Genomic DNA, 47,976 nt, shown 5'->3' on the forward strand with positions numbered 1-47,976 from the left:
TTGATCGAATATGGTGAGACCCGGCGCGGCTGGCTGGGTGTACGCATCCAGGACGTCACACCTGATATGATCGACGCAATCGAAGGGCTTGATCTGGCCCGTGGTGCGCTTGTCACGGATGTCCCTGCTGGTCCGGCGGAAAACGCAGGCATGCTGGCCGGTGATGTGATCCTGAATTTTGACGGTATCGAGATCGAGGACACACGTGAGCTGGTGCGCATCGTTGGTAACTCGCCTGTGGGCAAGGAAGTCCCCGTCGCCGTGCTGCGTGATGGCGACATGGCTGATCTGACAGTTATTTTGGGACGTCGTGAGACATCTGAACCTGTGGCATTTCCCGCCTCAACCGAGCCGGAGGAAGAGCCAACACAATCGGAAATCCTCGGCCTGACCCTGTCGGAGATCACCCCGGAACTGACAGATCAGTTCTCTCTGTCGGTTGAAACGGGCCTTGTGATAACGCAGATCGACCCTGACAGTGAGGCCGCTTCAAAGGGCATCCTGCAGGGCGATGTCATCACAGAAGCTGGGCAGGAAGCGATCACCAGCGTGGCGGACTTCGAAACGCAGATCGAAGCGGCGATAGAGGCGGGGCGTAGATCCATCCTCTTGCTGGTGCGCCGTGGCGGTGACCCGCGTTTCGTGGCCTTGGTTCTCGAAGAGTAGCGCACATACGACAAAGACAAAAAAGGCGGCGTGAAAGGCCGCCTTTTTTTGTGCGGGCAAATGGTGAATTCATTGCCGCTGCCCTGTTTTGTCAATAAAATAAGGCCTTTGCCTTGCCTTGGCTAACACATCAATGGCAGCTTGCGTCAGGTTAATTGCAACCATCTTTTGTGTCATCCGGTCACAAAAAAGTTGTGAGGTATTTCTGGGGTGGCGAGCCCCCTTTGCCTGCACTATTTTGCCGCGCAACAGACTGATTTGCAAAAAGGACACCCTGTATATGGCTAAAATTACTTACGTGGAGCATAGCGGAAAAGAACATGTGGTCGAAGTGGCCAATGGCCTGACTGTTATGGAAGGTGCGCGTGACAACGGCATTCCCGGCATTGAAGCCGATTGCGGTGGCGCCTGTGCTTGCTCTACCTGCCATGTCTACATTGATGATGCCTGGATCGAAAAGCTGCCCGCCAAGGACGCAATGGAAGAAGACATGCTCGACTTCGCCTATGAGCCGGACACGGTGAAATCCCGCCTGACTTGCCAGTTGAAAGTCACCGACGATCTCGATGGCTTGCGCGTCCAGATGCCGGAAAAACAGATTTGATTGCGCGGGCTCTTGCGGTGGTGGCGATTACTGCCACCGCTGCCAGCGCTGACACGGTTTTGTCGGCGCAATACGGCGCGCCCACAGATCGCTATGACCACGGCGTTTTGGGGGATGCGATCGAATGGGGGCGTCTTGATATTACGACCGATGATGGTCTACGCAGTTTCACACTACCGCAATCGCGCGTGTTCGAAGACGTCGCACCACGCGTCGTCGATCTCGACAATGATGGCGCGCCAGAGGTGATTGTGGTGGAAACCCTTGCCTCTGAAGGCGCGCAGCTTGCCATCTATGATGCCAGCGGCAAGATCGCAGCGACACCCCATATCGGGCTGACGAACCGCTGGCTGGCCCCTATTGGCGCGGCTGATCTGGATGGGGACGGCGTGATCGAGATCGCCTACATCGACCGTCCGCATCTGGCAAAGACCTTGCGCGTCTGGCGTTATGAGAACGGCGCTCTTGAGCCTGTCGCTGACCTTGGCGGGTTAACCAACCACCGGATCGGCGAGGCCGATATCGGTGGCGGTATCCGGGATTGTGGCGATGGGCCTGAAGTCATCACCGCCAGCGCCGATTGGCGCGAGGTGATGGCAACGCGCCTGACCGACGGCGTCCTGCGGACGAGGTCGATAGGGGCGCATGTGGACCGTGGATCTTTTGCGATTGCACTGGCCTGCGCGCAGCTCCCCTAAGCTTTGGGCGGCTAGAGTGTCACAAGCAGGGCGATTGTCGTCACTTGCTGCGTGGCGCCCAGAATATCGCCGGTTTGTCCTCCGATCTTTGTGCGCGCAATCATCGCACAAATCGCGCCTGTTACGGCGGCCACCAGTATCATGCTAGGATATCCGCTGACGTAAGCGACCGCCGCGCCAATCGCGATTGCAGCCCAGGCGGTTTTCTGCGCTGGCCTGCCGACAGATCGGCTCAATCCGGTGTCGCGGGCATTTGGCAGCATCGCCATCAGCACAACCATATTGGTGCGGCTGACAGCGCCGACGGCGATGAACACCATCCAGTGCATCTCGAAGGACAAGACCATCAATATCGCCATATAACGCAACAAAAGCGCCAGAACGACGGCGCAAACGCCGTAGACCCCGATGTGGCTATCCTTCATAATCTCCAAACGGCGGGCTTTGTCCCAGCCGCCCCAAAGCCCATCGACCGTATCCGCAAGCCCGTCTTCATGCATTGCCCCGGTCAGGATAACGGCACTTGCCAGCACGAGCCCCGCAGCAAATATCGCAGGCACGCCTACCGCCATGAGAAGGCTGGCAATCACGGCCAAGATCACACCCACGATCACCCCGACCAGCGGATAGGCCCACGCAGATGCAGCACCGCGTGCCATCGCTTTGTCGGTACTCACCTTTATCGGTAGCCGCGTCAGCAATCCCAACGCAGCGGGCAGGTCGATGGGGTGAAAGAGAGCATTGTCGTGTTTAAACAAACGGTGGTCCTTTGCGGGCTTCACATGGCGCAATACTGCGCTAAACAGGTCCGAAGACTGACCCCAGCGAGGACCCGATGCAAGCGCCATTTTCGACATTTTCCACCTTCAGGCAAACCCTTGCCGCGGCACCTTCGACGGATGTGCGGGCGGTGGCCGGCGCGCAAGAGCGCAACAGGCAACTTACGAAACCTCCCGGTGCGCTGGGGCGTCTGGAAGACTTGGCGATTTGGTACGCCGGGTGGCGCGGTGATCCGCAGCCCCAGATCAATGCGCCGCAAGTCATTGTGTTTGCTGGCAATCACGGGGTTTGTGCGCAGGGCGTATCCGCTTTTCCGCCCGAAGTGACCGTGCAAATGGTGGCAAACTTTGAACATGGCGGGGCGGCAATCAATCAGCTTTCCAAAGCGTTTGGGGCCAAAATGGATGTCTATCCCTTGGACCTTGATATACCCACAAACGACTTCACAGTCGGCCCGGCGATGTCCGAGGGCGATTGCGTCGCAGCCTTGCAAACCGGCTGGAATGCCGTTGATCCTGAGGCTGATCTTCTGGTCACGGGAGAGATGGGGATAGGCAATACCACCTCTGCGGCGGCCATCAGTGCGGCGCTTTTGGGGGGTGAGGCCGGCGATTGGACAGGCCGCGGCACAGGCGTTGATGACGACGGACTTGCCCGCAAGACAGACGTAGTTGCCAAGGGGCTGGCCCTGCATCAAAACCGCGACGCGCTAGAGGTTCTGCGCTGTTTGGGTGGGCGCGAATTGGCTGGCATGGCCGGTGCGATTGCCGCAGCGCGCCACCACCGCATTCCGGTCATCCTTGACGGTTTCATCTGTTCGGCTGCCGCGTTGACTTTGGCAAAGACCGCAGACGGCGCGCTGGATCACACAGTCGCGGGCCATTTGAGCGCTGAAGGCGCGCATCGGCGCCTTTTGAATGCTTTGGAGAAAGAGCCGCTATTGCAGCTTGGTTTGCGCCTTGGCGAAGGCTCCGGCGGCGCCTTAGCGATTGGCGTGTTGCAAGGGGCGATTGCGTGCCATTCCGGGATGGCCACTTTCGCAGAGGCTGGCGTCAGCGACGGCTAGTCGTCTTTCTTGCGCTCATTCGCTTGTTGGCGGGCGGCCAGCTCCATCTCAAGCGAGGTGTTCAATTCACGCGCCCGCGCCACATACTCAGGCAAATCCGACACTGGCACACCTGGCTTCCAAAGCTCAGTCAGCTCGCGCAGCGCGGCCCGGTCGTGTTGGTAGAAGGCCTGTTCGACCTCGGCGGCTTCAAAGTCTGTCAGCCCGAGGTTCTCCAGCGCGTAGCGGCCCGCGCGCAGAGAGCTGTCAAACATTTCGCGCACGATGTCATCAGCGCCAGCGTCGTAAAGCTCATGCACATGCACGCGGTCGCGGGCACGGGCGATGATATGCAAATCGGGCCGCGCTTTACGGGCATAGCGTACCAATTTCACGGCATTGCGCTTGTCGTCAATTGCCACGACCAAGACGCGGGCGTCCTCTAATCCGGCGGCATTCAATAGATCTGGCCGCGTTGGATCACCAAAGAACCCCCGAAAACCGAATTTGCGCATCATTTGCACGGTCGCCAGATTGTTATCGACGACCACGGTGTCAAATCCCGCACTGCGCACCAAACGGTTCACAATTTGGCCGAACCGCCCGATACCGGCTATAATCACGGTGCCTTGTTCATCGACCTCATCATGTTCGGCGTCCGCTTCGTCCACCATCCGCCGCGTCAGCACTTCATAGACAATAAACAAAAGCGGCGTGATGAGCATCGACAGCGCAATCACGAGCAGAAGCAGGCTGCCAAGCGCGTCCGTCAGAACACCCTGCGCAAGCGAAAAGGAGATCAGCACAAAGCCGAATTCACCGGCCTGTGCCAAACCAAGCGTGAACAGCCAACGGTCCTTTTTGTGCAGTCGAAAGACGGTCGCGAGGCCAAAGAGTATGATGCCTTTGATAACCATCACCGCGATGGCAAGGCCGATGATCTTCGCGGGATCTCCGAACAGCAGGTTGAAATCTATGCCGGCGCCGACCGTGATGAAGAACAGACCCAAGAGCAGCCCCTTGAAAGGTTCGAGATCGCTTTCCAATTCATGTCTGAACTCGGAGTTGGCCAACACGACGCCAGCCAGGAATGTTCCCAAGGCGGGCGACAGGCCGACCATCTGCATCAGAACCGCAATGGAGACCACCATGAGAAGGGCCAGCGCGGTATACATCTCGCGTAGCCGCGCGTGATGGATATAGCGAAAGATTGGCCGGGTGAGGAAAATACCGGTCAGGATCACCGCGATGACAGCACCAAGCGTCACCAACGTGACACCCCAGCCCGACAGGCCTTCTACAAGGCTGAGCGTCGCGTATTCACTGTCATCATACGCGTCCGCCGCACGCACGACCGAGCCGTCAGGTGCCAACGACATCAGCGCAGGGGCGGCCAGCAATGGCAGCAGCGCCAACATTGGAATGACCGCGATATCCTGTGCCAGCAATACCGAAAATGTCGAACGCCCGCCGCTGGTTTGCACCAATCCCTTTTCGGAGAGCGTCTGCAAGACAATAGCGGTCGATGACAAGGCAAAGATCATCCCGATGGCCACGGATGTGCCGGTATCGTACCCCAAGAATATCGCGCCAGCCGTGATGGCGAGCATCGTCAGCCCGACTTGCATCCCGCCCAAACCCAAAAGGCGCTGACGCATATTCCAAAGCGCGCGCGGTTCCAGCTCAAGCCCGATCAGGAACAGCATCATCACAACGCCAAATTCCGCGATATGCTGAAGGTCCTTGGTTTCGGCGCCAACCAAACCCGTCACCGGCCCGATGGCGATGCCCGCCAGTAGATAACCTAGAACCGATCCCAAGCCGAAACGCGCAGCGAGCGGCACCGCAATGACAGCCGCTCCGAGATAAATGGTTGCCTGTAAAAGGATAATTTCCATTTTTGCCTATCGCATAAGGGCGCAGCTTCCTGCCCGTTCAAATCTTGTCAGTTCATTTGGCTTTCTCGGCAATCTGCCCCGTGCAATCAGCATATGCCGCGGCGCGCTTACTCTCTTGGCATCTCAACGGCATAGGTGCGCCCGCGTTTAACGTAGTTGAGCGCTTCATCGCCAATCGCTGTCACCTGTCCACCATCAAGCGCGCTGCCGACTTCGACGCGCACGTAGCGCCCATTGCTGAGACGGACCAGCGCACGGCGAGCGTTTGGGCGTCCATAGACCCCGATCAGATTGATGTCCCGCAGACGGATCACGTCTTCCTGGGTGGCGGTACGGGCCACGGCGCCGGGTAATGGCGCAAAGTTCTGCGGAGCGACAGGGGCAGCCGCGACGACAGGCGCGGCTGTTGTGGTCCCGGTTGGGCGACGTGACAAACCGTTCGGCCGCACATCAGGCCGCATGGAGACGCGCACGGCCAGAGCTGTGCTGTTGTCAAAGCGCAAAGTCGCATCGCTGGCCGCGATCTCTCTGAGGATATCAGTGATGTCAGTGGTGTCCGGATCTGCCGCCGCCGTGAGCCCTGCGGGTCGAAGTTGCGGGCGCAAATCAGTTGCGGCGCGCGCCTCAACCGTTGCGGCATCAAGCGCGATGGTTCCGCTTTGTTGCAATTCCAGTCCGGCAAGCCCCACGCCGCCCAGCGGCGCTTCCGGTTGTGCCTGCGGCACCACCAAGTTGGCTGGGCGCAGCGGTGGGATGACGTCAGGCGTACCTGCAATCACAACAACGCCATCGTCAGGTGCAGCGGGCGCAAGCAAGGCCAGTCGCGCCAGATCGGCCTCTGATAGCTGCGGGCGGGGACTGACGGCGAGGTCCGGCAGGCCGGCAATGACAAACGCACCGTCAGGTGTCAGCGTGCCTTCGGGCGTTGCGGCGATGAAGCCGTTCTCATCGCGCGCGAACACCATATCAGCGGGTGGCGGATTGCGCGGTGCGGCAAAAGGGACGGGCCGTTCCGCCGGTCTGACTGCAAAGACAGGGGCGGCGACGCGCGGTGGGGTCGTCAGAGGGGCGGGGCGCATGAACCCCAACAAAATCGCACCGGACGGCGTGTCAATCAGCCGTGGGCTGCGTTGCCATACGCCTGTCGCCTCATATGATGCTGCGGCCTCCGCAGGGCTAGGCACTGTGCCGCGCGCGGTGGCCGTCGCCCCTGTGACGCGGTCTTCGGTGAAAGGTGCCGATGGTGGGTCTTGCGGTATAGCAATGCTGGCGTCGGGCAAGATTGCCTGCACCAGAATGGGCGTCCCAATAGCTGGCGATGGCTCTTGGGTGGTCATTCCTGCGGGCAGGTTCGGCGCAGTTGCCGCAAATTCACCGAACAATGGCGCTGCGACAGTAAGCACCTCCGGGCCAATCAGCGGCGCCTGTGGCGGGGCATTTTCAATCTCAGGAGCCGGCAGAGAGGTCACTTCACTCAGCAACGACATCACTGGATCGTCAGTTGCGATGGTGCTGTCAAAGGGCGCGACTTCGGCAGGCGGGTTTGGACCAAGGTCCGGCGCAGATTGTAGCGCGATTTCCGGCGCGGCTGCCCCCGATGCCGGCGTTTCGACAGACAAGAGGGTCGGGGCATCGGCCCCGCTGCCCGTGGCGAGTAGCGCCCAGCCACCGATCATGGCCAAGACAGCGACGCTGGCGGCCAGCCCGATGAACAGCTTTTTGCGCGATATCGCGGCCATATCTGTTACTGGGGCTGGAGGTACATCAGTCAAACCAGACACAGCGACCGGCGATGTGTTGCCGGCGGCAACCAAGGCCGGCTTGGCTGCAATATTGGGGGAGACCTCCGCGATGATCGGGTCAAAGAGCGGCGGTTGTGCAAGCGCGATCTTTTGCGGTGTTGGCGCTTGTACGGCAAGGGCAGGGGTAGGGCGCCGCCAGACCTCTGGCGGTGTTGCATCAACCCAGAGCACCTGTTTGGTCTCTGGCTTGGGGGCAGTTTCGCGCACCAATTTGCGGGACTCTAACCGCTTGCCAACAAGCTGGACAGGCTGGCTGTCGCGGGTCACGGTTGCGTCCGGTCCAAGGATATCCGGCATTGCTGACGTCGGGCCGAAGAATACCTCACTTTGGAAGCTCGATGCAGGTGGAACAGCGACAAAAGCGACCGGACGAAAGCCCTGCATAGCGGCAAAGTTTTCCGCTTCTTGCAAAGTTTGGCGGGCCACTGCGGCAATATGGGTATTGCCGTCTGAGCGTTCAAAATCAACGACCAATGCGTCAAGCGAGTATGGCGTTGCATTTTTCAAAACCGCATCAATGTCGCTTTTGTCGGTTTGGTCACTTTCGATGGCAGTGTATTTGATCTGATCTGCTGGGATGATAATCTTGCAGCAAAAGCTGCTGGAAGCAATCACTTCTGCCTGCGTTTGCAAGGACGTAAGGTCGGCATTTAAGGTCGGGCTATTGATATCGACGTGCCCCAGCCGACGCCATCCGTCATGGACACGTTGCAGCATTTCGATCCCTTCATGGGAGAGCGATAGCGCGAAATTGATGGTCATTGGCCTGCTTTAGCACATTGTTGACAGCGGCAAATCATATGTGCCGCCGTGCGATAATGCTATAGCAGAAAGCTGCCCGCGCCAAGGGCGCGGGCTGGTAAACTTTCGGTCAGGCTGTCGCTTTTGCCAGTGCCTGATCGAGATCGGCAATGATATCTTCTGCATCCTCGATCCCGATTGACAGACGCACGATACCCGGTCCTGCACCAGCGGCCTCCTGCTGCTCTGCGGTCAACTGGCGGTGCGTGGTCGAGGCCGAGGGGAGAATCAAGCTACGGGTATCGCCGAGGTTGGCGACATGGCTGAAGATCTCTAGGCTATCTACCAGTTTCACGCATGCGTCGTAGCCACCCTTTACAGCCACGGTAAACAATGCACCTGCACCGCGTGGGCAGATCTTCGGCACCAGATGGGCGTAGGGGGAGCTGTCCAAGCCGGCATAGGTCACGTAATCCGTGCGCGGATCATCCTCGAGCCATTTGGCCACCTTCATCGCGTTCTCGACGTGGCGGTCCATGCGCAAGGACAGTGTTTCGATCCCCATCAGCGTATAGTGGGCCGCCTGTGGGTTCATGGTCATGCCAAGGTCACGCAGACCGATGGCAATGCCGTGGAAGGTAAAGGCCAATGGGCCGAAAGTTTCTGCAAATTTCATCCCGTGATAGGCCGGTTCCGGCTCTGAGAGGGAGGGAAACTTGTCATTCGCCGCCCAGTCAAATTTGCCGCTATCGACAACGCAGCCACCAGTGACTGTGCCGTTGCCAGTCAGGTATTTGGTGGTCGAATGCACAACAAGCGTCGCGCCATGTTCAATCGGGCGGCAAAGATACGGCGTCGCGGAGGTGTTATCGACGATCAGCGGAATCCCAGCGTCATCAGAAATGGCAGAGATCGCATCCAGATCCGTAATATGCCCACCAGGGTTTGCAATCGCCTCACAGAAGACAGCGCGCGTGTCATCGTCGATGGCAGCTTTCACGGCATCATGGTCATCGAAATCAACGAATTTCGCGCTCCAGCCGAAACGTTTGATAGTTTGGCTGAACTGGGTCACCGTGCCGCCGTAGAGGCGGCTGGAGGCAATGATGTTGCGCCCCGGTTGCATCAACGGAAAGAGCGCCATGATTTGCGCTGCGTGACCGGAGGAACAGCACACACCACCGACACCGCCTTCAAGGGTCGCAATGCGTTCTTGTAATGCGGCGACGGTCGGGTTGGTCAGGCGCGAGTAGATGTAGCCCACTTCTTGCAGGTTGAAGAGAGCTGCGGCGTGCTCGGCATCGCGGAAGACATAGGCGGTGGTTTGGTAGATCGGCACTTGACGCGCGCCTGTTGCCGGATCGGGGCGTGCGCCTGCATGAACTTGCAACGTGTCAAAGCCGTAAGATGGGCCATCGGTCATATCGGGGTCTCCGTTTGAAATATGTCGCGACAAGGTGTAGGCGGAAAGCCCGCGCACCTCAACGGCTCTGCTCAAAAAGGAAAGATTGATGCCCGTACCCTTTCATTTCGCCTTTCACGTTTCGGATTTGGATGAAGCACGCGAATTTTATTCCGGTGCTTTAGGCGCGACTGAGGGGCGTTCCACCGAGACTTGGGTTGATTTTGATTTCTTTGGGCACCAGTTGAGCCTGCATCTGGGCACGCCTTTTGCTAATGAAGCGACCGGCAAGGTTGGCGATCATATGGTGCCAATGCCGCATTTTGGGTTGGTGTTGCCATTGGAGGACTGGACGGCCTTGGCTGGACGGTTGGAAGAGCGCCAGACAGATTTCATCATCGCCCCATCGGTTCGCTTCAAGGGTGAGCCGGGTGAGCAGTGGACGATGTTTTTCCGCGATCCGTCTGGCAACCCGATTGAGATCAAGGGATTTGCCGACACCAGCGGCATTTTCGCTAACTAGCGCAACCAAAACCCGTTTGATTTGATCTTATTGCGGATCGCCTGTTCGCGTCGTGGCAGGTCGTTGCGATCAAAGAGCGCGCGCACTTTATGCCCGCGTTTTTGATAGATCATCCGTTTGAAAGGGTCATGCAGCTTGAGCAGTTTTTTGATCTTATTGGGCGCCGCAAGCTCTTCCAAAAACGCGACCTGCGCGTCTGTGCCTGTCGCATAAAGCAGCGGCAGTGCGCGGTAGTGATAGGTCACCGCACCATCAAGGCCGCTCAGGTTTTCTGGTGGCCGCCCGCCACCAAACGCATGCACAACAAGGGGCAGGGCGACTTGGTCGAGCCAGGGATCAAGCGGTTGGATCACCAATTCTGGCGGTGGATCATCGCGAATTGCGGTGGCGTATAGCGTGAAGTGCTGCCCGAATGCGGCAGGGTCCGCGCCGAAGAACCACCCCGCGTTGAAGTACAAATACCGCTCCCAATATTCATCCGGTTGGCTTGTATCGAGCGAGCTTTCAAAATCCAGCCCGAAGCGATCATAGAGCGACTTCCAGATTGCCGCGTAGCCGGGCCAGTATAGGTCTTCCACAGGCCACGTGTTTGTCCGCCGCATGGAGGCAGCAGGGCGCGCAAAATCAAACGGCATGTGCGCCAAATCCCCGGTCACCAGCGTGTCGCTGTCAAAAAAGACGAAAGGTTCATCTCTGGGCAGGGCGTTGAGCCCCTCGATTTTGTTGCCTTGTGGATAGGACTGTCCAAAGTGCGCGCTCTCGAATGGGACAACCTTGGCGCCCAGTTCTTCCAGACCGTCGCGGATCGGATGCGCCATCCGTGGGTCTTTGTCCCAAAGCGGACCCGGCTGAGGTTCCGCGACAATAACTTGTCCGGCAAAATCAGGGCTGCGCGCGCGCAGAGAGGCGAGAAACAAGAGCGCCTCAAACTGCAACCGCCCGGTTTGGCCGACGATCATGATGTTAAATGGCTGTAAATGCATCAGCTTCTTCGCGGCACCTCTGGTTCGGCGTGTAGTCTTTGTAGGGGTGGCATCGCGCGACTTCAATGGACTGTCGCGTTGCGACGAAAGGCAAAAATATCTGGCAAATCGTGCAAAAGTTGGCAGTGTAACAAAGCAAGCTGCATCGGGGAGGAGACAGCCATGCGCGACAACCAAAATCAAGACGCGGGCTATTATGCGCTTGAGACTTGCGATGTGAGCGCCTTCAAAGCGCTTATCGACCAAGCCACGCAGGCGGCGGATGTGCCTCATTCCCATGCTATCCAGCACAATATTCCGATTTATGATATGGCCGCCCTGCGACCCGCCCTAGCAGACGGACTAGCCCGTCGCGCTTTGATGGCGGAATGGGCGCGGGTGATGATGCATGGCGCCGGAGCGATTGCTTTGCGATCAGCTTACGAGAATATCGACGTGCTGGACGAGGCCACCGTGATCTATGAGGAAATCATTGCCGAAGAAAAAGGAGTAGCGGGCGGTGGCGCAGACCATTTCGCAGCCGCGGGCTCAAATGATCGGGTGTGGAATTCGCTGCAAAAGCTCTGTCTGCGCGCGCCTGATGTTTTTGCGCGCTACTTTTCCAACCCGTCGCTGGCTGCCGTGAGCGAGGCATGGTTGGGGCCCAACTATCAAATGACGGCACAGGTCAATCTTGTGCACCCCGGCGGAGCGGCGCAAGAGGCCCATCGTGACTATCATTTGGGGTTCCAGACGGCTGATGTGGCCGCCACCTATCCCGCACATGTGCACGACCTGTCGCCAGTGATGACCTTGCAGGGTGCAGTGGCGCATTGCGATATGCCAGTGGAGAGTGGGCCGACGAAGTTGCTGCCATTTTCGCAGACCTACCGCCCGGGTTATCTGGCTTATCGGCGCGATGATTTCCGCGCGGTTTTTGAAGAAAACTGTGTACAGTTGGCACTTCAGAAGGGCGACGCATTGTTTTTCAATCCGGCGTTATTCCATGCGGCAGGTGCGAATGTGACACCTGACGTTCACCGGATGGCGAACCTGCTGCAGGTTGGCACGGCCCTTGGACGTGTGCTTGAAAACATCGACCGTGCGGGCATGTGCAAAATGCTCTATCCCGTCGTTGCCGATATGAAAGGCCTATTTGATCCGTCGGAATTGGATGCGTTGTTGGGGGCCACAGCCGAGGGCTATCCGTTCCCCACAAATCTTGACACCGATCCACCCGTTGGCGGTCTCGCACCGGAAAGCCAGAAGGCCTTTTTCGCGCGCGCATTGGCAGAGGGGCTGACGCTTGCGAAGTTCACGGCTGGTCTTGATAAGATGGCTGCGAAACAACGCCCTTGAATGGGTTTGACTTCGCCCTTTCCCGACCACTAGTGTCGCGCGAAATTAGGCGCCGATTGCGCATGAAAGAAGGCTCTCCATGACACAAACACAGCAAAACTATATCGCGGGCGAATGGATTACGGGACCGACCGAAATTGAAAACATAAATCCTTCGGATCTGTCTGATATCGTGGGAGTTTTTGCGCAAGCCAGCAGTCACCAGCTTGATGATGCGCTGGGCGCTGCCCGACGTGCGCAGGCGGAATGGGCGGCTTACGGGTTGGAACGCAAGCAAAACGTTTTGATGGCCATTGGCAACGAATTGATGGCCCGCGCGGAGGAATTGGGCACGCTGCTGAGCCGCGAAGAAGGCAAACCGCGCGCCGAAGGCAAGGGAGAGGTCTTTCGCGCCGGTCAGTTCTTTACATATTTCGCGGCTGAGGTTTTGCGTCAAATCGGTGACAACGCAGATAGCACGCGCGACGGGATCGAGGTCGATGTGCGCCGCGAAGCCGTTGGTGTCGTGGCTATCATCAGCCCTTGGAACTTCCCGACCGCAACCGCGAGCTGGAAAATTGCGCCTGCCCTGGCCTTTGGCAACGCGGTGATCTGGAAGCCTGCGAATGTCACACCTGCGTCCGCTGTAGCACTGACGGAGATCATTTCCCGTCAGGATATTCCCAAGGGGCTTTTCAATCTTGTGATGGGGGCCGGGCGCGATGTTGGCCAGCGGCTTGTGGAAAGCCCGAAGGTTGACGCAATTTCCTTCACCGGCTCTGTGCCAGTCGGCAAGGGGATTGCAACCGCAGCGATCCAAAACCTGACCAAGGTGCAAATGGAGATGGGATCGAAAAATGCGCTGGCCGTGATGGATGACAGCGATATTGATCTGGCCGTCACGCTGGCGTTGGGAGGGGCGTTTGGCGGGACTGGCCAGAAATGCACGGCATCATCGCGTTTGATTGTTCACGAAGCTGTCCATGATGAGTTCGCCGCAAAACTGGTGGCGGGTGCGCAGGCGATGAAGATCGGCCATGCGCTGGGCGAGGGGACGCAAATCGGCCCCGTTGTGAGTGAACAGCAATTGGGTGAAAACCTAGCTTACGTGGAGAAAGGCAAAGCCGCAGGCGCTGAACTGGCTTGCGGCGGCGAACGGGTCACGCGCGAAACGGAAGGGTATTTCATGACCCCGGGCGTCTTTTTGAACACCACCAACGATATGGTCATCAACCGCGAGGAAATGTTCGCGCCATTGGCGTCCGTCATCAAAGTCGGCAGCTATGAAGAAGCATTGCACACCGTCAACGACACCAATTTTGGCCTGACGTCGGGGATTGTCACAAAAAGCCTTGCACGCGCAACGCACTTCCGGCGCAATGCGCAGACCGGCTGTGTGATGGTAAACTTGCCCACCGCTGGGACGGATTATCACGTGCCCTTTGGTGGACGCGGCGACAGCTCTTATGGTCCGCGTGAACAAGGCAGCTATGCGGCTGAATTCTATACAACGGTGAAGACCGCCTACATCTCCTCAGGTATGCCGGAGTAACCCCGCGATGTTCCTGATCGACGGTTTGCAATACGCCAATTGGTCCGAGAAAATCTTTCGGCAGATGCGCGAAGGCGGGGTGGACGCAGTCCACGTCACCATCGCTTATCATGAGAATTTCCGCGAAACGGTGTTGAACTTTGAGGCGTGGAACCGCTGGTTTGAACAATATCCCGATTTGATTTTCCATGGCGAGTGGGCAAGCGATATCGACAAGGCGCGCGAAACCGGGCGCACGGCGGTCTTCTTTGGCTTCCAAAATCCAAGTCCGATTGAAGATGATATTGGGCTGGTCGCGGTGCTGCACAAACTGGGTGCGCGGTTTATGCAACTCAGCTACAACAACCAATCGCTGCTGGCGACGGGATGCTATGAGGCCGAAGACCCCGGCATCACCCGGATGGGCCGTCAGGTCATCAAGGAAATGAACCGTGTCGGCCTAGTGGTGGATATGAGCCACTCCGCTGATCGCTCCACGATTGAAGCGGCGGATATTTCACAGCGACCGATTGCGATAACACATGCTAATCTGCATAGCTGGCAGCCCGCCTTGCGCAACAAACGCAATGATGTGGTGCGCGCGGTGACACAAAACGGCGGGATGATGGGGTTCTCGCTTTATCCGCACCACCTGAAGGGCAAGGGCGATTGCACGGTCGAAAGCTTCTGTCAGATGGTGGCGGATGCTGCGGAGGCTTTTGGTGTGGACCACTTCGGGATCGGCTCTGACCTTTGCCAGGATCAGCCTGACAGCGTTGTTGAATGGATGCGTGTCGGGCGCTGGAGCAAGGAAATCGACTACGGCGAAGGCTCTGCCAATGCCCCGGGCTTTCCGCCTATGCCGGCCTGGTTTGAAGACAATCGACACTTTGGCAATATCGCAGATGGCTTGCGCGCGGTAGGGTTTAGCGGGGACGAAGTCGGCAAATTGATGGGCGGAAACTGGTACCGGTTCTTTGCGGAAAACTTTCGGCCTTTGTAGGATCTGAAACCCACGGAATCGGCGCAATTAAACTGCGGCACGAAAAGATGAAAACTGGACCTGTCCCGCTTTAGTGCCGCCCCAAGTGCTCGTTTAAGCCACCTTCCGTTCGAAAGCGACCGGGCTTTTCCAGCCCAGTGCTGAATAGAGGGAACTTGGCGCGCAGGTTAGCACCTTTCTTGCTATAGCCAACCTTCTGGCTCAGCGAACGGACGGATGCCCAGAAAGACTTGGGCTTATTTAGGAATCTGGGAATTGGTTTCATGGGATTCTTTGCTCAATAGGGTTTCGAGTTGTTCGACGAACTCAGACAATGAAATTCCAAGGGCAGCGCAGATGTCTCGAAGGTTTAAGAGATCGATACGGCGCTCACCCACTTCATATTTACTGACCATTGATTGCGGAACACGTGGCTTTTTGGCGAGGTCGGTCTGCCTCAAACCCGCTTCCGGTCGGGATTTCCATAACAGTTCCAATCGTTCTTCGTGTTCTTCGCTGCCGAGTTTTGTCACACGAACCTTCTATATCCGCTTGCGGGATATCCCAAATTACTGCATTTTTTCATCAATAATGGGGGCGTGATGCAGTTAGCAATTGATAAAAAACAACAAATCGAATCCTCGGATACAAACACATCACTAGGTGTCCAGCCTTACAAGACACAGCTTCTCAAATGGATCGGAAATAAGCAGCGCTTTGCGCATGAAATTATTTCATTTTTCCCCAAGACTTTCGGAACTTATCACGAACCTTTCTTGGGCTCTGGGGCTGTATTGGGTGTTCTTTCACCTCGTAAAGCCGAAGCTGCCGACAGTTTCAAGCCGCTTATCACGATCTGGCAGATGTTAAGAACAGACCCTGAGCAGGTAAAACTCTGGTATCGTGATCGGTGGGAAGAAGCCCAGGAGGGGAAAAAGTGGCGCAATATGAGAAGATCAAAGCGCGCTACAACGCTGGTGCAAATGCGCCCGATTTTCTGTTTCTGACTCGCTCTGCCTACGGCGGCGTGATGAGGTTTAGGAAAGCTGATGGCTACATGTCAACGCCCTGTGGCGCGCATAAACCAATTCACTTCGGTACATTCGGTCGGCGTGTCGATGAATGGGCTGAGCGCGTTCGTGGGGCTGAATTTTTCCACCGCGAATTTGGAGAATCTCTTGATCGTGCCAAAGAAGGCGATGTGGTCTATTGTGATCCGCCTTATAGCCATAGCCAGGCGATCCTTTACGGCGCGCAGGGGTTTTCTCAGGATGATCTTTTCAAGAAAATTGAACAAGCCAAAGCCAGAGGGGTCTTTGTGGCATTAAGCCTTGACGGATCAAAAAAGTCAGGCGCGCAAAATTGCGATTATGATATACCTACCTGCTTGTTTGAAAGGGACGCGGTCGTAAACTGCGGGCGCTCGATGCTCAAGCGCTTCCGGATGAGTGGGCAAACTCTCGAAGCAGAGGTAGTCACCGACAGGTTGCTTCTCACACACTAACTGACCGGGTTCGTCGTGACTTCGGCGTTTTGAATTTCGCGATAATGTCTTGGATTGAAATCTTTTTACTTCCTATGTATCGTATCTCTAACAGGGGAATTCATCATGTCGTCTTCGGCGGCCAAAATAGCTACAATAAAGTATTTTTGCACGTCAATCGTAATCGTTGCGATGATTATGGTCGGCGGCACCTCGGCCTTGGCTTTCGGTGCCGGTGCAAAGTCACGGCTAACGTCAGAAATTGCTTTTGACGACTGTCAAGTCGCATTGCCCGATGCTGGCGTCGCTCCGCCTTGTGTTGAAGGGGAGCAAACCCCGGTCAACATGGCATTCTGTCCGATGTTAAGCTTTTGCGGCAGCATGGGGTCCGCCGCAGGCCATTGCGCGCCCAACGTGGCGGCCGGTCTTGCTGAATTTCATTTATCGGGTGCCGTCGCTGTGGCGATTACATACCCACGCACCAGAATTCGCGCGGAAGGACTTCCCGCAGAACCGCTGATCCAACCGCCGATCATTTGAAACGCCATTCGCGGCTGTGCATCCCGCCAGCCGTCTGGAAATACGTTTTTGTGAGAGGAGTTTGTAATGGAAAATGCACTCGGGCTGGCCGGTTACCAGTCCACAATGATAATCATCGTTTTTGTCGTCCTGGGTTTGGGGATTGCCGCGCTCTTTGCGGCGCTGTTCCTGCCAACACGCTGGCGGTTGCCCTATTCGATGGAGTTCCTGTTCGTCGGGTTTCTGCTGGTCATGGTGTGGTACGGCGACAGCCGCAGTACCGAAATATACACAGCTTACCAGGATCGTCTCGAAGAAGAGGGCGTGCTGGAAGTCGGCTATGAACCGGGGGAAGAAGAATTTGACCGGATCATCCGGGTTCTGGCCTTTCAGTGGGGATTCGCCTTCATCGACGAGGATGATGCGATTTCGCGCAATGCGGCTGTCGTCCAGCCGGGTGAAACGGTGCTGTTCAGCCTGTTCGCCAATGACGTCATTCATGGCTTCAACATTCCTGCAGCTGGCATCACCGCCGAATTTGAACCAGGGGTCGAGCGCGACATATGGATTCGCGCACCACAGGAGCCCGGCAAGTATCTGATCCAGTGCCTGAACTACTGCGGAGTTGGACACGCCCAGATGAAGGCTTGGCTCGTTGTTCAAGCTGACGAGGGCGACGGTGACGAAGAGCATGATGAGGGCGAGGCCTGATGCCGGGCCCATCCGTGACAACATATTCAGAATTAAGGAGACCGCACCATGGCAAGCGTGCATGATGCAGAACGTATGGGGGCAACACCCCATTGGGAGCCGGAAGATGTCATCGGCAAGATGACGCTTTCGACGCTCCTGTTTTCACACGACTACCGGCATATTGCTATAAAAGGTATGTTGACCTCAGTCGTTATGCTGGGCCTTGGCGGCCTGATGGCAATATTGTTCAGGACCGAACTGGCCTATCCCGATATCCAGATATTGGATGCGCGACCCTATATGTCGCTGATGACCTTGCACGGTATGTTCATGGTCTTTGGCTTCATCATCCCATTTGTTATCTCGATCATGTACTACATGATGCCCAAGATCCTTGGCACCGAGGAGCTGTTATGGGCTCGCGGCGCGCAGTGGAGTTACTGGCTGCTGATACTGGCCGCCGTCATGTTGATAATTTCGCGACCGGATTTCACCTGGACATTCTATCCTCCGATGTCGCTACGCGTCGGCGGAGAGTTGGTCTGGATGGGCTATGTCGCGGTTGCACTGGTGGCAATCTCTGAATTTCTTGCCGGTGCAGTGCTGTTGAAGAACGGTTTGGCTGCTGCCAAGCGCAAGGGCTTCAGCAAACTGCCGCTGATGGGGTGGGGTGCGATTTCAGAAGGCATACTGCTGCTCGTATCGACCCCGGTTCTGGGCCTTGTCGGTGTCGTGATGCTGACCGATTGGCTGGAGGTGACAGCGCTCTTTGATCCCGCACGCGGCGGCAACGTGATGACCTTCATGTTCATGTTCTGGTTTTATGGCCACCCGGCCGTCTATCTGCCGCTCATGCCTGCAGTCGCGATCCTCTATACGCTTCTGCCGCGGTTCCTGGGCCGTCCGATCTGGAGCTACTGGTCTGCGGTCACGGCGTTTGCATTGCTGACGGTTCTGGGCTTTGTCGTCTATCCGCACCACTTCCAGCCTGCTGAAAACGTCAGTGGCTTCATCGGACGCATGACACAGATCCTGACCTTGATGATCTTCATTCCGTCGACTTTGCATGTGTTCAACTGGATTGCCACGCTCTGGTCTGATCCAATTCCGGCCACGGCGCGCCGCGCGGTGCCTTTCAAGTTCATCATCGCATCGATCTTCTTTTTGATGTACGGCGGCGTGACAGCCTACGTAAACGCCCAGATTGCGACCGACAGCGATTTTGTCCACAATACGTATTTTGTGCCGGCGCACTTCCACGCAATGTTCGTGGGGTTCATGGCGAATATGGCGATGGCGGGTATTTACTATCTTTATCCGTATTTCACCGGTCGCATGTACAGTCAGGCTATGGGCAACATCCATTTCTGGTTCTGGCAGATCGGCATCTTTACCAAAGTCACGATGATGTATCTGCTGGGGTTCAACTACTTCCCGCGCTGGGTGGTGGACTATCTGGACCTTCCACAGTGGTCGATGCCGCAATTAATCCTGACAGGCGCGGCCTATCTGATTGGTCTGGGCTTTATAATGTTTGTCTACAACATCATGCGCAGTGCGACCCGCGGTGCGACCGTGACCGGCGACCCTTGGGCGATTGCGGAAAATGATCCGTCTGGCTCAGCAGAGCCGGTTCCGGCAGAATAAGAAGGAGAACTAAGATGATCATGCGATTGTTTCTGATATTCGGGCTGATCCTTCTTGGAGGAACAGGCTATTTCATCGTCGTTCAGACCCCGCCGACCGTGCAGGCAGCACCTGCGGTCGCGGAGATTGACCGACTGCGCGAGGAAGGCATCATTCCTGAAGGTGTCATGGCTGAGAATGAGGAAATCGAACACGACATTTTCGGAGTACCGCCCGAAGATGAAGCGATGATTGAAGCCGCTATGGAAAACATGGACATGGGCGACATGGACATGGGTAGCATGGACATGAACGCCGATGGCGGAATGGACATGAACGCCGATGCCGAGATGGACATGGCCGACGACGCCGGAATGGACATGGACGCCGATAACGGGATGGACATGGCCGGCGACGCCGGGATGGACATGGCTGCCGATGGTGAAATGGACATGGCCGACGATGGCGGGATGGACATGGCTGCCGATGGCGGGATGGACATGGCCGACGACGCCGGGATGGACATGGACGCCGGTGGCGGGATGGACATGGCTGCTGAAGATGAGATGGACGAGGAAGAAGCCGAACGTCTCATGGCTGGTCAAATGGCCGGACTGATCGTCACTGACGAGGGTGATTTTGATCGTGAAATCGCACTGTCGATGACAGAATGGACGTTCTCGGATCTCGAAATCGACGCCCAGCCAGGAGAACGCATCCGCTTCACCCTGCGCAATGACGGCGCCATTGTGCATGAATTCATGTTCATGGGCATGGCGCAAATGCAGGGCGTGAACTATCGCGCGCGACGGGCGGACTGGAACCTGGTGGAGCACGAAGCGCTCTACGAGAAATCACTGCTGCTGCCGGGTGAGGAATTGACCTTCGTTGCCAATGTGGTTCGGCCCGGTGTCTGGATGTTCATGTGTATGCTGCCCTACCACATGCAGATGGGCATGATGGGTCAGTTGGCAACCGAAGGGATGGCCATGGAAATGTAGCCGATTATCTGCATTTTCGTAATTTCTTTGCGGCCCGGCACCCAATGTCGGGCCGCTTTGCTTTGTCTGGCTGAGACGCTGGAAATTAGGAATGAAGCAACCAATATCCAAGCAATCTGGCAAGCGTTCCAGGGCTAGATCACCGTGCCCATCCCCCGCGGCCTTCACGCGCGCATATGCCTCAACTGCTATTGCTGTTTTCCGTGCGCCGGTTCCGGTCAGGTCGCAGAGGGTGACAGCGGTCTGTCTGCGGCGATCTTGCGCGCCTTGCTCCTGATTAGAAGGCCGCCAGCTCACATATCTCGTGGTCAGTCTGGTGTGGGGTCAAGTGCTGAATGTCGCCGCCCGTTTCGCATTGGGCACGCGTGTCGCGAACGATGGCGTCGGCGCGGTGCATGACCCCTACGTCAAGCTCCTGCTTGCTGCACGCAGACGCAGAGCTCGTCAACCTTGCAGGCTGCGTACGCCCACATCGCCCTCGTCACGTGCTTGCATCGCCATAACCGCAGCGCTCGCAGCGGCGGCGGTCGTGAAGTAGGGGATCTTGTCGTAGAGTGCGACAGCGCGGATTGATCTGCTGTCTTCAACGGCGGCGGCGCCTTCGGTGGTGTTGAAAACCAAGGCGATATGCCCGTCTTTGAGCCGGTCAACGATGGTCAATCCACCCTCATAGACCTTGTTCACGACCTCGCAGGCGATCCCGTTCTCGACCAGCCAAGCGGAGGTGCCGCGTGTCCCTACGATTGTAAAGCCAAGCGATATCAGCGTTTTGCCTGCTTCCAGCATGTCAGACGTCTTGTCGTCGTCCTTTATGGAGATGAAGACCGTGCCTTGCATAGGAAGGTTTGTGCCTGCACCCATCTGCGCCTTGAGGAAGGCCCGCGGGAAGGACCTGTCCCAGCCCATGACCTCACCGGTTGAGCGCATTTCCGGGCCCAAAATCGTGTCGACGCCGGGGAAACGGGCGAAAGGCAGGACGGCTTCTTTGACCGAGAACCACGGCGTTTTGGGGTCCGCCAATGTGAATGCATCGCCCATTGGCAGCACGTCCATCGGATTTTCTGCGGCTGGGTAGGGTTCGCGCAAAGGGAAGTTTGACAACGGCTCGCCCGCCATCAGGCGGGCCGCGATGGATGCGATGGCACTGTCTGTGGCCTTTGCGACGAACGGGACGGTACGGGACGCGCGCGGGTTCACCTCGATCAGGTAGACAGTTTCGTCTTTGACCGCGAATTGGATGTTCATCAACCCCACCACGTTCAGCGCTTTGGCCAGCGCTTCTGTCTGCATACGGATTTCGGCAATCATCGCATCAGAAAGCGAATAGGGTGGCAATGAACACGCGCTGTCGCCGGAGTGGACGCCCGCTTCTTCGATGTGCTGCATGATGCCCGCGACATGCGTGTCTTTGCCATCAGACAAGCAGTCAACATCGACCTCAACGGCGCCGGACAGGTAGCTGTCGAGCAGAACCGGACTGTCGCCAGACACGACAACCGCTTCGGAGATATAGCGTTCAAGCTGCGCCTGATCGCGAACAATTTCCATCGCGCGGCCACCCAGAACATATGACGGGCGGATCACAAGGGGAAATCCGATTTCCTTCGCAATGTCAAAAGCTTCCGTATCTGTCGACGCGATGCCATTGTGGGGTTGCTTCAACCCCAGCTTCTGCACCAGTTGCTGGAAGCGTTCACGGTCCTCAGCCAGATCAATCGCGTCCGGCGTCGTGCCAAGGATCGGAATGCCCGCCTCGTGCAGGGCATTCGCCAGCTTCAGCGGTGTTTGCCCGCCAAACTGCACAATCACACCATGCAAGGTGCCGTTTTCCTGCTCGACCCGCAGGATTTCCATCACATGTTCAAAAGTCAGCGGTTCGAAATAGAGACGGTCAGAAGTGTCATAGTCGGTCGAGACAGTCTCCGGGTTGCAGTTTATCATAATCGTTTCATAGCCCTGATCGGTCAGGGCAAAACAGGCGTGACAGCAGCAATAATCAAACTCGATCCCTTGGCCGATCCGGTTAGGACCGCCACCCAGAATAACCACTTTCCTGCGGTTCGAGGGCCGTGCTTCGCATTCCACTTCACCCATCACGGGGCTTTCGTAGGTGGAATACATGTAGGGGGTTTGCGCTTCGAATTCCGCGCCACAGGTGTCGATCCGCTTGAATACGGCATTGACCCCAAGGTTACGGCGGGCGCGGCGCACTTGGGTTTCATCACGCCCTGTCAAGGTCGCCAGACGCGCATCCGTGAAACCCATCATCTTGATATCGCGCAGGCCCTCTTCGGTGACGGGGAGGCCGTTTTTCAAAAGCTCCGCTTCGGCGTTGATGATTTCGCGGATACGCGCAAGGAACCATGGGTCGAACTTGGTGACAGCAAAGATGTCGTCATCCGACAGCCCGTGCCGCATCGCCTGCGCGATGACGCGCATACGGTCAGGGGTCTGCTTGGCCAGCGCCTTGGTGACGGCCGCCTTGTCAGGGGCGCCCGGGATGGCAATATCGTCAAAGCCGGTCAGGCCGGTCTCCATTGACGCGAGCGCTTTTTGGAAGGACTCGTGGATCGTACGCCCAATGGCCATCGCTTCGCCCACGGATTTCATTGCGGTGGTCAGGTAAGGCTCTGATCCTGCGAATTTTTCAAACGCAAAGCGCGGGATTTTCGTGACAACATAGTCGATTGTCGGCTCAAATGACGCGGGTGTGACGCCAGTGATGTCATTATCGAGCTCGTCCAGCGTATAGCCCACGGCCAGCTTTGCCGCAATCTTGGCAATCGGGAAACCCGTCGCCTTGGACGCCAGCGCCGATGATCGGGAGACGCGGGGATTCATCTCAATCACGACCATGCGGCCATCGGCGGGGTTCACCGCCCATTGCACATTCGAGCCACCAGTTTCGACGCCGATTTCACGCAGCACGTTGATGCTGTGTGTGCGCATGATCTGGTATTCCTTGTCGGTTAGCGTGAGGGCCGGGGCCACCGTGATGCTGTCGCCGGTATGCACGCCCATCGGGTCCACGTTTTCAATGGCGCAGACGATGATTGCGTTGTCTGCCTTGTCGCGCACGACTTCCATTTCGAATTCTTTCCAACCTAGCAGCGATTGATCCACAAGGATCTGTCCGACGGGGGACGCATCCATTCCGCTGCGACAGAAGAATTCATATTCTTCACGGTTATACGCCACACCGCCGCCGGTGCCACCAAGCGTATAGGCAGGGCGGATGATAGCGGGCAGGCCGATATCTTCCAGCGCGTCCAGAGCGATTTTCACACCGGCATCCAGATCGCCATCAGGAGCCGTGACGATCGTGGCTTTGGGGTTTTCGATGCCCAGACGATCCATCGCTTCACGGAAAAGCTTGCGGTCCTCGGCCATTTCAATGGCTTCGCGCTTGGCGCCGATCATCTCGACCCCGTATTTTTCCAACACGCCCATATCAGCGAGTGCCAGCGATGTGTTCAGGCCGGTCTGTCCGCCCATCGTGGGCAGCAGCGCGTCGGGGCGTTCTTTTTCGATGATCTTGGCAACAACTTCGGGTGTGATCGGCTCAATATATGTTGCATCTGCGAGGCCGGGGTCGGTCATGATTGTGGCGGGGTTGGAGTTGACCAGAATGACCCGATAACCTTCTTCACGAAGCGCTTTGCAGGCCTGTGCGCCGGAATAATCGAACTCGCAGGCTTGGCCAATAATGATGGGTCCGGCGCCGATAATCATGATCGACTGAATGTCGGTACGCTTTGGCATGGCAGGCCCCCTTATTTGCAAATTGTCCTGCGTTATAGGGATGGTGCGCCCATGTGCAAGGGGGGAAGCATCCGTCACGAGTGAAACAAGAGGATTCTTTCGGCAACGGTCGCGTGTGACGTGAGGATCGGCCAAAATTTTCGAATTTTGGCGCCTCCGGCGGGAGTTTTCCGGCCAAGATGAAGGGGGAGGTTGACTTCGCACAAGCAAAGATGTGTATCGGGCCGACCATAGCCTTGAGGAATTGACCGATGCATGCCTACCGCAGCCATACCTGTGCCGATCTGACCGCCGCGAATGTCGGCGAAACCGTGCGTCTTTCGGGCTGGGTAAATCGCGTGCGCGACCATGGCGGCATTTTGTTTATCGACCTGCGTGACCATTACGGGATTACGCAGGTGCTGTGTGATCCGGATTCGACGGCATTTGCGGATGTTGAAAAGGTGCGTTCCGAGTGGTGCATTCGTATTGATGGCGAAGTCAAAGCGCGCGATCCTGAGTTGGTGAATGCAAAATTGCCAACCGGCGAAGTTGAGGTCTTTATCCGCGAAATTGAGGTGCTGGGTGCGGCGAAAGAGCTGCCTCTGATGGTTTTTGGCGATCAGGAATATCCCGAAGAGACCCGTTTGAAGTACCGCTATCTCGATCTGCGACGCGAAGCGATGCAGGACAATATGAAAATGCGCTCCGATGTTGTGGCGTCGATGCGTCGTCGCATGTGGGACAGTGGTTTTCGCGAATACCAGACGCCGATTATCACTGCCTCCAGCCCGGAAGGTGCGCGCGATTTTCTGGTGCCGTCCCGGTTGCACCCGGGCAAGTTTTACGCACTTCCGCAGGCACCGCAGCAATTCAAACAGCTGATTATGGTGTCCGGCTATGACAAGTATTTCCAGATCGCCCCGTGTTTCCGTGATGAAGACCCACGGGCTGATCGCTCACCCACGGATTTCTATCAGTTGGATCTGGAGATGTCCTTTGTTGAGCAGCAGGATGTGTTTGATACAATACAGCCCGTGATTACCGGCATTTTTGAAGAATTTGGTGGCGGTCGTGCCGTCGATCAGACGTGGGAGCAGATCAGCTACCGTGATGCCGCCCTTTGGTACGGCAGCGACAAGCCGGACTTGCGGAACCCGATCAAGATGCAGGTTGTGTCAGAGCATTTCGCAGGCTCCGGCTTTGCGATCTTTGCCAAGTTGCTTGAACAAGAGGGCACCGAAGTGCGCGCCATTCCTGCGCCCAAGGGTGGCAGCCGAAAGTTCTGTGACCGTATGAATGCCTTCGCCCAGAAAGAAGGATTGCCCGGAATGGGTTATATCTTCTGGCGTGAAAAGACAGCTGATGCTGTCGCGCAAGAGCTGGGAATTACAGTCAAGGAGGCCCAAGCCAAGCTGAATTCTGGCGAAGTTGAGGGCGGTATGGAAGCCGCTGGCCCATTGGCCAAGAACATCGGCCCGGAACGAACCGAAGCCATTCGTCAGCAACTTGGTCTGGGCCTTGGCGATGCTGCGTTCTTCTTGGGCGGCAAACCCAAGGCCTTCGAGGGCGTGGCAGGCAAGGCGCGCAATGTCATTGGCGAAGAGCTGGGTCTGACCGATCAAAACCGCTTTGCCTTCGCGTGGATCGTGGACTTTCCGATTTACGAACAGGATGAAGAGACCGGCAGGATCGACTTCGAACACAATCCGTTCTCGATGCCGCAAGGTGGCATGGACGCGCTGGATGGTGATCCGCTCGATGTACTCGGCTACCAATATGATCTGGCGTGTAACGGCTATGAGCTGGTGTCGGGTGCCATTCGGAACCACCGCCCAGAGATCATGTTCAAAGCGTTTGAGATTGCAGGCTATGGTGAAGATGAAGTGCGCAAGCGTTTTGGTGGCATGGTCAACGCTTTCCAATTCGGCGCGCCGCCGCACGGTGGCTGTGCGGCAGGGATCGACCGGATCGTCATGTTGCTGGCTGATGCGTCCAATATTCGCGAAGTCATCATGTTCCCCATGAACCAGCGCGCGGAAGACTTGATGATGGATGCCCCAAGCGAGCCGATGAACGAACAAATGCGCGAATTGCGTTTGCGCGTTCTGCCGTCTGAGAGCTAAATCGGGCCGGCTGCGGCCAGCCGAGACTGCACCATTCGCGACAATGCGGCGACTTCGCTCACCGGATTCCGGCCCGCATTGCGGATGCGCGCCAATTGAGTAACGGCTTTGTCCATGTCGTGGTCATGCGCGCTGCGTGCGACACCACTGAGGAATTGCGTGACGTAATCCAGTGTATGCCCCTCTGCATCGCCATCCAGAACCTGTGCAACATGGGCAAGATCATCCTGATAGGCGATCAAGTCGGGATGTACCTGTTCATCGTGCATTCCACGCGGTGAGGGTGGCTGCCGGTCATGCGAAACATGCGCCAAAATGCGGGACTGAAACGCCATCAGACTTTCCACTGGTTTTTCGATGAAATCATCGGCGCCCGCGTCCATCACCGGCTTTTGCACAGCAGCATCGCCACTGGTACCCAGGATCACGTCAATGCGTGCGCTGGCGTCAGACGCCGCTTTGATAAGATCAAGCCCCGACCCATCCGGCAGCCCCACATCTACAATCAAGACGCTTGGCATGTATATTGCCAAGTGCCGTTGCGCCGTTTTGAGACTGTCAGCACGTCTGATCCGCGCGCCAGAGCGCAGACACATCAAGCGCACGGCTTCACTGGCAAATCGGCTGTCTTCGACCAAAAGCACGGTCTGCCCCAGAAGAGGTCGGCGCGCTGTCGGGGCGCGGGTGAGTGATAAGCTGTCGATGACATCCATAACGATTCGTCCCTTTTGCCTTTTCAGACAAGAACAAAGCAGTTGAAGGTGAACAGGTCCCTAATATCATCTGTCGTTGCACCGCTTTGGTGCAAAGGTCATACTGCGCAAAACAGGAGAATTTCATGATTGGTCGCCTCAACCACGTCGCAATAGCCGTCCCGGATTTGGTGGCTGCAAGTGCGCAATACCGCACTATGCTTGGCGCGGATGTCGGCGCACCACAGGATGAACCTGATCACGGTGTAACGGTTGTTTTCATCACTTTGCCGAATACCAAGATCGAATTGCTTTATCCTTTGGGTAACGGATCTCCCATTCAGGGGTTTCTGGACAAAAACCCTTCCGGCGGCATTCATCACCTCTGCTATGAAGTGGATGATATCCTTGCGGCCCGCGATCATCTGCTAAAGGAAGGTGCGCGCGTGTTGGGCAATGGCGCACCGAAAATCGGCGCGCATGGCAAGCCAGTGCTCTTCTTGCATCCCAAGGACTTTAACGGTTGTTTGGTCGAACTGGAGCAAATCTAGCCCCTTGCCTTGCGTGACAATTGACGTATCTGTCAGTCAATTACCTCATAAAAGGAAGATTGCTTTGGGTTTTGTTTCCGGTTTGGTCCTCTTTGCCGTCATCTGGACGGTCGTTTTCTTCATTGTTCTGCCGCTGCGTTTGAAAACACAGGGCGATGTGGGAGAGATTGTGCCAGGTACACATGCCTCGTCTCCGGCGGATTTTGATATCAAACAGAAGGCAAAGGTCACCACGATGTTTGCTTTCCCGGTCTGGCTGGTGATCGCCGGTGTGCTGTTGACTGGTGCAGTCAGTGTGCGTGACATCGACTGGTTTGAGAGAATGTCGACCCCAGAGGTCAGCCGCGACTGATACTGTGATACAGATGAGTGAAGGTTGCAGCGCCCAGTATCGGGATGACGACGTTGACAAGCGGGAAAGATAGCGGCACCGCCATCAAACAGCCCGCGACCCAGATCTTGCCGCTGTGGGCCTTACGCATCTCTTTTGCAGCCGTGCGTCCGATCCTGCGCATCGCGGCGAGCTGGAAGTATTCCCGCCCCAACAAGAACCCGTTGAGCGCATAGAAGATAAAGACTGCCGCGAAGGGGAAGATGGCGTAAAGAACAAAGACCAGCAGGTTCGCAGAAACCAATAGACCCAAAAAACTCACCGTATCGCGGAGCCCATCACCAAAACCAATCGGTGGGACTGGGACCAAGGCAGGGAAGTGTTCATCTTCAACGGCTTGTGCGACTTCATCCAGAAAAAGTGATGTAATCACCGATGCAACCGGCACCATCAAAAAGACCGACAAAAGCAGAACAACACCAAGCGATCCCCAACTGAGCAAATCACCCAACCATGTGACTTCCCCGACGCCGGGCAGGATGAGCGGCCTCGCAGTCAACCACGCGATGAGCCACAACAGCCCGGCATAGAGGCCGATCAGCAAGGCAATTGTCAGACCAATGCCGCGCCAAAGTACCGACTGAAACCGCGGGTCCGGAAGTTGCGCCACCGCTTTCAAAAAAGCGGCAAATATCATGTCGCGACCCAGGTCGTGATGGCATCCAGATCGGGGCGCGGACACTCTGGCGGGGCGTGCGTTTCAGTGCCTATATGGATAAAACCAGCGATGCTTTCATGCGCAGCAAGCCCAAGGCCCTCAGTGATGAATGCGCGGTCATGGCTCGCCCAGCCTGATAACCAATTCGCCCCCCAACCAACAGCAAGGGCGGCATTCAGAAGCGCCAGACATACGGCACCTGCAGAATAGAGCTGCTCGATCTGCGGGATTTTGTCAGAAGATTTCGGACTGCTGACGACGGCAATTGCGAGATTGGCAGCCGCGAACTGATCGGATGCCTTGGCAATCTTGTCGGGCTCGATGTGCAACGCGGCACCCCTTTCAGTCACCAAGACCGATAATCGTCTCAGGGCCGCCTGTTCCAGCACGACAAAGCGCCACGGCTCCAATTTTCCATGATCGGGTGTGCGGGCAGCAGCGGTCAGCAAAGGCGCGAGCGCGGCGCGGTCCGGCACAGGAAGAGTAAGTGTTTTCGCAGGCCGCGAACGACGGGTCAGCAGAAAGTCGAGTGCGGCGCTATTCGGATCGGGCATTGGGGGTCCTTTGAATTCGATATCAGGCAAATAGGAGTGCTGCACATGAATGGCAACGGTCGGGCTAAAGTGCCGCCTTCATATCGGCAATCCAGGCGGCGACGAAGGCATCAAACCGAGGATCGGGCTGGCGCAGCGGAAAAACCTGAGCAAAAGGATCGGGCGCGGAAATCTCACTCCCTGCCATTTCTTGCAAGACGTTATGCCCACAAAACGGCACGTAAGTCTCCGAATAGCCGCCCTCATGGACCATAACGAGCTTGCCGTCACAAAGCTGCGCTGCAAGTGACATTACCTGGCGGGTCATCAGAGTGAATGTTTCCGCTGTCGCAAGCATACGGCCAAGCGGATCATTGGCGGCAGCGTCAAAACCGCAGGCGACAATAAGGACATCTGGCGCAAAACTGTGGATTGCAGGGATGGCCAGCTCTTCCATCGCAGACAGGTACCCCGTGTGGCCGGTGCCCGGTGGCAATGGAATATTGAGATTGAAGCCCGCGCCATCGCCGGTCCCGCGATCGCTGAATGCACCTGTGTCCATCGGATAATTGCGCTCCTGATGGAGCGAAACCGTCAGCACGTCGGCGCGATCGTAAAACACCGCCTCCGTGCCATTGCCATGATGCACGTCCCAGTCAAGCACCGCAAAGCGCTGCGCGAGCCCGGCCGCTTTTGCCGCTTCAATTGCAATGCCAATGTTGTTCAAAAGACAAAATCCGTTTGGATAATCGGGCAAGCAATGATGACCGGGCGGACGGGACAGGGCATAGGCATTCTCCAGTTCTCCACCCAACACCGCAGCAAGCGCGGCCTTGGCAAGACCGGCTGATTGGGCAGCAATCTCAAATCCGCCTTGGCCGAATGGTGTGCGGCGTCCCAGTTCACCGCCACCGGCATCGGAGAGGGCTTTGAATTCACCAAGATAATGCGCTGGATGGACACGCAGCAAGTCGTCGCGCGTCGCCGCATCAGCCCCCGACAGCGCTAACTCCTGCGCCAGGCCAGTCACTGTAATGAGATTTTTCAAACGACGCTTTGTCTCAGGGCTTTCGGGCAGCCCACCATCCAAAGGCTGCACCAGTCCGCCCACCGGCAACATCCCGGCATAATTCCCACCACCATGCCAAAAACATTGCTCATCCCAAAAGAAACCTGTTGTCATATCCGGCCACCCCCTGATTTCTTAATCCCGCCAAAACTTCCGCCGGAGGCTCCGTCAGTCACAAAAAAAATCACTCTTTGCGCAGGCGGTAGATGCCCTCAGGCAAATCCAAAGCCGCTTCCAAATCACGCAACTGTGCCGGTGAAAGCGTAAGCTTGACCACCGTGTTTGTGCGCGGATCCCATTGCTCTACCGTAACGCAATCGTCAAATGCATTGACGATCACGTCCTCTTTCAAGGGGGCTTCGCCTTCGTCGATCAAGGTGACGACTGTGGCGTCAAAATCGTGTTCTATCGTAAACATGCACGAAGCTTAGCGGTGCGCGTCGGGCCGCGCAATCGGGTCTGGAGGCGGAAAGATGATCTGCCAACCCCGCATCGACCAAAGACCCAACGCGTCTGCGACGACGCGCCGTGATCCTTGCTTTGGGTGACTGCACCGCAAAGACAGCAGCGCTCCCGTGGCGCGCGCTCCCCCGAGCCTTTAGGTCAGCGCCGCCGCAGAAGTCGCGATAGCTGCAAAAAAGCAAGCCGATGCGGTCACAACAAACCCGTGCCAGATCGCAATCGCGTATTTCATCGTCTCGGAGGCATAGAAGGGCACACCCAAAGTATAGAGCAACCCCCCAAAGGCCATCAGAATAATAGCTGAAACCGGCACAATCGGCCACAGCGACCAGATCAACGCAAGGCTCAACCAGCCCATAACCAGATAGAGTGCGGGCCCATACCGGCCCGGCGCGCGCCAAAAAAACAGCTTCAAAACCATGCCGATCATTGCCAATGCCCAGACAAAGGCAAGAACAGCATAGGCAAAGCCCGTACCAATCATAATGACCAAAGGCGTATAGGTGCCTGCAATCTTGAGGTAAATCGCCGCGTGATCGATGCGCCGCAACAGCGGTCTTATGTGGGTCCACGGGGTAAAGTGATAAAAGGCAGACGCGACAAAGGTCGCAATCAAGGTGGCCCCGTAGACGGCCAATCCGGTGATTTGCGCCGGCGTTGCCACGCCTGCTGCCCAGATCATCAAAACCAGCGCCCCGATCAGCGCGCCAAGCACGCCAATGGCATGGATGGTGCCATCTGCGATCCGTTCAGAGCGTGCATAATCTGGGTACATCAGCAAATCCTTATCATGTATCTATGAACGATAGGTGTGTCTGTCACAGGATCAATTGTTTCGTCGGGTCACCAAGCAGGCTTGGCATCCGCGCGCCCTTCGCCCAAAATCGGCCGGCAAGGATGATTTCGGGAAGGATACCAGCTATGTGGGAGCAGATCATGCGGGTCAGGCAACGGGCAATTTGGTCATGGGATGGGTTCTGGCATGTCTACAAGACCGAGGGATCACTGGTGCAATGGCTCGTCTTGAATGTCATTTTTGGGGCGCTGGCTTTACTGTTGCCCCTGTCTGCTGGTGAGCGTGGCATGCTCTTGATGGGCGGGATCATTATTTTGGCCGCCGAATGCATGAACACGGCCATTGAGCGCGTGGTCGATGACATCGGCACGCAGAAGCGCGACGCGGCCAAACATGCCAAGGACTGTGGATCAGCGGCGGTCGCGGTGACGGCAATCGGCGTCGGTGTCGCGTGGGTGTCCGTCATTGTCGGGCTCTTGCGCTAGGCGCCTCGCACTGGCGCAGAATTGATCTATCGCAAGGTATCGGGTGCATCTGTGATGCTAGGCTTGGCAAAAGCGCAACCGGAGGAGCCGATATGCAGACCCGAGGCAAAGCCCGCGATCATTTCTGGCGTGTGATAAAAATGGCAAAGGCCAACAAAGTTGACCTGTCTTCCGCGTTGGACGAGGGGCTGATTACCAGCCATGAATATGCAGATATGATTACCGGGTGTCAGGGGTGCGAGGAAGTCGGAAAATGTGACCGGCTTCTTGCCGAAACAGACCACCATACCGAAGCGCCGAATTACTGCGTGAACCGGGTGACATTCGCGAAGCTCAAGGCTGGATAACGCCGTATTTTTGCAGCGATGGATGGCTGTAACGTTGGGTCCTTTGTAAACGACCTCCAAGAAAGCATTGTTGAGACGTGAAATGCTGCGGGTGGGCTATGCGTCTCACTTACGTCGCCCTGACATTGCTGCCTGCCTCGGCGCTGGCTCAAAACAGAACCCTCCCAACCCAGACGGAACCATTGGTCTAGGCCCAAAGTTGCCCTTGTTGGGATGCGCCGCGGGCGGGGTCATATCCTGATCCGAGGGCAAACCGCCGGCGGTGCTGTGGGACTTCGAATGAGGCGAAATCACTTGTGAAAACAATCTACCTCCGCAAGATACTCGCCAATGCCAGGCATCATATCTGGGTCATGCTGCTGCCCAATGGGACGTTGAAAATCGACGACGGGGAAAGCGGGAGCAGGAACAGTGACCTACGGAATTTGGAGCGTCACATCATCGAGGTGACACCGTGGCTCGGCGGCACCAAGCTGGGCGGAGACAGGTTCCGACGGGTGCAAGATGCGGTCAGGGTTTATCTGGATGATATAAGGGCGTGTTCCCAACACAGGGCAGTCCCCGGCCCTGGGTGGGGGTGAAGCCCCCTCCCGTGGGGAGGGTCGGGGGCTGCCCGGCGATGCCGGGCGTGATGATGGCTAAACCATTATCCAGAATCTCAGAAGCGTGTTTGCATGAATAGAGTTTTTGTGCTGATTGGCCAGCCCATTCGAGCCTTTGGTCCCATGAAACAGATTATTACGCAGTCGGTAGACTATTCGACATAGCGCTTTGCTCAGTTCAGTTTTTTCCGCACCATTTGACAATCCGATCTCCATAACTGGGCGGTCGTTGCGAGCATATTTAATAGGAGCCAGGTGGTCCAATCTATCGTTGTCGCGGTACCTGTCTCTGAAGTAATCGATTGAACAGCGATATTCGGAATTGTTCAAAAGGTTTAGGGCTTCTCGTTTGATGGAAAATGCATCGAGCATGCTTCCGTTGGCTGACCCGCCACATTGCGTCGACTCAAAACATGGCCACAACCAGTTGAAATTGCTGATTTGCTCAATGACTTCATTCGTCAATTGATCGAGGTCCGGAACCACGCGAGCGATAGCCCGATACGTGGGATCATCATAGTTTCTTCGGTTCATCTGACCGCCCCCCACAAATCATACTCCCCAGCCTCCTCAACCGTGACCGTCACCACATCCCCCACGGCCAACCCCTCAGCCCCTTCGTCAATAAACAGGTTCCCGTCGATCTCTGGCGCGTCCGCCCACGTCCGGCAGGTCGCGATGCCGTCTTCGTCGATGTCGTCCACGATGACCTCAAGCGTCCGGCCCACTTTGGCCGCCAGTTTCGCCTCAGAAATCGCCTGCGCCTTCGCCATGAAGCGATCCCAACGGTCTTGTTTGACCTCTGATGCCACATGATCGGGCAGCGCGTTTGACCGCGCCCCGGCCACGTTTTCATATTGAAAACAGCCCACACGATCCAACTGCGCCTCATCCAGCCAAGCCAGCAGATGCTGGAACTCGAACTCCGTCTCGCCCGGGTAGCCCACGATAAAGGTCGACCGCAGGATGATATCAGGGCATTGGGCACGCCAAGCCGCGATCTCATCCAGCGTCTTTGCCCCCGCCGCAGGGCGGGCCATGCGCCGCAGCACGTCGGGGTGGCTATGCTGGAACGGAATATCAAGGTAAGGCAAAACCCCATTTGACGGATCAGCCATCATAGGGATCAGGTCACGCACATGGGGGTAGGGGTAGACGTAATGCAGGCGGACCCATGCCCCCAACTGTCCCAATTCTCGGGTCAGGTCAGTGATGTGGCTGCGCACCTCACCGTCTTTCCATAAATTCACATCGTATTTGCGATCCAATCCATAAGCAGAGGTATCCTGCGAGATCACCAACAGCTCTTTCACGCCTGCATCCACCAGCTTTTCGGCCTCACGTAGGACCGCATGGGCCGGACGCGATACCAGCCGCCCGCGCATGTCCGGGATAATGCAAAACTTGCACTTGTGGTTACAGCCCTCGGAAATCTTCAGATAACTATAGTGGCGGGGCGTCAGGCTGACCCCGCTGGCGGGTAGCAAATCGATGAATGGGTCAGGGGCGGGGGGGACGTTGGCGTGAACGGCATCCAGCACCTGTTCATATTGGTGCGGCCCCGTCACAGCCAGGATCTGCGGGTGATGCTCGCGGATGTAATCAGGCTCTGCACCCAAACAGCCGGTCACAATGACCTTGCCGTTTTCCTGCAACGCCTCACCAATAGCATCAAGGCTTTCGGCCTTCGCGCTATCAAGAAATCCGCAGGTGTTTACGATCACAGCTTCGGCGCCCGCGTAATCGGGGCTGATGGCATAGCCCTCTGCGCGCAGGCGGGTCAGGATACGCTCGCTGTCGACCAATGCTTTGGGGCAGCCAAGGCTGACCATGCCAATCGTTGGCTGGCCGTCGCGCGCGGCGTCGGTGATGCGTGGCTTGGGGGCAAGATCAGGGCGGAGTTCAGGCGGGTTTTGTGTCATTTCGCGCGTATAGCGCGGGGCGTGCGCGCATGGAAGTGGGGTCTGCCCTCCAGAGTGCCAGCGAAAACAAGGACACTGGCCCTTCATTGGCCCGATGCTCGCCACGCATCGCACTGATCGATGACGCGCCCTACGCTGGCGACGTCAGCGACTTCGTTTGCATTTTTTTAATCATTTTGAGCATCGCGCGGCGCGGCAGCAAAGGGATGACCCAATTCAACATGAACCGCAGACGGCCATCATTGATCGCCCGCAATGCTCCGCGGTCCATGGCATCATAGCCGAATTTGGCAACAGCCTCAGGGGTGGCCCCTTTTTGCGCCACCAGTCCAGTGTCTTGCAGATCAGCAACTGCGGCAAATTCCGTTTCGACGTAGCCGGGCTCCAGCGCGGTGACTGTCACACCTTTATCGCGCAATTCTGCGTCCAAGGCTTGGCTGAAGCTGCTGACAAAGGCTTTGGTTGCGTAATAGGTCGCCTGCAAGGGGCCGGGCATATATGCAGCGGTTGAACTCACGTTGAGGATTTTTCCACCACCATTGGCCACCATATCCCGCGCCACCATATGGGTCAGAGACACCAGCGATCCGACGTTGAGGTCAATCATGGCGATATCGGCTGTCAGATCACGGTCGATGAAAGCACCTTGGCCACCGAACCCTGCGTTGTTTATCAAAATATCGATCTTTTGACCCTTCACGGTCTCAAAAAGCTGAGCTGCACCGTCTTCTGCGCCGAGATCGTTGACGACGATCGTCACATTAACGCTGTATGCGTCTTCAAGTTCAGTCTTGAGTGCTTCAAGCGCCCCAGCGCCCCAGCGCGGCGGGCGGTGATGATAACATCGCCACCGCGTTTGGCGTGATAGCGGGCAAATTCGCGACCGATGCCAGAGGAGGCACCAGTGATGAGGGCAGTGTTGGACAAGTTGCGTTCCTTCTTCGCTGTCTTGTCGTTGACATGGGCATTCGCTGGCGGGTGTCAATGCGCAGGCTTGCAAATGCAAAAAGGCCGTCGCGTAAAGGACGGCCTTTTCGTAAAATTAGGAAGTGAGTTTCTATCTTACCGGCGGCGATCCCGGCGTGACGACATCGGCTGAAATGCCACACCGACGTGCGCTTCGCAGTAGGGCTTGCCCTGCTGAACGCTCAAACCACAAAACCAGAAGTCATCCGTAGCGGGATCACCAACAGGCCATTTGCAGGTTTTTTCGGTCAATTCCATCAAGCTGATCCGCTTGGCAGTCTTTTCGATCTCGCTCACCTTAGCGAGGGCCTCGGGGCTGATTTCATTGGCGGATGGCTGCGGTGGCAAGGGCTGCCCCGCAGGAATAATCGCGCGCCGCGCCGCGGAGATAGGTATCCCGTTCTCATCCAGCTCCTGCTCTTGCTTAACGGCAGGCACCGGGGCCGCGGCCTTTTGCTTTGGCGCGGGTTTTGCTGCGGGCCTTGCCGCTGCCGCCGGCTTTTCCTTCGGGGCAGCCTTTGTCGCCGCAGATCCACCGGAGCCTGCGCGGTTCGACAAGCCCAAACGGTGGACTTTGCCGATCACCGCATTTCGGGTGACACCGCCAAGCTCTTTGGCGATCTGGCTGGCCGACTGGCCTTCGCCCCACATCTTTTTGAGCGTCTCTACGCGCTCGTCTGTCCAGGACATATGCGTTCCTTTGATTTTTGGTGACCGGATGTACGTCTCACGTAGATCGGGTCGCAATTCCGAGGTTCTCTGCATATTAGTCACTGTGCGCGGTGATGTGAAGCGGGATGCGCTGTTTTTAGGCAGGTTCTGGTAATGGCGGCGCAAATCGCTATGTCAGGTCACATGCAAAAGGAACAAGTTGATATGAATACGCCGACGCAAATGGGTGTCCGCCGCTTCGGGCGCGTGAACTGGCTGGGGACATGGACACTGGTGCGCCGCGAAATCAGCCGATTTATGAATGTGTGGTCACAGACAGTCATGGCGCCGTTGATTAACGCGGGCCTGTTTTTGATGATCTTCACGATTGCTATTGGCCCACAGCGCGGAGACGTGATGGGTGTCCCCTTCATGACCTTTCTCGCCCCCGGTATTTTAACAATGACGGTGATCCAGAATGCCTTTGCGAATACGTCCTCCAGCCTTGCTTCGGCGAAGGTGCAGGGCAATATCGTTGACACATTGATGCCGCCGCTCGCTGCCGGAGAACTCGTTGCGGGCTATATCGGTGGCGCGGTTGCGCGCGGTGGGCTGGTTGCCATTGTGATCGCCGTTGGTGCCGCACTGTTTTTGGGCGTCGGACTGCAACATCCGGTTTGGGTTGTGGTGTTCGTTTTCCTCGGCTCCGTCCTGATGGGCGGATTGGGGATGATCGCGGGCATATTTGCCAATAAATTTGACCAGCTCTCTGCGATTGCGAACTTTCTGATTACACCTTTGGCATTCCTGTCAGGCACATTCTATTCCATCGAGGCTTTGCCCCCGGTGCTGCAAGCCATGAGCCACGCCAACCCGTTCTTCTATATCATCGACGGGGTGCGTTTCGGGATGATTGGGGTCAGCGACAGCAGCCCCTGGCTCGGCCTTGGTGTTGTCGGTCTGGCTTGCATTGTTGTATTGGGAATATGCCTGCGTTGGATGCACACAGGGTATCGGCTCAAGTCCTAGTAGACGTCCCGGACCGGAATGCCGTGATCGGCCAGAACCGCAATCAGCGTGTCAATATCGGGAAGATCGGCTGAAAATATGCCCTCTTCATCGCCGTTTTTGTAAACAATCGCAATGGAGGTCTCATCGCTGATATTTGTCGCGCGCAGATAGGCGATATCATCAAGTCGCACATACCGCGGGTCGCGCCACGCCGAGAGAACCAGATAATCGGGGTCAACTTTGATGCCGTAGACGGGTTTTGGCACAATCATCCAGGCCGCTGTCACCGTACCAAATATCCAGACCATCCAGATCAGATGATCTGAACCAGTGACCAAAATCATCAACAAAAGGAGTATGACACCTGCCGCGGCAAGCCATATGGCGCCTTTGCTTGGCGCGTTTCGATACTCAAAAGTTTTGTTCATCTTCTTGGCGATAGGGTTCAAAAATGGCGCCATTTGGGCGAAATGGCTGACTTTTTTAGATGATTAGTTAATAGGCACGATGCCGCCTTTCACGCCAAGCAAGCAACGATGCACCGCTCAGAGTGATCCCAGCACCATCGTAACTAACACCGTCCGGCCAAACATCAAAAATCAAAAGATCGTAACCGCTCGCGAAGATCAAGGTCACATAGCTGAACGGCATGATGAAGCTCGCGTCCGCGCGTGCAACGGCATTCATAAAGCACGCCCGTGCCGTAGCCATCAACAATCCAAGGGTAATAAGGGCTGCCCATTGCGCCCCTGTCGGCATTACCCAGAACGGAAGGACCGTCAAAGTTGCGATGACCAGACCGATGCTGTTGTTGATAAGCAGGACCTGAAATCTGGCTTCCCTGTTGGCCAGTTTCTTGATGAAAATCAGCTCAGGTCCCATGGGCGTTGCAGCCTCCAAAGCCAGCAATCCGGCCACTTGAAATGTGTCAGGGCCGGGGCGCAGCAACACCATTGCCCCAATTAGAGCGCTAAATGCAGCAAACCAACGCCACGGTCCGACGGTTTCCTTCAGCAATGGGATCGTCGGAAGCATCCCGAAAACAGGGTTCAGGAAGCTTATAGTAGTGGCATCTGACAAAGGGATGAATGCAACAGCGGCAAACATCAGCGTTGCGCCCCCCAGCCAAAGACAGTCCGGCCGACGTGAAGCCCCCAATGCGGGCGGGCGATCTTGGGACGCATGATCGCAGCGGCGGTTGCGATGGCCGTGAAGGCAGACAGGAACCGGCCGTGCGATATCTGTAACGGATGCAGAGGTGGCCGTAACCGTTCCCCGCCCAACAGCTTGGCCATTATCATGGTGCCCGCGATAAAGGCAGTGGCGGTCAGCATCAGGGACACGGCTAATGGCGCATTTGGGTGCGCAGGGTCATGCCGCCGCAGTGCCCCCGGTAGAGCGCAGTTGCAAGCGCCGCGATTTTGGCTTTTCTCGGCGCGTTTCTTCGGCTACGCAGGCGCTATGAAGATGCAACAGACATATGCAAGCCGACGCCGACGCTGACCGCGCCGCCTATTGTCACGTCCTTCGAAATCTCTAAATTATTGACACCGCCTATACGGTCCTGCACCAATCAGGCTTACCCCAAAGGAAGATTGCGATGATCGCTTCTATTCTGCCCACCTATTCCCGTGCCCCCCTGACATTCGTGTCCGGTGAGGGCTCTTGGCTGGTTGAGCAGGATGGACGACGTTTTCTTGACCTGGGTGCAGGGATTGCAGTGAATGCACTGGGCCATGCGCATCCGGGCTTGGTGGCGGCTTTGAGCACTCAGGCAAACACGCTTTGGCATGTTTCAAATCTTTATAATATTCCGGCACAACAAAAGCTGGCCGATGCGCTTGTGGAACAGACATTCGCGGACACGGTTTTCTTTACGAACTCCGGAACGGAAGCCTGTGAGTTGGCCGTCAAAATGACGCGCAAATACTGGTTTGATAAAGGTGCGCCGGACCGGACGGAAATCATCACATTCAGCGGGTCATTTCATGGGCGCTCCAGCGCGGGGATCGCGGCTGCGGGGTCTGAAAAGATGACCAAAGGCTTTGGGCCACTTTTGCCGGGGTTTACCCATTTGGAATTTGGCGACCATGATGCATTGCAGGCTGCGGCCTCTGACAGGATCGCGGCGATCATGGTGGAGCCTGTGCAGGGGGAAGGCGGTATTCGTCCGCTGCCTGACGTATGCCTGAAGGGTTTGCGCGATCTGTGCGATGAACATGGCATCCTGCTGATCCTTGACGAAGTACAATGCGGGATGGGCCGGACAGGTAAGCTCTTTGCACATGAATGGGCCGGGATCACACCTGATATCATGATGGTGGCAAAAGGCATCGGCGGCGGTTTTCCGTTGGGGGCTGTGCTGGCTACGCAAAATGCGGCCTCTGGCATGACGGCGGGCACACATGGGTCGACCTACGGCGGCAATCCACTTGCTTGTGCGGTCGGCGCAAAAGTGATGGAGATCGTGGGCGACGACGCATTTCTGGCAGAGGTGAACCGCAAGGCGGCGCTGATGCGCCAAAAGCTCGAAGGGCTGGTCGCGGCGCATCCAGGTGTCTTCGAGGCGGTACGCGGATCGGGTCTGATGCTGGGCCTGAAGTGCAAGGCGGCCAATAGTGATGTTGTCTCGGCCGGGTTCAGGCAGGGTGTACTGACCGTTCCCGCCGCTGACAATGTTGTGCGGCTTTTGCCTGCGCTGAACATCGCAGACACCGATATCGCGGAGGCCGTTACGCGGCTTGATGCGGCGGCGTCCGGGATTGCGGGGGGAGATGCGTAATTTTACCTTCCGCAGACTGACCCGATCTGACCTGCCGTTGATGGAACGATGGCTGGATAGCGCACATGTTCGCGGATGGTGGCCCGATGCCGAACGTCAGGTGAATATGATGCTTGAAGATATTGATAACCCTGCAATCAACATGCTGGTGGTCTGCCTGATCGATCATCCCTTTGGCTATATGCATGACTACGACGCGCACGCCTATCGGCAACCCCAGTTTGCAGATTTGCCAACCGGCACACGCGTATTGAGCACCTTTGTTGGCGATCCGGGGTTCACCGGGCAGGGACATGCTCCGGCCTATATTGAAGCCCGCACCCGTGATCTGCGTCTTCGTCACCCGTTGGTTGCAGTCGGGCCGGACGCCAAAGACAGCTTTGCGATTTCCACCTATGGCAAAGCAGGCTTCCGCAGACGACGCCTTTGCCCTTCCCGCAGCGGGCGTCTTGTCCATGTGATGACCAAACTCTGAAATTCCGCGCCCAAGACGGCCTCTACCAAAGCGAACACCTATGACCCATTTTCTGGATATCCACACGACCGCCCCGACCCATCTGCGGCAGATCATCGACACTGCGCGCGATATGAAAGACGCCCGCGCCGGCCAGCCAAAAGGCACGCTGGACGCCGAACAGCCGCTTGCCAACTTCATGGTCGCGCTGATCTTTGAAAAACCCTCAACCCGGACGAGGGTGTCTTTTGATGTGGGCGTGCGCCAGATGGGGGGGCAAACGATGGTGCTCTCTGGTGCGGATATGCAGCTTGGACACGGTGAGACGATCGCTGACACAGCCCGCGTGCTGTCGCGTTATGTGGACCTGATTATGATCCGCACTTTTGAAGAACAAACGCTGCTGGATATGGCCGAGTATGCAACGGTGCCGGTGATTAATGGCCTGACGAACCGGACCCACCCGTGTCAGATCATGGCTGATATCATGACCTTCGAGGAGCACAACGGCCCGATCAAAGGCAAGAAGGTCGTCTGGTCAGGCGACGGCAACAATGTTTTCGCCAGCTTCGCACATGCGGCCAAGCAGTTTGAGTTTGACCTTGTATTCACGGGCCCGCCGCCACTTGACCCTGAGCCATCGCTGGACGGGCTATACACCATTGAGCGCGATCCAAACTTAGCGGTGAAAGGCGCCGATCTGGTGGTGACGGACACTTGGGTGAGTATGCATGATCCGCAATCAGCCCGCGAACGTCGGCACAACCAGTTGCGCGGCTATCAAGTCAATGACGCGTTGATGGAGAAGGCCAAGGATGATGCGCTGTTCATGCACTGCCTGCCCGCGCACCGCGATGATGAGGCGACAAGCAGCGTCATGGATGGTCCGCATTCAGTGATCTTTGATGAGGCGGAAAACCGGCTTCATGCGCAAAAGGCAATTATGAGGCATTGTCTGGGGGTCTAACGGCGCGAGGTATGCCTGCAACCTGCGATGCCCCCCCGCGGACCGCGCGCTTTAAGACAGGATTATGCAAGTGCTTTCAGCAGCGCCTTTAGCCCCGTGTCATTCACCTTCTTTGCAGCCTTCTTCAGCGACATCCAATTACGCTTGCGAAATGCCGCCTCTGGATAGCTGTCGACCATGCTCTTCACATCAATCCGGTACACGCTGACCTGACAGGGCACGCGGCGCCCGTCGTCGTAACGCTTTTCGGTCATGTAGCCGCCAATGGGGGCTTTGGTGACACGGGCCTTATCGACACCCGCCTCCTCCCAGGCTTCCAGTTTCGCGGTCTGCGCATCGGTATGCCCGTCCATCGGCCAACCCTTGGGTACAATCCACCGCCCGCGCGAGGACTTCACCAGGAGCACCTGTTGCTCGCCATCGATCACGCGCAAGCACAGCGCGCCGACCTGCACAATTGTGCTGGGGTCAGGGACACGGACCGAAAGGCCGGTCCAGAAGGATCGGTCGAGATTGCTCATTTTACCTGCCAATAGGTTGTTTTTATTGATCGTGTATTAACACAGCGCGATTCGATGCGCAAATCGACCTAGGTGCCACGCGGTTTTGCGCGCAATGTCGGATCGGCTTTTGTCGGGTCTTCGGGCCATGGATGGCGCGGATAGCGCCCGCGCATGTCACGGCGCACGTCCGCATAGGAGCTTGCCCAAAAGCCGGCGATATCTTGGGTGACTTGCACCGGTTTTTGGCCCGGCGACAGCAAAGTGACGCGCAATGGTTCGCGCCCAATCATCGGGTGGCGGGTGACACCGAACATCTCTTGAAGGCGCAGGGTTATCGCGGGAGCGTCGCCCCCGTAGTCAATCGGGATTTTACGCCCCAATGGTGTGGTGAAATGCGACGGTGCCGCAGCATCAAGCCTTTGGGTTTGTCCCCAGTCCAACATCGCGCGCAAGGCAGGCAGCAGATCAAGGCGCTTCCAGTCGTCGATCGTCCGCACCCCATCCAGATAGGGCGGCAACCAATCTTCTGCGGTCGCCAGCAGGTGGTCATCATCCATCGCGGGCAGGCCATCGACGAGCGCCACGCGCGCACGAAATCTGTCTGCCGCCGCAGAAGGGCGCAGGCCCAACTGTCGCACGCCCTCCAACATCGCTTTGGCAATTTGATCTGTCGGCGCATCAACCCAAACCCGATCTGCGAGCACCAACGCCCCAAAGCTCTCTTGCTGGCGCGCCACCACGCGGCCTTCGCGTTTGGACCATTCACAGACGTCGCGCCAGACGAACTGACCGCCGTAGAGGTCGCGCAAGTCACGCTCGGAGAGTGCTGCGGCCTGTCGGATCCGGGCTTCACGCGCGTCGCCGTCAAGATCAATGGCAACAATCAGCCGTTGCCCCGCAAGTGTATCGCCAGCATCCATCTTGGCACCTTTGCCACCTGACAAAACATAGCGCGCGTCATCACCCTTGCGACGCAGACCAATCCGGTCCGGATAGGCCAGTGCGGCCTGTTGCCCCGCACTCAGCTTTGGCCCATTTGGACGCCCCTTCTTTAGCCTTGGTATCTCTGCCTTGATCTGCGCGAGCGCTGCGGCATTCACCGTTCCCGGCCCATCATAGCGCCCGGCAAGGGCCGTCATGCGTAGCGACAGATCCACCGGAGCGCCGCGCAAAGGGTCGCGGGCGGCGATCAGGGCCGCAAGTCGTGCAGCCTGCGCGCCCGCCCGTTCCAGCATATGCGCAAGACGCGGATGCAATGGTAAAGACGCCAAAGCGCGCCCGTGATCGGTAATGCGCAAATGCGCATCCAACGCACCAAGCCCTTGCAACAAAGCGCGCGCTTCGGCCAATGCAGCCGGAGGTGGAAGGGTCAGAAACGCAAGATCGTCGCTGCCCCAAACGGCCAATTCCAGCGCCAGTCCGGCCAGATCGGCGGCTTCAATCTCTGGCGGAGCAAAGGCGGTCAGGGCGCCGCCTTCTCCTTTCGTCCAAAGGCAATAAGCATCACCAGGGGCCACCCGACCGGCGCGGCCTGCACGTTGCGTGGCCTCAGCTTTGCTGACCCGTTCGGTGACGAGCCGTGACATGCCAGAACCGGGATCAAACCGCGCCCGCCGGGCGCGCCCCGCATCAATCACGACGCGAATGTCCTCAATTGTGAGTGAAGTTTCGGCGATCGACGTCGAGAGGACGATCTTGCGCCCTTGCTGCACTGGCGCAATCGCCTTGCGCTGGGCGGCAAAAGGCAAGGCGCCATAAAGTGGCCGGACAATGACATGATCCGGCAATCGCCCGGCGAGAAGTGCTTCGGTGCGACGGATTTCGCCCTCTCCGGGGAGGAATACAAGCATTCCGCCTTGCGTTTGCGCCAAAGCCTCAAGGATAAGATCAGCGGTCGCCGTCTCGAGCCGGGTCGTCTTGGGCACGGCGCGCGGCAGGAAATGCGTTGTCACAGGAAATGACCGGCCCTCTGCGGTGATAATGGGCGCATTGTCGAGCATCGCGGCAACTGGCTCCGCGTCCAATGTGGCCGACATGACGATGACCATGAGGTCAGGGCGCACAACAGATCGCGCCTCCCAGGTCAATGCCAACCCCAAGTCCGCGTTAAGGGAGCGTTCGTGAAATTCGTCGAAGATGACAGCGCCGACCCCCTTGAGCTCAGGATCGGTCTGGATCATGCGCGTCAGGATACCTTCGGTCACCACTTCAACGCGACGGCCGGCCTTGGTATCACCGCGCATACGGTAGCCAATGGTGCCGCCCGGCGTTTCGCCAAGACCCTCTGCCAGTCGCTCCGCGGCGGCACGTGTGGCAAGACGGCGGGGTTCTAGCATGATGATCTTGCCAGCGACGATATCCGCATCAAGCAAGGCCAAAGGCACCCGCGTGGTCTTGCCGGCACCGGGTGGGGCCTGCAGAACCGCGCGCCCGTGATCGCGCAGAGCAGTGACAAGATCAGGCAGGATTGGGTCGATGGGCAAAGCGGTCATGGGCAAGCTTTGCCACAAGGTGGATCAAGACACCACCTTGGAGGGCAGCAAGCTGCGCAAGGTGGATTTCAATCCACCACCCCCCAACAAATGAAAAATCCGGCTGCGCTGGCGCAACCGGATTTCAAAATGCGTTTGAACAGGTGTGCTTAAGCCGCAGTGGCTTTCACAATCTCTTTCTTGACCTTCAGCGCGTCCGCAGACAGCTCTGCGTCTTTGGCTTTCGCCATGAACGCATCCAAACCACCACGGTGATCGACAGTGCGCAGAGCCGCGTTCGAGATCTTGAATTTGAAAGAACGCCCCAGAACGTCAGACTGCAATGTCACGTCCTGCAGGTTCGGCAAAAAACGGCGGCGGGTGCGGTTTTTGGCGTGGCTGACATTGTTGCCAGACATTGGGCCTTTTCCGGTCAGTTCGCAACGGCGCGACATGAGCATGTTCCTTGTCTTGAGGACGCAGCAAACCCGAATGGTCGGCGCATCCTATGATAGGGGGTTGAAACCCCGCATCTGCAGGGTCGTGAATAAGATCAGCGCGAGATAGGCGGATTCCTTGATCCCGTCAACCCGATTTGGCGGCCTTTGCACAATCAATCAAGCGGTATCGTCAGTGCAATCGTTTCAAAAGCGGCGTCAGCACCGCATCAGCCGCTGCTGCAGGTGTTTTGAGGCCGCTGCGGACGTCTTTTTCCGCTTGAGCGACCTGCGCGGCCGTCTGCGGATCATCTTGCAGAATTGACAGTAATCCAGCCCGCACATCTTCGCTGAACCAATAACTGGCCTGCGCGTCGCGTGTGCTTTGCCAGACACTGCTTTGCTGGCGCCAATCAGCCAGCGTTTGCATCTCTTCCCATGCGGTTTGCAGGCCAGCGGCCTCTAATGCGGAAATCGTCAATGCCTTGGGGAAACCGTCAGGGTCTTGCGCGCGCTTTCGCAAAAGCCGCAAAGCACCGGCGTAATCGGCGCAGGTCCGCGTCGCCTGGGCTTTGAGATCACCATCGGCTTTATTGACCAAGATCAGGTCCGCCATTTCCATGATGCCGCGCTTGACGCCTTGCAATTCGTCGCCACCGGCAGGGGCCAAAAGCAGGACAAAGAGGTCGGCCATTTGCGCCACCACAGTCTCGGACTGGCCGACGCCAACGGTTTCAATCAATACAATGTCAAATCCCGCCGCTTCGCAAAGGGCGACCGCCTCACGGGATCTGCGCGCCACACCACCGAGCTGGGTTTGGCTGGGTGAGGGGCGGATGAAGGCATTCGGATCGCGCGCCAGATGATCCATGCGGGTCTTATCGCCCAAAATCGACCCGCCGGAGCGTGCAGAAGACGGGTCAACCGCAAGAACCGCCACGCGTTTGCCGAATCCTGTCAGCATCAACCCGAAGCTTTCGATGAAGGTGGATTTGCCCACCCCCGGCGTGCCGGACAAGCCAATGCGCAGGGCCTGTTTTTTGGCACCCAGCATATCCAGCAGGGCCAAAGCATCAATCCGGTGGTCGGCACGGTCACTTTCAACAAGCGTGATCGCACGCGCCAATGAGCGGCGGTCACCGGATCGGACGCCTTCGGCAAGGGCATGGATATCAACTGCATTGACCATACCGCCTTCATATCGGGCAGGTCGCAAAGGTAAAGGTCCTCAATGCGGGCTAGATGGATTGAAAGCGTCTTTGTGGCTATGCTGGTGGCATAAGGGAAGGTGTTAGATCATGTCTGAAGGATACGTACCGTTTTATGACGTAAGAAACCTGGCTTCTTATCGGGTCACTGCAAAGGAGATGCGGTATCAGGGTGGTATGCGCTGATGCGGATTTTGTTCGTCTGCCTGGGAAACATATGTCGTTCACCTGCCGCGGAAGGTGTGATGCGTCATCTGGCGCCGGAGTTGAAGCTGGATAGCGCTGGCACGGGCGACTGGCACGTCGGTGATGCACCCTATGGGCCGATGCAAGAGGCGGCGTGCGCCCGAGGTGTTGATCTCAGCGGGTTACGCGCACGCCAATTTGTCGCGGCGGACTTCGACCGGTTCGATCTGATCGTCGCGATGGACCGTCAGAACAAAGCCGATATTGAGCGGCTCAGGCCGATGGGAAACCAGAGCCCCGTGCGGACGATGGCCGACTTGGATATTCCTGACCCCTACTATACCCGCGACTTTGACGGCGCCTTGGAGAAGATCAATGCGGCGGCCAGAGATTTGCTTGCACAATTATTCGGCGCATCAGGGAATTGACCTCATTTCAGCGATGGGTCAAAACGCCGCGCTAACCAGAACATGGTGACAAGGCCGAGAAATACGCGACCCAATGTCCCGAAGTAATATGAGAAAAAATGGAATAAACTCGGGGTCGCGCCCCGATAGGCCATCGTAATACCAGACTTGGCTGCCCACCAAGTGCTGAGGGCTACACCGGCAAGTGCGACGACCGTAACACAGCCCGTCATCGTCCAGAACCTGCGCTGGATCACGTACCATATCATTGGGCCAGCCATGACACCCAACCCGGTTATCAGGCCGATGAGGCGCAAAACTGGGTCAAGTTCGGTCATGCATCCAATGGCCGACATATCTCCGAGGACAGATCGCTGAAGGCGCGGTACCGGCCCCAAAACCGTTCGTCTGCAAAGCTGCTGGACTGGCGGGTGTCTTGCGCCAACTGTGGATTTGCAAAAAAGCTGGCAGCGCGAGCTTGATCGCCGCTGGACAAGGATTGGTTCGCAACTTGTTGGACACAAGAACAAAGAGCCGGACTAGCGGCACTTCTATTGGCCGCCATGCAGGCTTGAGAAATATCACCGGTAACGGCGGGGCTGCCGCCGCAGGCTGCCAATAGCATAAATGCTGTCACTACAAATTTTTTCCGCATCAGTGATCCCCTGCTCCGCCTGCCGGGTTTGCCCCGGTCGCTCATTTTTGAATGTGTCGTGTAGCAAAACTATGACGGCAGAGTATTTCCAATGCAATTGCAGATCGATCACCGGGCTGTGACAAAAAAGACATTTCTGGGCCCTGTTCGTCCAGACGAAAGGCAGGCTCGCCGGGGTTGGCCTCCGTTTGCAAACCGCTGTCTGAACCGGCCTGCTGATTGCGTCAGACCAGCCAGCGATGCGTCCGATATGTGCCTTGAGCGCGAAAACAATCCAGCCATAATCCGCAGATAACCATGCCGCTTGACCAACCCCCCAAAGCGCATCATATCCCTGCCATGACTGATCTTTCGCACATCCGTAATTTCTCGATCGTGGCGCATATCGACCACGGAAAATCGACACTCGCCGACCGGCTGATCCAGTCCACCAACACGGTGGCTGATCGGGATATGAAGGCGCAGCTTCTGGACAGTATGGATATCGAGCGTGAGCGCGGGATCACCATCAAGGCCAACACTGTGCGTATCGACTACCGGGCGGACAATGGCGAAGACTACGTGCTGAACCTGATCGACACCCCCGGGCATGTGGATTTCGCCTATGAG

General features: G+C 57.2%; 48 protein-coding genes and 2 pseudogenes. 26 read left to right on the plus strand and 24 right to left on the minus strand.

Annotated elements, in window-relative coordinates:
* The 3 genes from ACFDSS_RS00955 to ACFDSS_RS00965 all read left to right on the plus strand — a co-directional run.
* On the plus strand, positions 1-666 hold a 666-nt coding region (locus ACFDSS_RS00955), incomplete at its 5' end, for a PDZ domain-containing protein (protein WP_375253876.1).
* Positions 667-946: 280 nt separating this feature from the next.
* The gene (locus ACFDSS_RS00960; RefSeq protein WP_375253877.1) at positions 947-1,270 is read left to right on the plus strand and encodes a 2Fe-2S iron-sulfur cluster-binding protein; all 324 of its coding nucleotides are present in this window, start codon (positions 947-949) and stop codon (positions 1,268-1,270) included.
* 20 nt (positions 1,271-1,290) lie between these two features.
* The gene (locus tag ACFDSS_RS00965; RefSeq protein WP_375253878.1) at positions 1,291-1,968 is read left to right on the plus strand and encodes an FG-GAP repeat domain-containing protein; all 678 of its coding nucleotides are present in this window, start codon (positions 1,291-1,293) and stop codon (positions 1,966-1,968) included.
* An 11-nt stretch (positions 1,969-1,979) separates the two neighbouring features.
* On the opposite strand, the gene cobS is transcribed toward ACFDSS_RS00965, so the two are convergent.
* A complete protein-coding gene (gene cobS / locus ACFDSS_RS00970) occupies positions 1,980-2,726 on the minus strand; it encodes an adenosylcobinamide-GDP ribazoletransferase (protein WP_375253879.1) in 747 nt (248 codons plus the stop codon).
* A gap of 77 nt (positions 2,727-2,803) precedes the next feature.
* Here cobS and cobT point away from each other — a divergent pair, with 77 nt between their 5' ends.
* Positions 2,804-3,814, plus strand: a complete 1,011-nt coding sequence (gene cobT / locus ACFDSS_RS00975) for a nicotinate-nucleotide--dimethylbenzimidazole phosphoribosyltransferase (protein WP_375253880.1) — start codon at positions 2,804-2,806, stop codon at positions 3,812-3,814.
* Here cobT and ACFDSS_RS00980 read toward each other — a convergent pair.
* The 3 genes from ACFDSS_RS00980 to ACFDSS_RS00990 all read right to left on the minus strand — a co-directional run bounded on the left by ACFDSS_RS00980 (position 3,811) and on the right by ACFDSS_RS00990 (position 9,657).
* On the minus strand, positions 3,811-5,691 hold the full coding sequence (locus tag ACFDSS_RS00980) for a cation:proton antiporter (RefSeq protein ID WP_375253881.1): 1,881 nt from the start codon (positions 5,689-5,691) through the stop codon (positions 3,811-3,813). The two genes, cobT and ACFDSS_RS00980, sit on opposite strands and share 4 nt — an antisense overlap.
* Positions 5,692-5,798: 107 nt before the next feature.
* Positions 5,799-8,255 carry a hypothetical protein gene (locus ACFDSS_RS00985; protein WP_375253882.1) on the minus strand — a complete coding sequence of 819 codons (2,457 nt, stop codon included), beginning with the start codon at positions 8,253-8,255 and terminating at the stop codon, positions 5,799-5,801.
* A 109-nt stretch (positions 8,256-8,364) separates the two neighbouring features.
* Positions 8,365-9,657, minus strand: a complete 1,293-nt coding sequence (locus ACFDSS_RS00990; RefSeq protein ID WP_375253883.1) for an O-acetylhomoserine aminocarboxypropyltransferase/cysteine synthase family protein — start codon at positions 9,655-9,657, stop codon at positions 8,365-8,367.
* Between the two features lie 88 nt (positions 9,658-9,745).
* Between ACFDSS_RS00990 and ACFDSS_RS00995 the strand changes: the two genes are divergently transcribed.
* Complete coding sequence (locus tag ACFDSS_RS00995) at positions 9,746-10,159, plus strand: VOC family protein (RefSeq protein WP_375253884.1); 414 nt, start codon at positions 9,746-9,748, stop codon at positions 10,157-10,159.
* On the opposite strand, the gene ACFDSS_RS01000 is transcribed toward ACFDSS_RS00995, so the two are convergent.
* Complete coding sequence (locus ACFDSS_RS01000; RefSeq protein ID WP_375253885.1) at positions 10,156-11,118, minus strand: hypothetical protein; 963 nt, start codon at positions 11,116-11,118, stop codon at positions 10,156-10,158. The genes ACFDSS_RS00995 and ACFDSS_RS01000 overlap by 4 nt on opposite strands.
* Positions 11,119-11,304: 186 nt before the next feature.
* Here ACFDSS_RS01000 and ACFDSS_RS01005 point away from each other — a divergent pair, with 186 nt between their 5' ends.
* From ACFDSS_RS01005 to ACFDSS_RS01015, 3 genes are all read left to right on the plus strand, one after another.
* Positions 11,305-12,480 carry a phytanoyl-CoA dioxygenase family protein gene (locus ACFDSS_RS01005; RefSeq protein WP_375253886.1) on the plus strand — a complete coding sequence of 392 codons (1,176 nt, stop codon included), beginning with the start codon at positions 11,305-11,307 and terminating at the stop codon, positions 12,478-12,480.
* 79 nt (positions 12,481-12,559) lie between these two features.
* Entirely contained in the window at positions 12,560-14,011 is a 1,452-nt protein-coding gene (locus ACFDSS_RS01010; RefSeq protein WP_375253887.1) for an aldehyde dehydrogenase family protein, read from the plus strand.
* Positions 14,012-14,018: 7 nt separating this feature from the next.
* A complete protein-coding gene (locus tag ACFDSS_RS01015) occupies positions 14,019-14,993 on the plus strand; it encodes a membrane dipeptidase (protein ID WP_375253888.1) in 975 nt (324 codons plus the stop codon).
* A 236-nt stretch (positions 14,994-15,229) separates the two neighbouring features.
* On the opposite strand, the gene ACFDSS_RS01020 is transcribed toward ACFDSS_RS01015, so the two are convergent.
* A complete protein-coding gene (locus tag ACFDSS_RS01020) occupies positions 15,230-15,505 on the minus strand; it encodes a helix-turn-helix domain-containing protein (protein WP_375253889.1) in 276 nt (91 codons plus the stop codon).
* A gap of 69 nt (positions 15,506-15,574) precedes the next feature.
* On the opposite strand from ACFDSS_RS01020, the gene ACFDSS_RS01025 reads away from it, so the two are divergent.
* The 6 genes from ACFDSS_RS01025 to ACFDSS_RS01050 all read left to right on the plus strand — a co-directional run bounded on the left by ACFDSS_RS01025 (position 15,575) and on the right by ACFDSS_RS01050 (position 20,294).
* Positions 15,575-15,979, plus strand: a complete 405-nt coding sequence (locus ACFDSS_RS01025) for a DNA adenine methylase (RefSeq protein ID WP_375253890.1) — start codon at positions 15,575-15,577, stop codon at positions 15,977-15,979.
* Positions 15,910-16,476, plus strand: a complete 567-nt coding sequence (locus ACFDSS_RS01030) for a DNA adenine methylase (RefSeq protein WP_375253891.1) — start codon at positions 15,910-15,912, stop codon at positions 16,474-16,476. Before ACFDSS_RS01025 ends, ACFDSS_RS01030 begins: the two co-directional genes overlap by 70 nt.
* A 171-nt stretch (positions 16,477-16,647) precedes the next feature.
* Positions 16,648-16,995: a hypothetical protein gene (locus tag ACFDSS_RS01035; protein ID WP_375253892.1), complete on the plus strand. Its 348-nt coding sequence runs from the start codon at positions 16,648-16,650 to the stop codon at positions 16,993-16,995.
* 66 nt (positions 16,996-17,061) lie between these two features.
* Positions 17,062-17,685 (plus strand): hypothetical protein, encoded by a 624-nt coding sequence (locus ACFDSS_RS01040; protein ID WP_375253893.1) that lies wholly within the window; start codon positions 17,062-17,064, stop codon positions 17,683-17,685.
* 48 nt (positions 17,686-17,733) lie between these two features.
* Positions 17,734-19,314 (plus strand): cbb3-type cytochrome c oxidase subunit I, encoded by a 1,581-nt coding sequence (locus ACFDSS_RS01045; RefSeq protein WP_375253894.1) that lies wholly within the window; start codon positions 17,734-17,736, stop codon positions 19,312-19,314.
* Positions 19,315-19,328: 14 nt separating this feature from the next.
* Complete coding sequence (locus ACFDSS_RS01050) at positions 19,329-20,294, plus strand: multicopper oxidase domain-containing protein (RefSeq protein ID WP_375253895.1); 966 nt, start codon at positions 19,329-19,331, stop codon at positions 20,292-20,294.
* A 444-nt stretch (positions 20,295-20,738) separates the two neighbouring features.
* Here ACFDSS_RS01050 and carB read toward each other — a convergent pair whose 3' ends face one another.
* Complete coding sequence (carB, locus tag ACFDSS_RS01055) at positions 20,739-24,056, minus strand: carbamoyl-phosphate synthase large subunit (RefSeq protein ID WP_375253896.1); 3,318 nt, start codon at positions 24,054-24,056, stop codon at positions 20,739-20,741.
* 251 nt (positions 24,057-24,307) lie between these two features.
* On the opposite strand from carB, the gene aspS reads away from it, so the two are divergent.
* Complete coding sequence (gene aspS / locus ACFDSS_RS01060; RefSeq protein ID WP_375253897.1) at positions 24,308-26,161, plus strand: aspartate--tRNA ligase; 1,854 nt, start codon at positions 24,308-24,310, stop codon at positions 26,159-26,161.
* On the opposite strand, the gene ACFDSS_RS01065 is transcribed toward aspS, so the two are convergent.
* Positions 26,158-26,874 (minus strand): response regulator, encoded by a 717-nt coding sequence (locus tag ACFDSS_RS01065; protein ID WP_375253898.1) that lies wholly within the window; start codon positions 26,872-26,874, stop codon positions 26,158-26,160. The genes aspS and ACFDSS_RS01065 overlap by 4 nt on opposite strands.
* Before the next feature lie 125 nt (positions 26,875-26,999).
* Here ACFDSS_RS01065 and mce point away from each other — a divergent pair, with 125 nt between their 5' ends.
* Positions 27,000-27,404 (plus strand): methylmalonyl-CoA epimerase, encoded by a 405-nt coding sequence (mce, locus tag ACFDSS_RS01070; protein ID WP_375253899.1) that lies wholly within the window; start codon positions 27,000-27,002, stop codon positions 27,402-27,404.
* 64 nt (positions 27,405-27,468) lie between these two features.
* Entirely contained in the window at positions 27,469-27,756 is a 288-nt protein-coding gene (locus tag ACFDSS_RS01075; protein WP_375253900.1) for a DUF1467 family protein, read from the plus strand.
* Here ACFDSS_RS01075 and ACFDSS_RS01080 read toward each other — a convergent pair.
* The 5 genes from ACFDSS_RS01080 to ACFDSS_RS01100 form a co-directional block, all read right to left on the minus strand.
* Positions 27,743-28,432, minus strand: a complete 690-nt coding sequence (locus ACFDSS_RS01080) for an EI24 domain-containing protein (protein WP_375253901.1) — start codon at positions 28,430-28,432, stop codon at positions 27,743-27,745. The genes ACFDSS_RS01075 and ACFDSS_RS01080 overlap by 14 nt on opposite strands.
* Positions 28,429-29,007: a nitroreductase family protein gene (locus tag ACFDSS_RS01085; protein WP_375253902.1), complete on the minus strand. Its 579-nt coding sequence runs from the start codon at positions 29,005-29,007 to the stop codon at positions 28,429-28,431. Before ACFDSS_RS01085 ends, ACFDSS_RS01080 begins: the two co-directional genes overlap by 4 nt.
* Before the next feature lie 64 nt (positions 29,008-29,071).
* The gene (locus ACFDSS_RS01090) at positions 29,072-30,169 is read right to left on the minus strand and encodes a class II histone deacetylase (RefSeq protein WP_375253903.1); all 1,098 of its coding nucleotides are present in this window, start codon (positions 30,167-30,169) and stop codon (positions 29,072-29,074) included.
* 70 nt (positions 30,170-30,239) lie between these two features.
* Positions 30,240-30,473 carry a hypothetical protein gene (locus tag ACFDSS_RS01095; protein WP_375253904.1) on the minus strand — a complete coding sequence of 78 codons (234 nt, stop codon included), beginning with the start codon at positions 30,471-30,473 and terminating at the stop codon, positions 30,240-30,242.
* A 180-nt stretch (positions 30,474-30,653) separates the two neighbouring features.
* On the minus strand, positions 30,654-31,292 hold the full coding sequence (locus ACFDSS_RS01100) for a hemolysin III family protein (RefSeq protein WP_375253905.1): 639 nt from the start codon (positions 31,290-31,292) through the stop codon (positions 30,654-30,656).
* Between the two features lie 146 nt (positions 31,293-31,438).
* Between ACFDSS_RS01100 and ACFDSS_RS01105 the strand changes: the two genes are divergently transcribed.
* From ACFDSS_RS01105 to ACFDSS_RS01115, 3 genes and pseudogenes are all read left to right on the plus strand, one after another.
* The gene (locus ACFDSS_RS01105) at positions 31,439-31,798 is read left to right on the plus strand and encodes a diacylglycerol kinase (RefSeq protein ID WP_375253906.1); all 360 of its coding nucleotides are present in this window, start codon (positions 31,439-31,441) and stop codon (positions 31,796-31,798) included.
* Positions 31,799-31,890: 92 nt separating this feature from the next.
* A complete protein-coding gene (locus ACFDSS_RS01110; RefSeq protein ID WP_375253907.1) occupies positions 31,891-32,145 on the plus strand; it encodes a DUF6455 family protein in 255 nt (84 codons plus the stop codon).
* Between the two features lie 284 nt (positions 32,146-32,429).
* Positions 32,430-32,726 (plus strand): annotated as a pseudogene (locus ACFDSS_RS01115) (hypothetical protein); the annotation flags it as partial.
* 551 nt (positions 32,727-33,277) lie between these two features.
* Here ACFDSS_RS01115 and rimO read toward each other — a convergent pair.
* From rimO to ACFDSS_RS01135, 4 genes are all read right to left on the minus strand, one after another.
* Positions 33,278-34,669, minus strand: coding sequence for a 30S ribosomal protein S12 methylthiotransferase RimO (rimO, locus tag ACFDSS_RS01120; protein ID WP_375253908.1), 1,392 nt, complete (start codon positions 34,667-34,669; stop codon positions 33,278-33,280).
* A gap of 130 nt (positions 34,670-34,799) precedes the next feature.
* Positions 34,800-35,429 (minus strand): SDR family NAD(P)-dependent oxidoreductase, encoded by a 630-nt coding sequence (locus ACFDSS_RS01125; protein ID WP_375253909.1) that lies wholly within the window; start codon positions 35,427-35,429, stop codon positions 34,800-34,802.
* Complete coding sequence (locus ACFDSS_RS01130) at positions 35,426-35,596, minus strand: SDR family NAD(P)-dependent oxidoreductase (RefSeq protein ID WP_375253910.1); 171 nt, start codon at positions 35,594-35,596, stop codon at positions 35,426-35,428. The genes ACFDSS_RS01125 and ACFDSS_RS01130 overlap by 4 nt, the downstream gene beginning before the upstream one ends.
* Before the next feature lie 135 nt (positions 35,597-35,731).
* Positions 35,732-36,325, minus strand: a complete 594-nt coding sequence (locus ACFDSS_RS01135; protein ID WP_375253911.1) for a GcrA family cell cycle regulator — start codon at positions 36,323-36,325, stop codon at positions 35,732-35,734.
* Between the two features lie 165 nt (positions 36,326-36,490).
* On the opposite strand from ACFDSS_RS01135, the gene ACFDSS_RS01140 reads away from it, so the two are divergent.
* Positions 36,491-37,315, plus strand: a complete 825-nt coding sequence (locus ACFDSS_RS01140) for an ABC transporter permease (protein WP_375253912.1) — start codon at positions 36,491-36,493, stop codon at positions 37,313-37,315.
* Here the strand turns inward: ACFDSS_RS01140 and ACFDSS_RS01145 are convergent.
* Positions 37,312-37,641 (minus strand): hypothetical protein, encoded by a 330-nt coding sequence (locus ACFDSS_RS01145; protein WP_375253913.1) that lies wholly within the window; start codon positions 37,639-37,641, stop codon positions 37,312-37,314. The two genes, ACFDSS_RS01140 and ACFDSS_RS01145, sit on opposite strands and share 4 nt — an antisense overlap.
* Positions 37,642-37,792: 151 nt before the next feature.
* A pseudogene (locus tag ACFDSS_RS01150) lies at positions 37,793-38,631 on the minus strand (DMT family transporter).
* Positions 38,632-38,897: 266 nt separating this feature from the next.
* Here ACFDSS_RS01150 and ACFDSS_RS01155 point away from each other — a divergent pair.
* From ACFDSS_RS01155 to argF, 3 genes are read left to right on the plus strand one after another with little or no spacing between them, the layout of a single operon-like run.
* A complete protein-coding gene (locus tag ACFDSS_RS01155) occupies positions 38,898-40,079 on the plus strand; it encodes an aspartate aminotransferase family protein (protein WP_375253914.1) in 1,182 nt (393 codons plus the stop codon).
* On the plus strand, positions 40,072-40,554 hold the full coding sequence (locus ACFDSS_RS01160) for a GNAT family N-acetyltransferase (protein ID WP_375253915.1): 483 nt from the start codon (positions 40,072-40,074) through the stop codon (positions 40,552-40,554). The genes ACFDSS_RS01155 and ACFDSS_RS01160 overlap by 8 nt, the downstream gene beginning before the upstream one ends.
* A gap of 40 nt (positions 40,555-40,594) precedes the next feature.
* Positions 40,595-41,500 carry an ornithine carbamoyltransferase gene (argF, locus tag ACFDSS_RS01165; RefSeq protein ID WP_375253916.1) on the plus strand — a complete coding sequence of 302 codons (906 nt, stop codon included), beginning with the start codon at positions 40,595-40,597 and terminating at the stop codon, positions 41,498-41,500.
* 62 nt (positions 41,501-41,562) lie between these two features.
* Here argF and ACFDSS_RS01170 read toward each other — a convergent pair whose 3' ends face one another.
* From ACFDSS_RS01170 to meaB, 4 genes are all read right to left on the minus strand, one after another.
* Positions 41,563-42,021, minus strand: coding sequence for an NUDIX hydrolase (locus ACFDSS_RS01170; protein ID WP_375253917.1), 459 nt, complete (start codon positions 42,019-42,021; stop codon positions 41,563-41,565).
* A gap of 68 nt (positions 42,022-42,089) precedes the next feature.
* Positions 42,090-44,495 carry an ATP-dependent helicase HrpB gene (gene hrpB, locus ACFDSS_RS01175; RefSeq protein WP_375253918.1) on the minus strand — a complete coding sequence of 802 codons (2,406 nt, stop codon included), beginning with the start codon at positions 44,493-44,495 and terminating at the stop codon, positions 42,090-42,092.
* A gap of 149 nt (positions 44,496-44,644) precedes the next feature.
* On the minus strand, positions 44,645-44,929 hold the full coding sequence (gene rpmB, locus ACFDSS_RS01180) for a 50S ribosomal protein L28 (RefSeq protein WP_375253919.1): 285 nt from the start codon (positions 44,927-44,929) through the stop codon (positions 44,645-44,647).
* A gap of 175 nt (positions 44,930-45,104) precedes the next feature.
* Complete coding sequence (gene meaB, locus ACFDSS_RS01185) at positions 45,105-46,100, minus strand: methylmalonyl Co-A mutase-associated GTPase MeaB (RefSeq protein WP_375253920.1); 996 nt, start codon at positions 46,098-46,100, stop codon at positions 45,105-45,107.
* A gap of 204 nt (positions 46,101-46,304) precedes the next feature.
* Between meaB and ACFDSS_RS01190 the strand changes: the two genes are divergently transcribed.
* The gene (locus ACFDSS_RS01190; RefSeq protein WP_375253921.1) at positions 46,305-46,733 is read left to right on the plus strand and encodes a low molecular weight protein-tyrosine-phosphatase; all 429 of its coding nucleotides are present in this window, start codon (positions 46,305-46,307) and stop codon (positions 46,731-46,733) included.
* A 2-nt stretch (positions 46,734-46,735) separates the two neighbouring features.
* Here ACFDSS_RS01190 and ACFDSS_RS01195 read toward each other — a convergent pair whose 3' ends face one another.
* Positions 46,736-47,050, minus strand: a complete 315-nt coding sequence (locus tag ACFDSS_RS01195; RefSeq protein ID WP_375253922.1) for a hypothetical protein — start codon at positions 47,048-47,050, stop codon at positions 46,736-46,738.
* 656 nt (positions 47,051-47,706) lie between these two features.
* On the opposite strand from ACFDSS_RS01195, the gene ACFDSS_RS01200 reads away from it, so the two are divergent.
* A partial coding sequence (locus tag ACFDSS_RS01200; protein WP_375253923.1) for a GTP-binding protein occupies positions 47,707-47,976 on the plus strand: 270 nt, incomplete at its 3' end.

Origin of the sequence: Yoonia sp. (assembly GCF_042093035.1) — a bacterium.
In the GTDB taxonomy this organism is placed as follows: Bacteria; Pseudomonadota; Alphaproteobacteria; order Rhodobacterales; family Rhodobacteraceae; genus Yoonia.

Coding starts and splice junctions, on each gene's coding strand:
- ACFDSS_RS00960 (WP_375253877.1), top strand. CDS start 947: ATGGCTAAAATTACTTACGTGGAGCATAGCGGAAAAGAACATGTGGTC.
- cobT (WP_375253880.1), top strand. CDS start 2,804: ATGCAAGCGCCATTTTCGACATTTTCCACCTTCAGGCAAACCCTTGCC.
- ACFDSS_RS00980 (WP_375253881.1), bottom strand. CDS start 5,691: ATGGAAATTATCCTTTTACAGGCAACCATTTATCTCGGAGCGGCTGTC.
- ACFDSS_RS00985 (WP_375253882.1), bottom strand. CDS start 8,255: ATGACCATCAATTTCGCGCTATCGCTCTCCCATGAAGGGATCGAAATG.
- ACFDSS_RS00990 (WP_375253883.1), bottom strand. CDS start 9,657: ATGACCGATGGCCCATCTTACGGCTTTGACACGTTGCAAGTTCATGCA.
- ACFDSS_RS00995 (WP_375253884.1), top strand. CDS start 9,746: ATGCCCGTACCCTTTCATTTCGCCTTTCACGTTTCGGATTTGGATGAA.
- ACFDSS_RS01000 (WP_375253885.1), bottom strand. CDS start 11,118: ATGATCGTCGGCCAAACCGGGCGGTTGCAGTTTGAGGCGCTCTTGTTT.
- ACFDSS_RS01005 (WP_375253886.1), top strand. CDS start 11,305: ATGCGCGACAACCAAAATCAAGACGCGGGCTATTATGCGCTTGAGACT.
- ACFDSS_RS01010 (WP_375253887.1), top strand. CDS start 12,560: ATGACACAAACACAGCAAAACTATATCGCGGGCGAATGGATTACGGGA.
- ACFDSS_RS01015 (WP_375253888.1), top strand. CDS start 14,019: ATGTTCCTGATCGACGGTTTGCAATACGCCAATTGGTCCGAGAAAATC.
- ACFDSS_RS01025 (WP_375253890.1), top strand. CDS start 15,575: ATGCAGTTAGCAATTGATAAAAAACAACAAATCGAATCCTCGGATACA.
- ACFDSS_RS01035 (WP_375253892.1), top strand. CDS start 16,648: ATGATTATGGTCGGCGGCACCTCGGCCTTGGCTTTCGGTGCCGGTGCA.
- ACFDSS_RS01040 (WP_375253893.1), top strand. CDS start 17,062: ATGGAAAATGCACTCGGGCTGGCCGGTTACCAGTCCACAATGATAATC.
- ACFDSS_RS01045 (WP_375253894.1), top strand. CDS start 17,734: ATGGCAAGCGTGCATGATGCAGAACGTATGGGGGCAACACCCCATTGG.
- ACFDSS_RS01050 (WP_375253895.1), top strand. CDS start 19,329: ATGATCATGCGATTGTTTCTGATATTCGGGCTGATCCTTCTTGGAGGA.
- carB (WP_375253896.1), bottom strand. CDS start 24,056: ATGCCAAAGCGTACCGACATTCAGTCGATCATGATTATCGGCGCCGGA.
- aspS (WP_375253897.1), top strand. CDS start 24,308: ATGCATGCCTACCGCAGCCATACCTGTGCCGATCTGACCGCCGCGAAT.
- ACFDSS_RS01065 (WP_375253898.1), bottom strand. CDS start 26,874: ATGGATGTCATCGACAGCTTATCACTCACCCGCGCCCCGACAGCGCGC.
- mce (WP_375253899.1), top strand. CDS start 27,000: ATGATTGGTCGCCTCAACCACGTCGCAATAGCCGTCCCGGATTTGGTG.
- ACFDSS_RS01080 (WP_375253901.1), bottom strand. CDS start 28,432: ATGATATTTGCCGCTTTTTTGAAAGCGGTGGCGCAACTTCCGGACCCG.
- ACFDSS_RS01085 (WP_375253902.1), bottom strand. CDS start 29,007: ATGCCCGATCCGAATAGCGCCGCACTCGACTTTCTGCTGACCCGTCGT.
- ACFDSS_RS01090 (WP_375253903.1), bottom strand. CDS start 30,169: ATGACAACAGGTTTCTTTTGGGATGAGCAATGTTTTTGGCATGGTGGT.
- ACFDSS_RS01095 (WP_375253904.1), bottom strand. CDS start 30,473: ATGTTTACGATAGAACACGATTTTGACGCCACAGTCGTCACCTTGATC.
- ACFDSS_RS01100 (WP_375253905.1), bottom strand. CDS start 31,292: ATGTACCCAGATTATGCACGCTCTGAACGGATCGCAGATGGCACCATC.
- ACFDSS_RS01105 (WP_375253906.1), top strand. CDS start 31,439: ATGTGGGAGCAGATCATGCGGGTCAGGCAACGGGCAATTTGGTCATGG.
- ACFDSS_RS01110 (WP_375253907.1), top strand. CDS start 31,891: ATGCAGACCCGAGGCAAAGCCCGCGATCATTTCTGGCGTGTGATAAAA.
- rimO (WP_375253908.1), bottom strand. CDS start 34,669: ATGACACAAAACCCGCCTGAACTCCGCCCTGATCTTGCCCCCAAGCCA.
- ACFDSS_RS01135 (WP_375253911.1), bottom strand. CDS start 36,325: ATGTCCTGGACAGACGAGCGCGTAGAGACGCTCAAAAAGATGTGGGGC.
- ACFDSS_RS01140 (WP_375253912.1), top strand. CDS start 36,491: ATGCAAAAGGAACAAGTTGATATGAATACGCCGACGCAAATGGGTGTC.
- ACFDSS_RS01145 (WP_375253913.1), bottom strand. CDS start 37,641: ATGATTTTGGTCACTGGTTCAGATCATCTGATCTGGATGGTCTGGATA.
- ACFDSS_RS01155 (WP_375253914.1), top strand. CDS start 38,898: ATGATCGCTTCTATTCTGCCCACCTATTCCCGTGCCCCCCTGACATTC.
- ACFDSS_RS01160 (WP_375253915.1), top strand. CDS start 40,072: ATGCGTAATTTTACCTTCCGCAGACTGACCCGATCTGACCTGCCGTTG.
- argF (WP_375253916.1), top strand. CDS start 40,595: ATGACCCATTTTCTGGATATCCACACGACCGCCCCGACCCATCTGCGG.
- ACFDSS_RS01170 (WP_375253917.1), bottom strand. CDS start 42,021: ATGAGCAATCTCGACCGATCCTTCTGGACCGGCCTTTCGGTCCGTGTC.
- hrpB (WP_375253918.1), bottom strand. CDS start 44,495: ATGACCGCTTTGCCCATCGACCCAATCCTGCCTGATCTTGTCACTGCT.
- rpmB (WP_375253919.1), bottom strand. CDS start 44,929: ATGTCGCGCCGTTGCGAACTGACCGGAAAAGGCCCAATGTCTGGCAAC.
- meaB (WP_375253920.1), bottom strand. CDS start 46,100: ATGGTCAATGCAGTTGATATCCATGCCCTTGCCGAAGGCGTCCGATCC.
- ACFDSS_RS01190 (WP_375253921.1), top strand. CDS start 46,305: ATGCGGATTTTGTTCGTCTGCCTGGGAAACATATGTCGTTCACCTGCC.
- ACFDSS_RS01195 (WP_375253922.1), bottom strand. CDS start 47,050: ATGACCGAACTTGACCCAGTTTTGCGCCTCATCGGCCTGATAACCGGG.